This window comes from Aureimonas sp. SK2 (assembly GCF_029813115.1).
Lineage (GTDB): Bacteria > Pseudomonadota > Alphaproteobacteria > Rhizobiales > Rhizobiaceae > Aureimonas.
In genome coordinates this window covers 1-56998 of sequence record NZ_JAPZDS010000005.1, presented here as the reverse complement: position 1 = coordinate 56998, position 56998 = coordinate 1, and the positions used below count along the sequence as shown (strand labels likewise).

Genomic DNA, 56998 nt, shown 5'->3' with positions numbered 1-56998 from the left:
GACGCCGACGGCCGCGTTGCGTCGCTCGTGGCTCAGGCCCTCGATGCGCGACAGGACGGCGAAGGCTTCCGTCAGCATGGCGATGGAGGCGAGGACGGCGGTGTCCTCTCCGTGTCCGCGATGGATCGCCGGCTGGCCACGGCGCATGGTGGCGTCGTCCATGCAGGGCAGATCGTCGAGGATCAGCGAGGCGGCATGCACCATCTCGATCGCACAGCCGGCATCCAGCGCGGCTTCCAGCGGCCCGCCCAGATCCTGCGCCACGATCGCCGCGATCAACGGGCGTAGGCGCTTGCCGGGGGAAAGCAGGCTGTCGTGCATGGCCGCTTCCAGGCCCTGCTGGCCGGCCAGGACCACGGGAACCAGTTCCGCCAGCCGTGTTTCGATGCGGGCAAGGAGCAGGGTGTTCGGGCCGTCGGGTGCAGGGCTCATCGCGTCTTGGTCACTTTCCGGCGGGACATGTCGGATGCCACGAGGGGCGGAGTCGATCGGGAAGTTGTAGCACGCATGAGCCTTGCTGGAAGGCGAGCGGCCCGGTGCGCGTGGAAATGCGACGAATCGACGTAGCGCCAAGTGGAGGCCGGCAATGGCATGCGGGGAGCCGATGATGGAGGGAAGGGCATGAAGCCGATGGGCGGAACGACCGGCGGAATCGCCGAGCGCAAGGGCGACCATCTCGACATCGTCCTGTCGCCGAGTCTGGTGGGGCGGCGCGCCGATTCGGGCTTCGACGCGATCCGCTTCGAGCATGTCGCGCTGCCGGAGGTCGATCTCGACGCGATCGATCTGCGGATCGATTTTCTCGGCCGCACGCTGAAGGCGCCGATCCTGATCTCCTCCATGACCGGCGGCCCGGAGCGGGCGGGGGCGATCAACGCCCGGCTGGCGGAGGCCGCCGAGCATCTCGGACTGGCGCTGGCCGTCGGCTCGCAGCGCATCGCGATCGAAGGGCGCGGAACGGGCGGCCTCGACGGCGCGCTTCGCCGACGCGCACCGAGCGTGCCGCTTCTCGCCAATATCGGCGCGGCGCAGCTCGTCGCCGGCTGGGGCGCCGAGGAGGCGCGGCGCGCCGTCGGCATGATCGGCGCCGACGCGCTCATCGTCCACCTCAACCCCTTGCAGGAGGCGCTCCAGCCGGGCGGCGACAGACGGTGGAGCGGCGTCCTCGACGCGATCGCCGGGCTGGTCGAGGCGGTGGAGTTTCCGGTGATCGTCAAGGAGGTCGGCGCCGGCATCTCCGGCACCCTGGCCGGGCGGCTTCTGGAGGTCGGTGTCGCCGCGATCGACGTGGCGGGAGCGGGCGGCACGAGCTGGGCCGCGATCGAGGCCGAGCGCACGGGCGACCCGCGCGCCAGGGCCGCGGCGCTCCTCTTCTCCGACTGGGGCATCCCGACCGCGCGCGCCATCGCCGATGTCCGCGCGGCCTGCCCCGAGGCCGTGGTGATCGGTTCGGGCGGCGTGCGCCACGGGCTCGACGCGGCGCGGGCGATTCGCCTCGGCGCCGACCTGGTGGGCCAGGCGGCGGCCGGCCTGCCGGCGGCCGACCAGTCGACGGAAGCGGTGGTCGCCCATTTCGAGCAGGTGATCGCGGAGCTGACGATCGCCTGCTTCTGCACGGGTTCGGCCGATCTCGCCGCCCTGCGGCGCGCCCGCCTCCTGGCACCCGCCCCATAGGTCCGCTTTCCGTTTGCGGTCGGCGCGCCCGATCCGCTATCCGTCGGGTCAACGGTTTCGACGGAGGACGCATGACGACGCTGACCCAGTATCTCGAGGCCCATGCGGTCGCCCGACCCGATCGGCGCGACGTCGCCGTCCTGATCGAGCGGCTGGCCGAGGCCGCGGGCCAGCTCCAGCGCCTGATCTCGACCGGTGCGACCGGCGACGCGGGCGCCGCCACCGGTTCGGCCGGCGATCCCAACGGCGGCGGCGACATCCAGAAGGTGCTGGACCGCGAGGCCGACCGGCTCTTCCTGGCCGCCGCGCGCGCCGCGCCCGTCGCCTTCTACGGCTCGGAGGAGCAGGACGACGCGGTGCCCCTGAACGCGGGCGCGAGCCTCGCCATGGCCATCGACCCGCTCGACGGCTCGTCCAACATCGAGACCAACGTGTCGATCGGGACGATCTTCTCGATCCTGCCCGTGACCGACGCGCATCGGGCGAACCCCGCGAGCGTCTTCCAGCAGCCCGGCCGGTCGCAGCTTGCCGCGGGCTTCTTCGTCTACGGGCCGCGCCTGATGCTCGTGGTGACGCTGGGCGAGGGCACCCACGCCTTCGGCTGGTCGCCCGAGACGGGCGTCTTCACCCGCATGGGGCCGCTCAATATTCCGGCGGTCGCCAAGGAATATTCGATCAACGCCTCCAACGCGCGCCACTGGGACGAGCCGGTCCGGCTCTACATCGAGCACGCCCAGGAGGGCGCGGACGGCCCGCGCGGGCGCGACTTCAACATGCGCTGGGTGGCCTCCATGGTGGCCGACGCCTACCGCATCTTCGTGCGGGGCGGCATCTACATCTATACCGGGGATCGCCGGAAGGGCTACGACCGGGGCCGCATCCGCCTGGTCTACGAGGCGAACCCGGTCGGCTTCTGCGCCGAGCAGGCGGGGGGCGCGGCGAGCGACGGCCTGCATCCGATCCTCGACATCGTGCCGGAGGGCCTGCACCAGCGCACGCCCGTCGTCTTCGGCTCGCGCGAGGAGGTCCTGGAGTTCGCCCGCGTGATGGCCGACCCCGCCAGCCTCACCGAAAGCTCGCCGCTCTTCGGGCAGCGCCCGGTCGGAGGCATCTGAGATGGCCGGCGGCATCGTCATCGCTCCCTCCATCCTGTCGTCCGACTTCTCGCGGCTCGGCGAGGAGATCGCGGCAGTGGACCGGGCCGGCGCGGACTGGATCCATCTCGACGTGATGGACGGCCATTTCGTGCCCAACATCACCTTCGGGCCGCCCGTCGTAGCGGCCGTGCGCGGCGCGTCCGCCAAGTTCTTCGACGCGCATCTGATGATCGAGCCGGCCGACCCCTATCTCGAAGCCTTCGCCAAGGCGGGCTGCGACGGAATCACGGTGCATGCCGAGGCCTGCACCCATCTCGACCGGACGCTCCAGGCGATCCGGGCGCTCGGGGCCAAGCCCGGCGTCGCGATCAATCCAGCGACGCCGGAGACGGCGATCGAATACGTTCTCGACCGGGTGGACCTCGTGCTGGTCATGACGGTGAACCCGGGCTTCGGCGGCCAGAGCTTCATTCCGGCGACCCTGGAGAAGATTCGCCGCCTCCGGGCGATGATCGGCGACCGGCCGATCCGGCTCCAGGTCGACGGCGGCGTCGCGCCCGACACGATCGGCGCGATTGCCGAGGCCGGGGCTGACACGTTCGTCGCGGGATCGGCGATCTATCGCGGCGGAACGGAAGCGAGCTACCGCGGCAATATCGAAGCCTTACGAACGCATGCTCGGGTCAAGAAAGCGTGATGGCGGTCAAGTAACGCCGCCGTTTCCCCTCGTTTCAACCGGTTAGTCCGCAGTTTTGTCGTCAAGGGCGATGCTGCGCGTTTCCTGCCGGAAAGATTCCTGCAGCGGGGATGTTGCATCGCGATAGGGACTGCACACCTAAGCGGCCGCGCGTCCGGGAGTTGAGAGCGATCGGCTCCCTCCCAGCTATGCGCGAAGTTCTCGGCCGATTTCGGCCATGTCTGTGTCTGAGCCGCTCCAGATGGACGGCGTGAAGGAGGGATCGTTGGAGCAATCACTTTCGGAGGCGGCGGCCCAGACGGCCGTGACGGGCATATCGCCCGACGTGGTGCCGACCTGGGTATGGCTCGCCACCGTGGCGGGCATCGCGGCGCTCTTCGTGTTCGACTTCTTCACCCATGTCCGCAAGCCGCATGAGCCGACCTTCAAGGAGTCGGCCCTCTGGTCGACCTTCTACGTCGCGCTCGCGCTCGTGTTCGGCTGGGGCGTCTGGCATTTCTGGGACCGCCAGCACGGCATCGAGTATTTCGCCGGCTTCGTCACCGAGAAGTCGCTCTCGGTCGACAACCTCTTCGTTTTCGTCATCATCATGAAGAGCTTCCTGGTGCCCCGCGCCTATCAGCAGAAGGCGCTGCTCATCGGCATCGTGATCGCGCTGATCATGCGCGGCATCTTCATCGCGCTGGGCGCGGCGGCCATCGAGCGCTTCTCCTGGGTGTTCTATCTCTTTGGCATCTTCCTCCTGTGGACGGCGTGGAAGCTCATCGTCGAGAGCCTGAAGCACCAGAAATCGACCGACGAGGAGTACGAGCCGAACGCCATCGTGAAGTACTTCCAGCGTCATCTGCCGACCACGGACGACTACCGGGGCAATCAGCTCTGGGTCGTCGAGAACGGCAAGCGCTTCTTCACGCCCATGTTCATCGTGATCCTGGCGCTCGGCATGACCGACCTCCTGTTCGCGCTGGATTCGATCCCTGCGATCTACGGCCTGACGGACGCGCCCTACATCGTCTTCACCGCCAACGCCTTCGCGCTGCTCGGCCTCCTGCAGCTCTACTTCCTGATCGGCGGGCTGCTCGACCGCCTCGTCTATCTCGGCATCGGCCTTTCGCTGATTCTCGCCTTCATCGGCCTGAAGCTCATCGTCCACGCGGTCGAGGCCAACACCTTGCCCTTCCTCAACGGCGGCGAGCCGATCGCGGTGCCCTCCTGGATGCATATCGAGATCGAGCAGTCGCTCATGGTCATCGTCGGCATCCTAGTAATCACCACGGTGGCGAGCCTCCTGAAGAGCCGGTCGGACGCCAAGAGGTCCGGCTGACGAGGCCCCGATTCACCGCATCGACGAAGCCGGCCCCTCGGGGCCGGCTTTTTTCTTTGGGGTCGGCATCTCGCGACTGCGTTATGGCTGTGGGCCACGCACGCTTGCCCCTTGTCGGCAAGCCGTTTTCCCGTTCACATATGTGGCCGTTCAAAGGCGCCCGGCTGCGGCGCGAGCGACATGGAACTGTCACGCGCCGGTGATAGTCCGCCCTCGGCCGATGGCTGCCGCCCGACGCGGACGCGAAGCCCATCGCCTTGGATTTCAGGAGAGCTGGATGATCGGGACTATGAAACAGGGCGTGTCGCTGGCGGTTCTCGCGAGCTTCGCAATGGGTGCGGCCGTGTCCGGCACCCGCGCGCAGGACATGGAGGCGCTGATCGCCGCCGCCAAGCAGGAAGGCTCGCTCACCACGATCGCCCTGCCGCACGACTGGTGCAACTACGGCGAGATGATCTCGGGCTTCAAGGCCAAGTACGGCCTCCAGGTCAACGAGCTCAATCCCGACGCCGGCTCGGCCGACGAGATCGAGGCCATCAAGGCCAACCAGGGCAACACCGGCCCGCAGGCGCCCGACGTGATCGACGTCGGCCTGTCCTTCGGCCCGCAGGCTAAGGCCGACAAGCTGATCCAGCCCTACAAGGTCGCGACCTGGAACGAGATCCCGGACGACGCCAAGGATGCCGAGGGCTACTGGTACGGCGACTACTACGGCGTCCTCACCTTCGAGGTGAACAAGGACATCGTGTCCGAGATCCCGCAGGACTGGCCCGACCTCCTGAAATCCGACTACGCGAACTCGGTGGCCCTGGCGGGTGATCCGCGCGCCTCGGCGCAGGCGATCCAGGCGGTCTACGCCGCAGGTCTCTCCAAGACGCCGAACGGTTCGGCCACCGAGATCGCCGATGCCGGTCTCGACTTCTTCAAGCAGCTGAACGCGGCCGGGAACTTCGTGCCCGTCATCGGCAAGCCGGCTTCGCTCGCGCAGGGCACGACGCCGATCATGATCCGCTGGGACTACAACGCCCTGTCGAGCCGCGACACGCTGGCCGGCAACCCGGAGGTCGAGGTCGTGGTGCCGAAGACCGGCGTCCTCGCGGGCGTCTACGTCCAGGCGATCAGCGCCTATGCGCCGCACCCGAACGCCGCCAAGCTCTGGATGGAGTACATCTACTCCGACGAGGGCCAGCTGACCTACCTCAAGGGCTACTGCCACCCGATCCGCTTCAACGAGATGGTGAAGGCCGGCAAGATCCCGCAGGATCTGCTCGACCGCCTGCCGCCGGCGGCCTCCTACGAGGCGGCGAAGTTCCCTTCGCTCGACGACCAGAACGCCGCCAAGGCCGAGATCACCACCAAGTGGGATCAGGTCGTGGGCGCCAACGTCCAGTAAGCGGACCATTCGATTTCGGGACCGCCGCCCGGTTGCGGCGGTCTCTTCCGTCCGGCGTCTCCAGCGAAGAGGTCCAGCATTGAGTGTTCAGGCCCTCGATCCCGGGATGGGTGCCGCCGCGGCGGCCGGCCCCCCGGTGGAGCGCGCGCGGAAGGCCTCGCTGGCCTGGCTCGGCGTCGTGCCCTTCTTCGCCTTCGCCATCCTCTTCCTGATCGCCCCGACCTTCTATCTCGTGGTCGGCGCCTTCCAGAACCCGGCAGGCGGCTTCACGCTCGCCAACATCGCGGGCCTCTTCCAGTCGCAGATCCTCTCGGCCTACTGGATCTCGATCCGCATCAGCCTCGCTTCGGCAGGGCTCGGCGCGATCCTCGGCTTCTTCCTGGCCTATGCGATCGTCCATGGCGGGCTGCCGGCCTGGATCCGCTCCTCCGTCGTCACCTTTTCCGGCGTCGCCTCCAACTTTGCGGGCATCCCGCTCGCCTTCGCCTTCCTCGCCACGCTCGGGCGCATCGGCCTCGTCACCTGGTTCCTGAACGAGGCCTTCGGCATCAACATCTATCGCCTCGGCTTCAACCTCCTGAGCTTCTGGGGCCTGACGATCACCTATCTCTACTTTCAGATTCCGCTGATGGTGCTGATCATCACGCCCGCCCTCGACGGGCTGAAGCGGGAATGGCGCGAGGCCTCCTCGATCCTGGGCGCCTCCAACTGGCAGTATTGGCGCATGGTGGCGCTGCCCGTGCTCTTCCCGAGCCTCATGGGCTGCTTCCTGCTCCTCTTCGCCAACGCCTTCGGCGCCATCGCGACGGCCTATGCCCTGACCGGCTCCTCGCTCAACATCGTGCCGATCCTCCTCTACGCGCAGATCCGGGGCGACGTGCTCTACAACCCCAATCTCGGCTATGCCCTGGCCTTCGGCATGATCGTCATCACCGGCTGCTCCAACCTCCTCTACATCTGGCTGCGGGCGCGCACCGAGCGGTGGCTGCGATGAAGGCGCCCCGGCTCCTCGCCTCCCTCGCAGTGCTGCTCGCCGCCCTTTATTTCCTGCTGCCGCTCTGGGCGACCTTCCAGTTCTCGCTCTCCATGCTGCGCGGGCAATGGAGCTTCGAGGCCTATCGCGTCGTCTTTTCCGACGACCGGTTCCAGAATACGTTCCTGTTCTCGGTCGTCTGCGCGCTGGCGACCATCGTGCTCGGCACGCTCCTCGTCGTTCCGACGGCCTATTGGGTGCGCCTGCGCCTGCCGCGCCTGCGCCCCTATGTCGAGTTCATCACGCTCCTGCCGCTGGTGATCCCGCCGATCGTCCTCGTGTTCGGCTACCTGCGTCTCTACAATTCGTCCTCCTGGCTGCCCTTCACCGGTTCGGTCTGGGGCACCAACGTGATCCTCGTCTTCGGCTACACGGTGCTGGCGCTGCCCTACATGTACCGGGCGGTGGATACCGGCCTCCAGGCGATCGACATCCGCACGCTCACCGAGGCCGCCGAGAGCCTCGGGGCCAGGCGCTCCACCATCCTGTCCCAGGTCATCCTGCCGAACGTCCGGGCGGCCGTCCTGTCCGGCGCCTTCCTCACCTTTGCCATCGTGATCGGCGAGTTCGTGCTGGCGAGCCTTCTCAACCGGCCGGCCTTCGGTCCCTATCTCCAGAACGTCGGCGCCAACCGGGCCTACGAGCCGGCGGCGCTGGCGATGATCGCCTTTGCCGTCACCTGGGGCTGCATGGTGCTCCTGCATCTCCTGGGCGGCTCCGACCCGGGCCGGGCGCGCTCTCTCTTCAAACCCAAGGTCAAGGCGGTTCCATGAGCTTTCTCGAGATCGCGGGCGTCGCCAAGAGCTTCGGCCCGACCACGGTGCTGCACGGGTTCGACCTCTCGGTGGAAAAGGGCGAGTTCGTCACCTTCCTCGGGCCGTCCGGCTGCGGCAAGACCACGATGCTGCGCATCGTCGCCGGCTTCGAGACGGCGAGCCGCGGCACGATCCGCATCGACGGGGAGGACGTGACCGATCTCGCCCCCAACGCCCGGCGGATCGGCATGGTGTTCCAGGCCTATGCGCTCTTTCCGAACATGACGGTGGCCGACAACGTCGCCTTCGGCCTCAAGGTCGCCGGCATGCCGAAGGCGGAGCGCCGGGGTCGGGTCGAGGACATGCTGCGCCTCATCGGCCTGCCCAAGATCGCCGACCGATACCCTTATCAGCTCTCCGGTGGCCAGCAGCAGCGCGTGGCGCTCGCGCGCGCCATCGCGCCCCGGCCGCGCGTCCTGCTGCTCGACGAGCCCTTGTCGGCGCTCGACGCCAAGATCCGCGTGTCCTTGCGCACCGAGATCCGCGACCTCCAGCGCGAGCTCGGCATCACCACGATCTTCGTGACGCACGACCAGGAGGAGGCGCTCTCCATGTCGGACCGCATCGTGGTCATGTCGGAAGGGCGCATCGAGCAGGTCGGCACGCCCTTCGAGATCTACAACCGCCCGCGCACGCGCTTCGTCGCCTCCTTCGTCGGCACGCTGGGCCTCCTGAAGGGCGAGGTCGTGCACGGCGACCGGGTGATCGTGGACGGGCAGGAGATCGAGGCGAATGCCGGCGAGGCGCGGGTCGGCGACACCGTGACCCTCGCGCTTCGGCCGGAATCCCTCTCGCTGACGGCCAGCCGCGAGCGCTCCAACGAGCTGCGCGGCGAGATCACGGCCGTCGCCTTTCTCGGCTCGGTGGTGCGCCTGCGCGCGCGCTTCGGCCACGACGAGCTTCTGATCGACACGTTCAACGACCCTGCCGCGCCGCCCCCCGGCCACGGCTCGACGGTGAAGGTCTACTTCTCGCCGGCTGACGTCCTGTGCCTGGCCGCCGAGCCGGGCGGGCCGGGCCTGGGCCTGCGCCCGACGCCGCCGGTGCAGGGACTGCGCACGCCGCTCGCGGTCTGAACGCGATCGCCCCATCTTGTTTCGGAGCCGGAGCGCACGACATGTGCGGCTCTGAAGGGCTGCCGAGCCGGGGATTCGAAGCGCATTGAGCATCAACGACATTCGAGAGCCGGCGCTGGGCGCCGGCCCCGCCCTTTATGCGCGCGGCGCCGACGCGGCCGGACTGCGGCTCTCGCTCGTCGCGGTGACGCGGGCGGGCGCCGAGGCGCCGCGCCTCGAGGCGGAGGGCGCCGAGCCCGTCTCCCTCGCCCTGCGCGCGGAACTCTTCGATCATGCCGTCTGGGGCGCGGAGTTCTCGCTGCCCGTCGGGCCGGACGCCGGCTACCGGCTGGACGGGAAGCGCTTTCCCGTCGTCACCGACCTCTCCGGCGACGTCGCGATCGGCTTCGTCTCCTGCAACGGCCAGGAAAAAGGCGACGAGGCGCGCAGCCATGAGGACCGGGACGTGATGTGGCGCAGGCTCGCCGCCGAGCATCGCACGCGGCCCTTCGTCCTGCTGCTTCACGGCGGCGACCAGCTCTATGCCGACGAGGCGGTGGAGGCGCATCCCGAGACGCGCCGCTGGGCCGGGCTCTCCATCGACGACAAACCGGGCGTCGCGTGGACGCCGGACATGGAAGACGCCGTGCGCGGCTACTTCTTCCGGCGTTATCTCGCGCTGATGCGCCAGCCGGCCTTTGCCGAACTCGCCGCCTGCGTGCCCTCCCTGATGATCTGGGACGACCACGACATCTTCGACGGCTGGGGCAGCCATCCCGCCGGGCTACAGGAAAGCCCGGTGGCGCTAGGCCTCTTCCGGGCGGCGCGCGAGATGTTCGTCCTGTTCCAGCTCGGCGCCGATCCCGCCGCGCTCCCGTCCACCTGCCGCGACCGGACGGGCGCGAGCTTCTCGCAGGACGCCCGCTTCCCCGGCTTCTGCGTGCTCCTGCCGGACCTGCGATCGGAACGCACGCCCGAGCGCGTCATGGGGCCGGAAGGCTGGGCCGCCTTCGAGGCGGGCCTCGGCGCGGCGCCGGACGGCGACCGTCGCATCGTGGTGTCGAGCGTGCCCGCGCTCGGACCGCGCCTGTCGCTCGTTGAGGCGCTTCTCGACCTTTATCCCGGCCAGCAGCAATATGAGGACGATCTGCGCGACCAGTGGCAGAGCCGCGGGCATCGCGCCGAATGGGTGCGCTTCCTCTCGAGCCTGGAGCGCGAGGCGGTGGAGCGCGGCGGGCCGGTCACGGTCGTGTCCGGCGAGATCCATCTGGCGACGCGCGGCGAGATGCGCCTGTCCGACGGCACGTCGCTGCACCAGCTCGTGGCGTCGGGCATTACCCATCCCAAGCCCCCGGCCGCGATGGCGGTCGGCCTCGGTTTCCTGTCGCGCCTCGGCCACGCGCCGCTGCCCGGCCGGCCGATCCGCCTCAAGCGCCTGCCGGGGCAGGGGGCGGTCTATACGGCCGAGCGGAACTATCTCGTCCTGCGCCGCCGCGCCGGGCATTGGACGGCCGCCTGGGAGCTCGAGGAATCGGGCCGCACGCCCGAAATCGGGCTCTGACGCAGGGTCATCCTCCGACCGGCCAGAACAGCGCGATCAGCGGCACGCCCACGAAGAGCACGATGGCCGAGAGCGGCAGGCCGAGGCGCCAGTAGTCGCCGAATCGGTAGCCGCCGGGTGCCATGACGATCGTGTTGCACTGGTGCCCGATCGGCGTGAGGAAGTCGCAGGCCGCGCCGAGCGCCACCGCCATCAGGAACGGGTCGGGGTTGAGGCCCAGCCGGATCGCGAGGCTGCCGGCGATCGGGCCGAGCATCAGCACGGTGGCTGCGTTGTTGAGGAACGGCGTCACGGCCATGGCGAGCAGCGTCACCATGAAGAGCGATGCGATAGGCGAAAGGCCATGCAGCGCGCCCGACAGCCAGCCGGCGATGAGATCGGTGCCGCCCGTGGTCTGGATCGCCTCCGAGAGCGGGATCAGGGCGGCCAGCAGCACGATCACGGAGGCCTCCACCGTCTGATACGCCTCGTGCATGCTCATGACGCGCAGGAGGAGCAGGATCACCGCCGCCCCGAAGAAGGCCGCGACCGCGCTGACGAAGCCCGTCGCCGTCAGCGCCATGGCGGCGATCAGGATGCCGAGCGGAATGAAGGAGCGGCGTGAGCGGCCGAGCACGATGGAGCGCTCGGCCAAGGGCAGGATGCGCATTTCGGCCAGCGCCGCCGGCACGCTTTCGCTGGTGCCCTTCAGGACGAGGACGTCGCCTTCCCGCAGGCGCAGGGAGGCGAGGCGCTGCTCGATCGGGCGTCCGGATCGGCTGACCGCCAGCACCGCAACACCATGCGCCGATTCCAGCGCCAGCTTGCCGAGCCGAGAGCCGATGATCGGCGACTGCGGCGTGACGACGCCTTCCACCACGCTTTCGGTCTCGATGTCGCCGCCCGTCGGAAGGTCGCCTGTCAGCGACAGGCCGGCGCGCGCGACAGCGCGCTCGATGCCTTCCGGCTCGCCGCCCAGAAGCAGAAGGTCGCCCGCCTTCAGGACCATGCCGGGCGTCGGCTCGTGGCGGCGGAAGCGCTCGCGGATCACGAGGCGCACCGCGATGTCGTTGTCGGCCGCAAGCTCAAGTTCCGCCACGGTCCGGCCGGCCATGGTCGAGCCTTCCGGGATTTCGGCCTCCGCGGTGTAGGCGTCGAGGGCGAAGGCGTCGCCCATGCCGCCGGCGGGCTTGCGCTTGGGGATGAGGCCGGAGGCGAGCGACAGGAACAGGAAGCCGACGATCACGACGCCGAGCCCGACGGGCGCGTAGTCGAACATGGCGAAAGGCTGGCCCGTCATGTCCTGCCGGATCTTGGAGACGATGATGTTGGGCGAGGTGCCGACCAGCGTCACCAGCCCGCCGATCAGCGAGCCGAAGGCCATGGGCATGAGGAGTTGCGAGACGGAGGTGCCGTTCTTGCGCGAGACCTGGGCGGCGATCGGCATGAACATGGCGAGCGCGCCGACGTTCTTGGTGACCATCGACAAGAGCGTCACCGCGCCGACCAGCACCATGACCTGCCGCGGCGCCGTCTTCATGAAGGGCATGACCGGGCGCATGATGTCCTCGACCACGCCCGAGCGCGCGATGGCCGCGCTGACGAGGAGCGCCGCCACGACGATCACCACCACGTCGTCGGCGAAGCCCGTGAAGGCGCTCTTCACCGGCACGATGCCCGTCGCCACCCCGGCCAGCAGGCCGAGAAGGGCGATCAAGTCGTAGGGCAGGCGCCCCCAAACGAAGCCGGCGACGGTGAGGCCGACGAGGCCGAAGGCGAGGGCTTGGTCGAGGGTCATGGACGCTCACGCGGCGGGGAAGGGAAAGCGAGGCGGAAAAAAGGCGGCGTGGATCGGTGCGCGTCGAACGAAAGGCGGCTCTTGCCGTTACCCCGCTCGATGCGGCGCCGTCGCCCGCATCCGGGGGACGCTTGAGCATGACACAAGGTGGCGCCGGGATCGCATCCGGCAATAAGGGCGTGACAACGGTTCAGGCCGCGCTGGGGCGCACGGCCCTTCTGGCAGGCCTGCTTCTCGCGCTCGCGATCGGCGCCTTCGGATGGACGGTCTGGCAGGACGCGCGCCGCGAGGCGGCGGCCACCGGCAACGGCGCCATCGTGGCCGAGGCCGAGCGGTTCCTCTCGATGATGACCAGCATCGAGACCTCGACGCGCGGCTTCGTCATCGCGGGCACGGAGGAGTTCCTGTCGCCCTTCCGCCAGAACGTCGCCGACCTGCCGGCCCAGTTCGCGCGGATGGAGGCGGTCTGGGAGGCGGGCGGCGGCGATCCCGCGCGGCTGGCCCGGCTGAAGGAGTTGTCCGATCAGGAGGTCGCCTTCGAGACCGAGATCGTGCGCGTGCGCACCGAGCAGGGCATGGAGCCCGCCGCCGAACTCGTCCGGTCGGGCGCCGGCAAGCGCATCATGGACGACATCCGCACGGAAATCGGCACCGCGCAGGCCAATGCGCAGAAGCGCGTGAACCTGGCCGACTCGACCGCCCATCGCAACGACCTCGTCGCCAATGTCGCCTTCCTGGCGGCGATCCTCTCGGCTGCGGCGCTCGCCTTCATCGCCTTTCGCCGCCATGTGGAGAGCCGGCGGGCGAGCGGGCTCCTGTCGGCCGTTCTGGAAAACTCGCCGGTCGCGATCGGTTTCGTCGGACGCGACGGGCGCCTCGGCCGGCTGAACCCCGCCTTCGCCCAGGCGGGGTCGAGCCTCGGCCGCGAAGTGGTGGTGTCGGACTCGCTCCTCGACCTCTTCCCGAACGACCATGTGATGCTGGAGCGCATGCTGGACGAGACGCTGCGCTGGGGCCGCGTGCACAACGGCGTGGAACTGCGGGCGGGCGATGCGGACGCCGAGCAGATCTATCTCGCCAGCATCTACCCGCTTCGCGCCGAAGGTCATACGGCGCACGAGACGGTGGGCGCCGGCGTCGTGCTCACCAACGCCACCAAGCGCCTCAGGGCCGAGCGGCAGCTCGCCTATTCGGAAACGCGCTTCCGCTCGCTGATCGAGGCGACCTCGGCCATCGTCTGGTCCGTGCCGAGCTCGGGGCGCTTCTCCGGCGACCAGCCCGGCTGGGCCGCCTTCACCGGCCAGTCGGAGGAGGACTATTCCGGCTTCGGCTGGACGGAGGCGCTGCACCCGGAAGACCGGGAGCGGAGCGCGGAGGCCTGGAAGCGGGCCGTGGCCGGAGAGGCGACCTACAAGATCGAGCACCGGGTGCGCCGCGCCGACGGCGAATGGCGCGACATGCTCGCCCGCGCCGTGCCGATCCGCGGGCCGGACGGGGCGATCGCCGAATGGGTCGGCACCCATACCGACATCACCGACCAGAAGCGGATCGCCGCCGAGCTCGGCCATTCCAACGAGCAGTTCCGGATCATCGCCGACAACATCCCCCAGTTCGCCTGGATCGCGAGCCCGAGCGGCGACATCGACTGGTACAATCAGCGCTGGTTCGACTACACCGGCACCACCATGGAGGAGATGCGCGGGCACGGCTGGATGAAGGTCCACCATCCCGACCATCTCGACCGGGTGCGCGAGCAGCTCATGCGCTCCTTCACGGAAGGGGTGAAGTGGGAGGACACCTTCCCCTTGCGCGGCGCGGACGGCACCTATCGCTGGTTCCTGTCCCAGGCCATCCCGATCCGCGACGAGGCGGGGACGATCACCCGCTGGTTCGGCACCAACACCGACATCACCTCGCAGCGCGCCGCCGAGCAGGAGCTCGCCGCCGCCAAGGAGGCGGCCGAAAACGCCAACCGCGCCAAGTCCCAGTTCATCGCCAACATGAGCCACGAGCTGCGCACGCCGCTCTCGGCCGTGATCGGCTATGCCGAGATGCTGGAGGAGGAGGTCGAGGATCTCGGCGAGGCGCATCTCCTGACCGACCTCAAGAAGATCGAGCAGAACGCCCGCCACCTCCTCAGCCTGATCAACGACGTGCTCGACCTCTCCAAGATTGAGGCCGAGCGGATGGACGTCTATGCTGAGAGCTTCGCGCTTTCGGACGTGCTCGACGAGGTGGCTTCCACGGTCGGCTCGCTGATCGCCAAGAAGAACAACCGCCTCCAGGTGGAGAAGGGCGCCGAGATCGGCGAGTTGCACACCGACCAGGTCAAGCTGCGCCAGTGCCTGATCAACCTCCTGTCCAACGCGGCGAAGTTCACCGAAGAAGGCACGATCACCCTGTCGGCCAGCCGCGAGCCGCAGGAGGGCGGGGACTGGATCCGGCTGGAGGTGACCGACACCGGCATCGGCATGACGCCGGAACAGCTCGAGCGCCTGTTCGAGCGCTTCGCGCAGGCCGACGAATCCACCACGCGCAAGTTCGGCGGCACGGGGCTCGGCCTTGCCATCACCCGCGCCTTCTGCCGGCTGCTCGGCGGCGACATCGGGGTCACCTCCGAGCCGGGGCACGGCACCACCTTCACGATCCGCATTCCCGCCGAGGTGGAGCCGCCGGCCGAGGACCTCGCGCCCGAGATCGCCGCCGCGCAGACGCCGACGGACGGCGGCGCGGGTCTGGTGCTCGCCATCGACGACGACCCGCATGCGCGCGAACTCGTTACCCGCTTCCTGCTGCGCGAAGGCTTCTCGGTGCGCACGGCGGCCGACGGCCTGAGCGGTCTGGAAATGGCCCGGCTCCTGAAGCCGGACGTGATCCTTCTGGACGTCACCATGCCCAAGATGGACGGCTGGGCGGTGCTGACCGAGCTGAAGGGCGATCCGGACGTCTCGCACATCCCCGTCGTGATGATCACCATCATCGACGAGCACAGCCTCGGCTACGCGCTGGGCGCCGCGGACTATCTCCTGAAGCCGGTGGAGTGGAACCGCCTGAAATCGGTGCTCGACCGCTTCCGCACCGAGGACAACGGGCTGATCCTGGCCGTGGACGACGACGAGGACGGGCTCCACCGCACCGCCACCATGCTGGAGCGCGAGGGGCTGAAGGTGATCACCGCGCTCAACGGGCGCGAGGCCCTGGCGCGGATGGAGGTCGAACGGCCCGGTCTCATCCTCCTCGACCTCGTGATGCCCGAGATGGACGGGTTCGCCTTCCTCAAGGCCATGCGCGAGCGCGGCGAATGGCGCGAGATCCCCGTCGTGGTGCTCACCTCCAAGGACCTGACCGCCGAGGAGATGCGCTTTCTCCAGGGCCAGGCCGAGGACATCTTCACGAAAGGAGACGTGGATCTGAGGGACCTTGCGTCCCAGATCCGCGTTATGGTCGCGCAAGGCACACTTTCCGGGCCGCATGGCCTTGCGCAGACGGGACAGTCCGGATCGGAGCCGACGACATGACACGCATCCTGCTGGTCGAGGACCACGAGGAAATCTGGGACTTCCTGTCCCGCCGCCTCCAGCGGCGCGGCTACGAGGTGGTGCTGGCCCATGACGGGCAGGACGGGATCGAGAAGGCGCGGGGTACTGCGCCGGACATCATTCTTCTCGACATGAACCTGCCGGTGCTCGACGGCTGGACCGCCGCGCGCACCATGCGGGCCGACGCATCCATGCCCCGCATTCCCATCATAGCGCTGACCGCCCACGCCATGTCCGGCGACAAGGAGAAGACGCTGGCCGCCGGCTGCGACGACTACCACGCCAAGCCCGTCGACTTCTCCAAGCTGCTCGGCCAGATCGAGGCGCTGCTGCCCCAGGCGGCCGCAGCATCCGCTTGAGCTTCGAATGGCTGTGGCGTTTCGCCGGTCGCCAGGCCGGCCCGCGTGACGGGCAGGGGCTGAATCTCGGCGAGCTGGATGTGGCGGTCGGGGCGCCGGTTCCCCGACCGGCGCCGGCCCCGCTCCGCCGCGACAGTGTCGAGGCGACGATCGCGCTCAAGATCCTCTCCGCGCACCTTGCCAACTTCCGGCAGGTTTCCTTCCCGCTGACGCTGGACTTCCGGTCGATGTCACCCGAAGAGGCCGTCCTGGCCGTCGATGCGGCCGCGTCGGCGCTGGAGGCCGACGAGACGGGATGGGCCGATGAAGCCCGGCGCGAACGGGCCGTCGAGACCCTGATGCGGCTCGGTGCCGAAGCGGACATTGTCGCGCCCCTGCGTCGTCCGGATGCGCCGGTGACGAGCGTCGGCGCGCTTTCGGCGGCGGCGCACCGCCTCGACAAGGCGGCCCACGCCTATGCGGTCTCGCTCCTGGTGCTCGGCCAGCGCTCAGGCGTTGCGCAGGCCTATCTTACCTATCTCGCGGCGCGGCTCGGCCTCACCGCCAACGTGGTGGGCAGCCTCAACCGGCGCTTTCGCGGGTGAGTTCGCGCAGCGCCGTCTGGACGGTGTCCGATTCCAGGAGCAGCGTGCGCGACAGGTCGGCCAGCGTCACCCAGCCGATCACCGGGCCGGACCCTTGCGTCACGGCGAGGCGGCGGACGCGATGGGCGGTCATCGTGTCCATCGCCGCCTGAAGGCTGTCGTCGGCGCGGCAGGAGATCAGCGGCGAGGACATGACGTCGCGGGCGCGGATCTGCGAGGAATCGAGACCGCGCGCCACGACGCGGTAGAGGATGTCGCGGTCGGTGACGACGCCCTTCGGGTCGTCCGGCGTGCCGATCGGGAGGCAGCCGACGTCGAGATCGCCCATGGTCACGGCGAGTTCCGTGACGGGATCGTCCGGATCGGCAAACTCGATATGCCGGTTCATGACGTCGCGGATCTTCACGGGGGCATATCCTGGTGCGGGAAGGGTGCTCCTCTAACGTATCACGCGTTCAACGGTTCGAAGCGGGGAACAAATACCGCGACGCGGCATTCTTCGATCCGGCGTGTCTCCTACCTGACGGGATCGATCCCTTGAACATTCAACCGAATGAATCCGACTTCGCGTCCACCCTCGCGAAGCCGGGCCTGCAGAAGTCGCGCGTCCAGGCCGGCCGGCCGTTCCCGCGTGGTGCCACATGGGACGGCCTGGGCGTCAACTTCGCCCTGTTCTCGGCCAACGCGACCAAGGTCGAGCTGTGCCTCTTCGACGAGACGGGCACGACCGAGCTCGAGCGCATCGTGCTGCCCGAGTACACCAACGAGGTGTTCCACGGCTATCTGCCCGACGCGCGCCCTGGCCTTGTCTACGGATACCGCGTCCACGGCCCTTACGAGCCCGACGCCGGCCACCGCTTCAACCCCAACAAGCTGCTCCTCGACCCCTATGCCAAGCAGCATTTGGGCGAGCTGAAGTGGGACCACGCCCTGTTCGGCTACACGATCGGCCATGCCGACGGCGACCTGTCCTTCGACGAGCGCGATTCGGCCGCCTTCGTGCCGAAGTCGCAGATCGTCGACCCCGCCTTCACCTGGGGCAACGACCGCCGGCCGAACGTGCCCTGGGAGCGGACGATCTTCTACGAGACCCACGTCAAGGGCTTCACGCAGCGCCATCCGAGCCTCTCCGACCGCGACCGGGGCAAATTCTCCGGCCTCGCGCACCACGACGTCGTCGAATACATCAAGAGCCTCGGCGTCACCTCCGTCGAGCTCCTGCCGATCCACGCCTTCGTCGACGACAGCTATCTCGTGGAGAAGGGGCTCCGCAACTTCTGGGGCTACAACACGCTCGGCTTCTTCGCGCCCGACCCGCGCTACATGTCGACGCCCTTCGTCAACGAGTTCAAGGAACTCGTCTCGACCTTCCACCACCATGGGCTCGAGGTCATCCTCGACGTCGTCTACAACCACACGGCTGAAGGCAACGAGAACGGGCCGACCCTCTCGTTCAAGGGCATCGACAACGCGACCTACTACCGGCTCCTGCCGGACAACAAGCGCTACTACATCAACGACACGGGCACGGGGAACACCGTCAACACGTCGCATCCGCGCGTGATGCAGCTTGTCATGGACAGCCTGCGCTACTGGGCCGGCGAGATGCGGGTGGACGGGTTCCGCTTCGACCTCGCGACCATTCTGGCGCGCGAGCCGACGGGCTTCTCGGAGGAGTCCTCCTTCCTCCATGCCACCATGCAGGATCCGTTGCTCTCCCAGGTCAAGCTGATCGCCGAGCCCTGGGACTGCGGTCCCGGCGGCTATCAGGTCGGTCGCTTCCCGCCGGGCTGGGCCGAGTGGAACGACGGCTACCGCGACACGGTGCGCGCCTACTGGCGCGGCGACGAGGGCAAGGTTCCGGCGGTCGCCGGCAAGATCTCGGCCTCGGCCGACCTCTTCAACAATCGCGGCCGCCAGCCCTGGTCGAGCGTCAACTTCATCACCGCCCATGACGGTTTCACGCTGCACGACCTCGTCTGCTACAACGACAAGCACAACGAGGCGAATGGCGAGGACAATCGCGACGGCCACTCGCACAACCTCTCGAACAATTACGGCGTCGAGGGGCCGACCGAGGACGCCGAGATCAACAGCGTCCGCTTCCGGCAGTTGCGCAACTTCTTCGCGACGCTGCTCCTTTCCCGCGGCACGCCGATGATCCTGGCGGGCGACGAGTTCGCCCGCACGCAAGGCGGCAACAACAACGCCTATGCCCAGGACAACGAGATCGGCTGGGTCGACTGGAACGTCTCGCAGGACGGCGAGGACCTCGCCGAGTTCGTGCAGAAGCTGATCATGCTGCGCCAGGCGCTGCCGATGCTGCGTCGCGGTCGGTTCCTCCAGGGCCGTTTCGACGAGGAGATCGGCGCCAAGGACGTGACGTGGATGTCGCCGTCGGGCGGCGAGATGCAGCAGACCGAGTGGGACGATGCCGGCGCGCGCTGCTTCGGTGTGCTGCTCGACGGGCGGGCGCAGGCCGAGGGCATCAAGCGCGTCGGCTCGGACGCGACCATGCTCCTGATCCTCAACGCGCATCACGACGTGGTAAACTTCAAGCTGCCGGCGGCTCCCGGCGGGCGACGCTGGCACTGTATCATCGACACCAACGTGCCGAACCGCGACGAGCTCGTGCCTTTCGACTTCGACAGCGACTACATGGTGACGGGCCGCTCGTTGCTCGCCTTCATCCTGGAGCCGGAAGACGGCTACTCGCTGTCGGACGAGGCGCACCAGGCTTTCGCCCACGTGTCGGAAGCCTTCCAGCGCGCGGCGGCCGAAAAGGTCCATATCGTCCGGCCCGAGAAGGGCTGAACAAAGGCACGGCGCAAGGCGCAAAGCCGAAAGAAAAAGGGTCGCCCCGTTCGGGGCGGCCCTTTTTTCGTTGCCTCGGTGGCCGAAGCGGGTTGGGACGGGCCGGTGCGGCGGGGAGGGGGCTTCGCCGTCAGACGGCGGTGACGGCAGGTTCGACCCGGGTCTCGTCGGTCACGTTGGGAGCGGCCGGCGTTTCCGGCTCCGGCGCCTTCTGGCCGGACATGTCGAGAGCGGCGGCAAGGGCGCCGTTGATGGTCGTGACCAGCGCGTCGGCATGGACGCGGCGCTTCAGCTCCTGGAGCATGGCCGGATCGCGCTGGCGCCAGATGCCGATCAGAATGCGCGCGCGGGGCGCGACCCGATGGACGCGCCGGACGGCCTGACGCAGATGCACGGTCGACAGCGGCTCGATGAAGGAGAGGCAGACGAGGGCGACGCCTTCGGCGTCCGCCCGCGAAGGCGGGTCGGCCTGGAGGCCGGCGAGGCTTACGGCCTCGGCGCGCAAGCCATGGCGCGTCAGCACCTGGGCGAGCATCGCCGTTACCGCGCCGTCCAGCGCGTTGGAACCGGAGAGGCACACGACCGGCCGCTCGCCCCGCCAGGCGGGAGCGAGATCCTGCCGACGCTGGACGATCCGGGTCACTTCCTGGTCTGGGCCGGCGGCGTCCACCGCGGCGGCTGCTTCCGCGTTCAGCGTCTTGCCCCGACGGCTCGTCTGGGCGGAGGTGCGCACGCTCTTCAACCCGTCCACAAGCTCCAGCGTCGAGTGCTGGAGGGTTTCGAGGCGATCGCCCTCCACGGCGAAGCGCGCGACGTCCTCGTGCGCGATGCGCAGGCCCTCGAGCGCCACCTCGTCGTAATAGGTGGCGAGCTCGCGCTCGCGCAGGAACTCGTAGGCCTGGTCGATCGCCTCGCGCGGCTCGCCCGCCAGCATGCGCTGATAGAAGATCTGCGGCGGCGAGAGCGCCGGCCGGTCGCCGAACATCACGTCGATGAAGGCGAGGCGAGGCACATGGCGGCCCATGACGACAAGGCAGATGGTGAGCGGCGTCGCGAGGATCAGGCCGACGGGACCCCACAGGAAGGCCCAGATCGTGGCGGCCAGGAGGATGGCGACCGGCGAGAGGCCGGTGGAATGGCCGTAGAGGACGGGCTCCACGACGTTGGAGAGGATCGCCTCGGCGCCGAGATAGAGGACGGCGGTCCAGATCACCATGGACCAGCCGGGATCGACGGCGAAGGCGAGAAGCATCGGCAGGCCAGCGCCAATGAAGCCGCCGACATAGGGAATGAAGCGCAGGATGCCGCCGAGAATGCCCCAGAGCGCGGGGCTCGGCACGCCGAGGAGCCAGAGGCCGAGCGCGGTGACCACGCCGAAGGCCGCGTTCACGCCGAGCTGGAACAGGAGGAGCTTCGACAGGCGCTTGGCCGCGTCGTCGATCGCCGCCGTGGTCTGCTGGAGATCGTCGGTGCCGGCGAGGCGGATGAAGCGGTTCCGCAGATCCTCGCGCTGGAGGAGGATGAAGATCGCGAAGATGATGACGACGCCGAAGGTCGCGAGCGGCTGGAGAAGCGGCAGGGCGATGGCGCTGATCGTTCCGAAGAGCGAGCCGTCGTTCTCGACGGTGACCGGGATCGGGCGGCGGATCGGATTGCCGTCCTGCGCGTCGGCGCCGACCTCGGCCGGCGAGGCCATGGCCTGGATGTCGGCGGCCATTTCCTCCAGCGCGATGGCGGCGCGGCTGAACGGGCCGTCGCCCGTCGCCTGCGCGGAGGCCGACAGCGACTGGAGCTTTTCCTGCACCGTCAGGCGATAGGAGGGGATCTCGCCGACCAGGGACGTAATCTGCAGGGCGATCACGAAGCCGAGCGCGAGGATCACCACCGTCGCGGCCAGGATCGCGCCGCTGATCGCCAGCATGCGCGGCACCCGAAGCCGCTGCAGCCCGATCACGATGGGGGCGAGAATGAAGGCGAGAAGAATGCCGAGCGCGAAGGGGACGAAAATCTCGCGACCGAGCGTCAGGATCGCGGCGATCGTCAACGTCAGCACGCCGATCGCCAGCGCCGTGAACAAGGGAAGCGCGCGGCGCAGCATCTGCGATGTGACGATATCCAACGCCCGGCAACTCCCCACGGCGTCGGACGGTTGCGACGCGAACGCTGGCAAACGCGCCTTCACCGGATCGGTTCCCCGGGTATCGGTCTAATCGGTTTACCGTGCTCAACCGGTCGTCATGCGCTGAGGGCATGGCTGCCGCGCCGAATCAACTCTTCAAACCGGCACCGGGAAGGCCCATCTTCCTGTCAACGAAACAAGGTCACTACCCGAAAGGACGACCTCGATGACCCCCCGCAACAACCGCACGCGCTCCATCGGCCAGCGGATCCGCAGCATGACCGAGACCTTCGGCGGCATCGCGGCGTGCGCGGCGGCGGCCGAGGCCGGCAAGCGCCCCTCGCGGGCCGCTCTCAAGGCTGCCGGCATCGAGCCGAGCGCCTTCGACGACGTCAAGCTCGGCTGATCGCCGAATCTTAACAAGCTATGCATGGAAAGGGCGGCTTCCTCGCGGAAGCCGCCCTTTTTCGTTCGGGAGGAACCGACCGGGCTCAGTCCTCGTCGGCCGCCATCTGCGACAGGAGCTTGCCGCGGCCGCGCGCGCGCAGGATCATCGGGCCCACCAGCGCAAGGAGCGCAAGGGCGAGCAGCACGATGGCGAGCCAGGAATGGACCAGGATCGTCGGGTCGCCCTGGCTGATCGCCAGCGCCCGGCGCAACTGCTGCTCCGCCATCGGTCCGAGGATCAGGCCGACGACCACCGGCGCGATCGGATAGCCGAAGCGGCGCAGCATGTAGCCCATCAGGCCGAACAGGAGCAGCATGCCGAGTTCGACCGGCGAGGGGTTGGCGCCGATGCAGCCGAGCGTCGCGAAGACCAGAATGCCGGCATAGAGCCAGGGCCGGGGGATGGTCAGGAGACGCACCCAGAGGCCGATCAGCGGCAGGTTGAGCACCACCAGCATCAGGTTCGCGATCAGGAGGCTGGCGACGAGGCCCCAGACGATCTGCGGCGAGGTGATGAAGAGAAGCGGACCCGGCTGGAGGCCGAACTGCTGGAAAGCGGCCAGCATGATCGCGGCGGTGGCCGAGGTCGGCAGGCCGAGCGTCAGAAGCGGCACCAGCGTGCCCGCAGCCGAGGCGTTATTGGCGGCCTCGGGGCCCGCGACGCCCTCGATGGCGCCGTTGCCGAACTCTTCCGGATGCTTGGTGAGGTTCTTCTCCATCGAGTAGGACAGGAACGTGCCGATCTCGGCGCCGCCGGCCGGCATGGCGCCGATCGGGAAGCCGACCGCCGTGCCGCGCAGCCACGGCTTCCAGGAGCGCTTCCAGTCCTCCTTGGTCATCCAGAGCGAGCCCTTGACCGCCTCGATCGTGTCGGGCGTGCGGCTGGCGGCTGCAGCCACCACGAGGCACTCGCCGATGGCGAACAGCGCGACGGCCAGCGTCGTGACTTCGATCCCGTCGAGAAGGTTGGCCGAGATGCTGCCGAAGAGGCCCGCGAGCGTCGCCCAGAGACCGTGCAGGGACGCTGTGGGATCGGCGGCCATCCCCTGGAAATACTGAGCGATGGGGGTGAGCGTCAGGCGCGCCTGGCCGGTCTGGAGGTCGATGCCGACGAGGCCGAGCGTCAGTCCGACGATCAGGGCCGTCAGGCCGCGCAGGGCCGAGTCGCCGAAGGCCGCCGACACGGTGACGAAAGCGAGCAGCATCAGCGCAAAATACTCGGCCGGGCCGAAGGAGAGCGCGAAGGACACGATGATCGGTGCCAGAAAGGCGAGGCCGAGCGTGGCGATGAGGCCCGCGACGAAGGAACCTATGGCGGCGGTGGCGAGGGCCGGTCCGCCGCGCCCCTTGCGGGCCATCTTGTTGCCTTCGAGCGCGGTGATGATCGAGGCGCTCTCGCCGGGCGTGTTGAGGAGGATCGAGGTCGTCGAGCCGCCGTACATGCCGCCGTAGTAGATGCCCGCGAACATGATCAGCGAGCCGGCCGCGTCGAGCTGGTAGGTCACCGGCAGGAGCAGGGCGACCGTCAGAGCCGGGCCGATGCCCGGCAGGACGCCGACGGCCGTGCCGAGCGTCACGCCGATCAGCGCGTAGAGAAGGTTCATCGGCTCGGCGGCCGTCGCCAGGCCTTGGCCGAGAAGCGCGAAGGTATCCATCGCTTAAAACCCGTGTTTCGAGCGGGCGCGGCCGGCCCCTCGGAGGGGGGCGGGCGCGAGGAAGGGGCTTGAGCCTCCGGCGTTCGTCGGAGGCAGAGGTCTCAGCCGAACAGGCGTTCCAGCGGGCCGGCGGGCAGCGCCAGGTTCAGCACCTTCGTGAACATCAGCCAGATCGCGAGGCTGAGCAGGATGCCGATCGGGACCGACACGTAGAGCTTGCGCTTGCCGAAGGCGCGGGCGGTGGCCGCGAAGAGGAGCCCGGTGGCGATCGAGAAGCCCGCCGTGGTCAAGAGCAGAAGCTGGGCCGCGAGGCCGCCCACGATCCAGACGATCGGCGCCGCCTCGTCGTGGTCGCGCTCGGGAAAGTCGCCGCGCCACGCCTCGACCATCGTCCAGACGGACAGGCCGAGAAGCGCGAAGCCGATCAGGGTCGGGAAGGTCGCCGGACCGATGCGGGCATAGGCACCGCCGCCGACCTGGCTGGCGTCGAGCAGCACGAGGAGGCCGAGGATTCCCAGCCCGACGCCGATGGCAAACGCCGCCCGGTCGGGGCGGCGTTCGGTCGGCTCATGGTCCGACGGAGCGGTCATTACTGGACGAGACCGATCGCGGTGAGGACTTCCTTGGTGTCCTCGATGTTCTTGGCAAGCTCGGTCTTGAACTCCTCGCCGGCCAGGAACGTGTTGGTCCAGTTGTTGCGCTCGAGGACGGCCTTCCACTCGGGCGTCTCGACCATCTTCTGGATGTTGTCGGTGATCGCGGTCGTCTGCTCGGCCGAGATGCCGGGCGCAGCGGCGACCATGCGCCAGTTCTGCAGCTCCATGTCGATGCCGGCTTCCTTCAGCGTCGGGGCCTCGGAGCCCGGCACGCGCTCGTCGCCCGTCGTCGCCAGAAGGCGGAGCGTGCCTGCCTTCACCTGGGCCTCGAACTCGCCGTAGCCCGAGATGCCGGCCGCGACCTGCTGGCCGAGAATGGCGGCCAGCGCCTCGCCGCCGCCGGAGAAGGCGATGTAGTTGATGGCCTTCGGGTCGGCGCCGACGGCCTGCGCCAGGAGGCCGGCCGCGATGTGGTCGGTGCCGCCGGCCGAGCCGCCGGCGATCGCCACGGCGCCCGGATTCTCCTTCATCGCCTTCACCAGGTCGTCGATCGTCTGGTAGGGCGAGGCGGCGGGCACCACGATGGCCTCGTCCTCGCCGGTGAGGCGGGCGATCGGCGTCACCTGATCGAGCGTGACCGGCGACTTGTTGGTGAGGATGCCGCCGACCATGACGTAGCCGCCGACCAAGAGCGCGTTCGGATTGCCGGCCTTGGTGGAGACGAACTGCGCAAGACCGATCGTGCCGGCGGCGCCGGGAACGTTCACCACCTGCACGTTGCTGGCGAGCTTGGTCTCCTGCAGCACGTTCTGCATGGCGCGGGCGGTCTGGTCCCAGCCGCCGCCGGGCGAAGCCGGGGCCATGATCTCGTAGGCGGGCGCCTGGGCGAAGGCGCTGGTGGAGACGAGAAGCGCGGCGAGCGCGCCCAGAATCATGGACTTCATGGATGGGTCCTCCCGGATGGCGACGCGGATGCGCCGGTGAAAGCGGACGATGGTCGCGGGGAGACGAGGCGGCGACGAGAGCGTCGTCCTCTTGTGACCGTCGTGCCCCTCCAGGCCGCCCGGTCGAGGGCCTCAGCCCTTCCAGGCCTGCCCACGGTCGCATCCAGCCTCCCCGGCCGTCTGGACGGATCCTAACAAAAGGTTCCTGTCAAAAACCTGTCACGCTCGCCACCTGCCTTATTGCGGTGCAACGATCTCCATCCAGGTGTCCAGAAAGCGGGCACGCCGCTGCCGGTCGAGGCCGACGAGAAGCGAAGGGCCGAGCGGCACGGGCTGGACGGCGCCACGCCCGAGCGCCGAGATGTGCTCGGCGGTCCAGAGCCCTGGCGTGCCGGGCACGACGGCCCCGAGCGCCGCGGGGCCGGCGAGGATCGACTGTCCGTCCTGCGAAAGGGCGAACTCGATGAAGGCCCTGGCAAGATCCGTCCGCGGCGCGCCGACCGGCACGAACATGGACCGCGTCACGACCAGCACGTAGTCGTCGGGCACGACGATGCCGATGCGCGCGCCGGCCGCAGCCCGCGCGAAGGCGTAGGAGCCGAGCACGTTGTAGCCGAGCGCGAGATCGCCACGCTCCACGCCGTCGAGAATGCCGGGGCTTGCGCCCGAGAGCTGGACGCCGGCTCGGCCGAAGGCGCTGGCCAGACGCCAGAAATAGGATGAAACGGACTGGTCCTGAGCCGCCAGCATGTAGCCGACGCCCGATCGAGCGACGTCGTAGGTCGCGATCTTTCCGGCGAGCCGCACCGCCTGCCCTTCCAGAAGTTCGGCGAGCTGCAGATGGCTCCGCGGCACCTCGTCTTCGGTGAGGATGTCGGGGTTGTAGACGATCACCGCCGGCTCGAAGGTGAAGCCGAAGAGCTCTGAGCGCCATTGCGCCCAGCCCGGCAGGGCGGCGGCCGAAGGCAGGTCGAGGCTCTGGGCGAAGCCGTCGTTGACGAGCTTGACCTGCAGGTCGGAGGCCGAGCTCATCATGATGTCGGGCGGCGGCGTCATGCCTGTGGAAAAGGCCTCGAAGATGCCGCGCGTCTCGCCCTCCTCGTAGGTGACCGTCACGTCCGGCCGGCCGGCCTGGAAGCCGCGCACGAGATGGGAGAAGAGTTCGGTGTCGGTGGCGCCGAGGATACGAAGGCGGGTCGCGCTCGATCCGTCGGGCGCGGGGTAGACCGTCTCGGCTGCGCCCGCGCCGCCGGCGGGCAGGAGCAGAAGCGCGAGCAGCGCCAGGGACGCGACCGCGCGCAGGGCGCCGGCGCCGGCCTTCGCGTCGGCACGCGGCAGGACGAGCCGCACCAGGAGGCCGCCGCCCGGTCTGTCCTCCAGGGCGATGCGGCCACGCTGTGCCTCCACCGCGCGGCAGACGATGGCAAGGCCCAGTCCCGAGCCGCTGGTGCCGGCCGAGGCGGCGCCGCGGCGGAAGCGCTCGAACACCGCCTCCCGCTCGTCTGCCGGAATGCCGGGGCCGCGATCCGCCACCTCGATGCCGACCGCAGCCTCGGGCAGCGCGGCGACGGCGATGTCCACCGGGCCGCGGCTGTAGGTCAGGGCGTTGTCGACAAGGTTGCGCAGCATCTCGCGCAGGACAACCCGGTCCGCCCCGAGGCTGGCTTCCGAAAGGCCCGGCGCGATGGATACCGTGACGCGGTCGGCGAGGTCCGGGTCGAGCCGCCGGACCACCTCCGAGAGAACCGCGCCGATCGGCGTCGCGCCGGCGGGTGCGGTGTCGAGGCGGTGCGAGATGGTCGCGTCCATCAGGAGCTGCGAGACGAGCTGGCTCGCCTGCACGGCTTCGTCGTGGATGCGCCCGACCTGGGCTCGCAACGCCTCCGGATCGGCCTCGCCGCGCGCGACCTCGGCCTGGAGACGGAGCGAGGCGAGCGGTGTGCGCACCTCGTGCGCGGCTTCGGCCACAAGGGCTTCCAGCCGCTCGCGCGCGGAGCGCAGCCGGGCCATGAAGTCGTTGAGCGCGCCGACGAGCTGAGCGGCTTCCTGCGGCACGGGCAGATCGACCGGCGACAGGTTTTCGGGCGCCCGGGCGCGAAGGTGCCGTTCCAGGGACAGGAGCGGTCGGAAGGCGCGGCCGATGCCGAACCAGAGGATCGCGAGCGCCAGGAGAAGGAGCGAGACCACCGGCAGAAGCGCGTTCTGGAAGATCTCCGCCGACAGCGCCTCCCGCTCGCCGAGCGTCTCGGCGACGCGGACCGTCGCCCAGCCGGAGCCCGAAGCGGTGGCGACGAGGCGACCCGCGCTCGCCACCCGCACCGGCTGGCCGCGATACACGGCATCGGCGAAGGTCGGCTCGCTGTCGTCCTCGGGCGGCAGTCCTTCGGACAGGTCGGGATAGCCGGTGACGTTGACCCCGTCCGGCCCTTCCACCGCGTAGAAGATGCGGTCGCGGCCGGAGAACATGGAGAAGGAGGCGAGCGGCAGCTCCACCGTGACCTCGCCCTCCTCGAGCTGAACGGCGCCGGCAATGGTCAGGGCCGAGGCGCCGAGCAGCCGGTCGAAGGCGCGGTCGGAAGCGCGCTCGGCATAGTCGCGGATGAAGGCCACGAGCACGAGGGCAGCGAGCAGCAGCAGGAGCGTCGCCGCGAACAGGACGCGCCGACGGATGGAGACGGCTCTACCCTCCATCGCGGACCCGCGCGACATAGCCCGTGCCGCGCACGGTGCCGATCTCCAGCGCCGAGCCCTCCAGCTTGCGGCGCAGGCGCGAGACGTAGAGTTCCAGCGCGTTGGTCGAAACCGATTCGTCGAAGGAGAAGAGCTGCGCCATGAGCTGTTCCTTGCCGACCACGACGCCCGGCCGCGACAGGAGGATCTCGAGGAGCCGGAATTCGCGGCGCCCGATATCCAGACGCTCGCCGCCGCGGCTGACCGCGTGGCCGGCAAGATCCACCGTCACGTCGCCGAAGGCGGAGACGCTGGAGGTCTGTCCGGCCGGGCGGCGCAGGAGGGCGCGCAGGCGAGCGTCGAGTTCGCGCAGGTCGAAGGGCTTCACGAGATAGTCGTCGGCGCCCTGGTCGAGGAGGCTCACCTTGTCGTCGATCTCCGAGCGCGCGGTCATCACGAGGACGGGCACGGCCGAGCGGGCGCGCCGCAACTGCGAGATGACCCAGAGCCCGTCGCGGCCGGGCAGGGTCAGATCGAGGATCACCGCGTCGAACGTGTCGAGCCCGAAGGCCTCCACCGCATCCTCGGCGCTTTTCACCCATTCCACGGCGTGGCCGGCGCCGCGCAGATGGCGGTTGACGGCATCGCCCAGTCCCTCGTTGTCCTCCACCAGGAGCATGCGCATGAAAGGCCGGTCTCGCGGATCGGTCGGAAAGGCCCGACCATAGGATTTGCGGCGCCGCTTGGGAACCATGGCGAAGGCGTGACGGAACGGCCGATTGATTCCGTGCGCCCCCTGCCGCTATCGCTCGGGCAGGGCGCCGTCCGGCGCCGCTGTTCCGAGAGGCGGGTCCTTCCATGCATTCCATCGCGCGCGTCGGCCTTGCCGCCGAACTCTTCGACCATGCGGAGCGGCACGGACCCGTGACGGTCGGCGTCGCCGGCGCCGGGCAGATGGGTATCGACCTCCTGGTGCAACTGAAGCTGATGCCGGGCGTGCGGCTGGGCGCCGTGTCCACCTCGCGCCCGGCGGAGACGGAAGAGGCGCTCGCCTATGCCGGCTATGCGCCTGAGGAGAGCGCGCGCGCCGAGCGGGCGGCCGATGTCGACCGGGCGATCGAGGCGGGCCGCGCGGCCATCGTGCCCGACGCCTCGCTCCTGTGCGAGGCCGGCCGGATCGACGTGGTGGTGGACGCGACGGGGAGCCCCAGCTTCGGCACGACGCTGGCGCTCAAGGCCTTTGCCGCCGGCAAGCATGTCGTGATGCTGAACGTCGAGGCCGACATCGCGGTCGGACGTCACCTCAACGCGGCGGCCAAGGCGGCGGGCGTCGTCTATACGGGCGCGGCCGGCGACGAGCCGCAGTCGACGATCGAGCTGATCGGCCTTGCCCAGTCGCTCGGCCTCGACATCGTCTGCGCCGGCAAGGGCAAGAACAACGCGCTCGACTTCAACGCCGTGCCCGCCGACTACGAGGCGGAGGCCGCGCGCCGCAACATGAACGCGCGCATGCTGGTGGAGTTCGTGGACGGCTCCAAGACCATGGTGGAGATGGTGGCGATCGCCAATGCCACCGGCCTCGTGCCGGACGTGCCGGGCATGCACGGTCCGAACGCCACGGCCGAGGACCTCGCGCAGGTGCTGTGCCCGCGCGAAGACGGGGGCATCCTGTCGGGCATGGGCCGTGTCGACTACACGATCGGCAAGGGCGTCGCGCCCGGCGTCTTCTGCGTGGTGAAAGGCCGGCATCCGCGCATCACCGAGCGCATCGCCGACCTGAAGGTCGGCCCCGGCCCCTGCTTCGCCCTGTTGCGCCCCTTCCACCTCACCTCGATCGAGGTGCCGCTCTCGGCGATCCATGCCGCCGTCCATCGCCGGCCGCATCTTGAACCCCTGGACAGGCCGGTGGCCGAATGCATCGCGGTCGCCAAGCGCGACCTCCAACCCGGCGAGCGGCTCGGCCGCATCGGCGAGACGCAATATCGCGGCTTCGCCATGACGTGGGGAGAGGCGCGCGCGGCCGGCGGCCTGCCGCTGGGGCTCGCGGAAGGCGCGAGGGTGACGGCCCCGGTGAAGGCCGGCGAGAAGATCACCTATGCCAATACCACGCCGGACGAGAGCCTGGAGATCACCCGCGTCCGCCGCGCGCTGGATGCGGCGGACGAGCGGTTCGTCGGGCAAGTGGCCTGAGTCCTATCGCGTAAAGGCGATCGGCACGGTGATCGAGACGCTGCCATCGGGCGGCGCCGGGAAGGGGCTGGCGCGGCGGACCAGCGACAGCGCCGCCTCGTCCAGCACCGGATTGCCGGACGAGCCCGCCAGGCGGATGCCTGTGGCGGCGCCGTCGGCGGCGATGGTGAAGGCCACGCGCACCGTGCCCGTTCCTCCGCCGCGCGGCGTGCGCTTGAAGCGGTTGAGCCGGGCCTGCACCTGCGATTGCCAGCGCGCCGGCGACACGCTCGGCCGCGCCCGCTGCCCCTGCGAGGCGTCGGGTGCGGCGCGCGAGGCGCTGGAGGCGGCCGGAGCAGGCTGACGCCGCTCGACCCGCGGCCGCTCGCGCGGGCGTTCCGCCTCGCGGCGCGGCTCGGGCCGGCGCTCGGCCACCTCGCGCTTCGGCTCCGGGGGGCGGGGCCGCGCGCGTGGGATCGGCGCGTTGATCACGGCCTCGGCCTGCTGCTCGACGGCGGGCGGCGGTTCGGGCTGGGGCTCCGGCGACGGCTCGGGGAGCGGTTCGGGCTCCGGTTCCTCCACAGGCGGCGGCTCTTCCACCGGCGGCGGCGGTTCCTCGACGGGTGGCGGAGGTTCGGGCTCGGGCGGCGGCGGCTCGGGGGCCGGCTGCGGTTCCGGCGGTGGCGGTTCGGGCGGCGCTTCCTCCGGCTCGACGGCCGGCTCGGGCGCCTCGATCGCGGGCGCGGCCGGTGGCGCGGCTTCGGGCGGGGCGAGTTCCATCAGGATCGGCGCTTCCGGCGCGCCGGCCGGCGGCGTGGCGACCGGCGGCATCTGCACGAAGGCATAGGCGAGCGCGGCGTGGGCGGCGGCGATGGTCAGCGCCGCGGCGCCCCAGCGGGTGGCGCTCGCCCAAGCGGAGCCGCGCTCGAAATCGGCGGGGCGGGCCGGCGTCATGGCTGCGGGGCGGCCCCGGTGTTCGGCGCGGCGGGGGCGGCGCCGGTGTTTTCGAGACCCACCAGCGCGATCTTGAGATAGCCGGCGTCGCGCAGCGCGTTCATGACCTCCATAAGGTCGCCGTAGTCGACGGAGGCGTCCGCCCGAAGGAAGATGCGCTCGTCATGGTTGCCGCCCGTCCGGGCGTCGAGCGCGGCGCGGAGCGCCTCGCGCGCGACCGGCTCCTCGCCCATCACGAGGTTCAGGTCGTCCTGCACGGTGAGGTAGAGCGGCTCGTCGGTGCGCGGCTGGGGTTGCGCGTTGGAGACCGGCAGATCCACCGGCACGTCCACCGTCGAGAGCGGGGCGGCCACCATGAAGATGATGAGGAGCACCAGCACCACATCGATGAAGGGCGTGACGTTGATCTCGGAGACTTCGCCCGAATCGTCGTCGTCGGAACTCTTGAGGCTGACACCCATCGCGCCTACTCCGCCGCCGCCGAGCGCGGATAGCCGGCCGCGCGCGAGGCGAGGCCCGTGACCTTAGCCCGGTCGAGATCGCGCGACAGGTGCTGGAGAACGAGCGCCGAGGCGTCGGACAGGACCGCCCGGTAGCCCGAGATGGAACGGGCGAAGACGTTGTAGATGATGACGGCGGGAATGGCCGCGACAAGGCCGATGGCGGTCGCGAGCAGCGCCTCGGCGATGCCGGGCGCCACCACGGCGAGGTTGGTGGTGTTGGCCTGGCTGATGCCGATGAACGAGTTCATGATGCCCCAGACCGTGCCGAACAGGCCGACGAAGGGCGCCGTCGAGCCGATTGTGGCCAGGAGGCCGGTGCCGCGCGCCATGCGCCGGCCGGCCCGTGCCTCGATGCGCTGCAGCGCGATGGCGACGCGCTCCTTGATGCCCTCGGCCGGCAGGGGGCCGGAACGGGCGCGCTCCTCCGCCGCCGCCCGCACCATGGCCGCGACGGGGCCGCCCTTCCAGCCGTTGTTCTCCAGCGTCTCCAGCGCGGGCAGGCCTTCGGCGCGCGTCAGGCGACGAACGCCCGAGCCGGCGCGTGTCTTGGCGCCCGTCAGTTCCAGAACCTTGGCGAGCCAGATCGTCCAGGTGACCACGGAGGCGAAGGCGAGGCCGACCATCACGGCCTTCACGACGTAGTCGGCCGCCATGAACATGCCCCAGGGGGACAAGTCGTGCGGCAGGGTGGCGGTGCCGACGTCCGGGGCTTGCGCCTCGTCGGCTGCGGGAGCGGCCGCACCGACCGTAGGAGCGGCCGCGGACTCGGCTTCCGGCGTGGCGGGGCTGCCGAGCGGGGCGATCGTGTTCGGCAGGCCGGAGGGGAAGACGGTGTCGGGTGTTTGGACTGCGGGAGCCGGCGACACGAGGCTTTGAGCGTTCGGGGCCGGCGTGCCCGCGTCCTGGGCGAGGGCGCCGCCGACGGGAAGCGACAGGACGAAGCACGAGCCGAGGATCGCGCGCCTCAGACCCGCCGCACGCCGAGCCGCAAGGAGAACCATGTTGAGTGCCATCGTCGACCTTTTCGCCGATCGGGCGAGGCGCCGCCCGTGCCGGGAGCCGTCCGTCCACTCGGGTCGGATGGGTGCCGGCAATACATGAACCATTAAGTCATGTTTTCCATACGCACCGGCCCTCGCTCGCACAAGCCCTTCGCGCGACTCTTCCCCCGAAGGCCGGCCGATCGTTGGCCGGGACCATCGACTTGGGCGAGGCGTGCTCCACCATATGGCCCGAGACCTCCCAGTCGCGTGAGCGATCCCGGCCGCGCCACGACGGAGCTTCAGAGAAGGAACGCCCCATGAGCGCGAACCCCGCCCCCTCGGATGCCGCCTCGAACCGCGGCGGCTCGCCCGAGCAACTCGCCATCGACACGATCCGCACCCTGTCGATGGACGCCGTGCTGAAGGCCCATTCCGGCCATGTCGGCGCGCCGCTCGGCCTTGCGCCCGTCGCCTATACGCTGTGGACCGAGTTCATGCGCTACGATCCGGCCCGGCCGGACTGGCCGAACCGCGACCGCTTCGTGCTGTCCGTCGGCCATGGCTCGATGCTGCTCTATTCGGTGCTGCACCTCGCCGGCGTCGAGGAGATCGACGCCCATGGGAAGAAGACTGGCAAGCCCGCTGTCTCGCTGGAAGACATCGAACAGTTCCGCCAGCTTTCCTCCAAGACGCCGGGCCACCCGGAATACCGGATGACCACCGGTGTCGAGACGACGACCGGTCCGCTCGGCCAGGGCTGCGGCAACTCGGTCGGCATGGCGATCGCCGAACGCTGGCTGGCCGCGCGCTACAACAAACCGGAAGCAAAGGTCTTCGACCACGACGTGATCGTGCTCTGCGGCGACGGCGACATGATGGAGGGCGTGTCCTCGGAGGCCGCCTCGCTGGCCGGCCACCTCAAGCTGTCGAACCTCCTCTGGATCTACGACAACAACAAGGTGTCGATCGAGGGCTTCACCAGCCTCGCCTTCTCGGAGGACGTCGCCGAGCGCTTCCGCGGCTACGGCTGGAAGACGCTGCATGTGTCGGATGCCAACGATCTCGGCGCGATCCGCAAGGCTGTGGAGGAATTCCGCGCCACCGACGACCGGCCGACGCTGGTCGTCGTGGACAGCGTCATCGGCTACGGACTCAAGAAGCAGCAGGGCACGGCGGCGGCCCACGGCGAAGCCTTCGACGCCGAGGACGTGAAGGGCGCCAAGCGCGCCTACGGCTGGCCGGAGGATAAGAGCTTCTACGTACCGGACGGTGTCGCGGAAGATTTCCGCGGCCGGCTCGAGAAGCGCGGCAAGGCGGCGCGAGAAAAATGGGAGGCCGATTTCGCCCGCTACCGGCAGGCCCACCCGGAGCTCGCCGCCGAGATCGACGCCATGCGCGAAGGCAAGCTGCCGGACGGCTGGGATGCCGGCATCCCGAGCTTCGAGCTCGACGCCAAGGGCATCGCCTCGCGCGATGCGTCCGGCAAGGTGCTCAACGCGATCGCCGAGCGCGTGCCCTTCCTCCTCGGCGGCTCTGCGGACCTTGCCCCGTCCAACAAGTCGAAGCTCGGCTTCGAGGGGGCGGGATCCTTCGGGTCCGACGACTATGCCGGACGCAATCTCCATTTCGGCATCCGCGAGCACGGCATGGGGGCGGTCGTCAACGGCATGGCGCTCTCCTACGTGCGCCCCTACGGCGCGACCTTCCTGGTCTTCTCCGACTACATGCGCGCGCCGGTGCGCCTGTCGGCGATCATGGAAATCCCGGCGGTCTGGGTGTTCACGCACGATTCCATCGGCGTCGGCGAGGACGGGCCGACCCACCAGCCGGTGGAGCATCTGGCGAGCCTGCGCGCCATTCCCGGCCTCAACACGATCCGCCCCTGCGACGCCAACGAGACGGCGGAGGCCTGGCGTGTCGCGATGGAGCAGACCCACGAGCCGACCGCGCTCGTCCTCTCGCGCCAGCCGCTGCCGACCCTCGACCGCTCCACCTTCGCGCCCGCCTCGGGCCTGCGCCGGGGCGCCTATGTCCTCGCCGAGGCCGAGGGCGGCAAGCCGGACGTGATCCTTCTCGCCACCGGCTCGGAGGTCTCGCTCTGCGTCGCCGCGCGCGAGAAGCTGTCGGCCGAGGGCATCAAGGCGCGGGTCGTCTCCATGCCCTCCTGGCACCTCTTCGAGAAGCAGGACGAGAGCTACCGCGACGAGGTGCTGCCGCCGGGCGTCATGGCCCGCGTCGCGGTCGAGCAGGGCGGCTCGCTCGGCTGGGACCAGTATGCCGGGTCGAAGGGCGCCAAGATCGTCATGAAAACCTTCGGCGCCTCGGCCCCCATCGCCAAGCTCCAGGAGAAGTTCGGCTTCACGGTGGACAACGTCGTCAAGCTCGCCCGCGAACAGGCGGCCGCCGGCCGCTGACGCTTCCCATCCCTCGACAGACAACGAAAATCGCAGGCTCAACATGCAGATCGCGATCATCGGCCTCGGCCGCATGGGCGGAAACATCGCCCGCCGCCTCATGGCGCACGGCCACGAATGCTTCGTCTTCGACCGCAACGCCGAGGCCGTCTCCGGCCTTGCAGGCGAAGGCGCCAAGGGGGCGGGCTCGCTCAAGGAACTGGCCGGTCTCTTCAACGGCCGGCGCGTCTTCTGGGTGATGCTGCCGGCGGGCGAGCCGACGGAGGCGACGATCCGCGAACTCGGCGACCTCGCCGCGCCCGGCGACGTCGTGATCGACGGCGGCAACTCCTTCTACAAGGACGACATCCGCCGCTCCAAGGAGTTGGAGCCGAAGGGCGTCCGATATGTCGACGTCGGCACGTCGGGCGGCGTCTGGGGCCTGGAGCGCGGCTACTGCATGATGATCGGCGGGCCCGAGGACACGGTGCGCGAACTGGATTCGATCTTCGACGCCCTGGCGCCCGGCTACGGCGACATCGAGCGCACGCGGGGCCGCGACGCGCCGGACGACCGGGCCGAGCGCGGCTACATCCACGCCGGGCCGGCGGGCGCCGGGCACTTCGTGAAGATGGTCCACAACGGCATCGAATACGGGCTGATGCAGGCCTATGCCGAAGGGTTCGACATCCTGAAGACCAAGAACTCGGAACACCTGCCGGAAGACGAGCGCTACGACCTCAACCTTCCCGACATCGCCGAGGTCTGGCGGCGCGGCTCGGTGATTTCGTCCTGGCTCCTCGACCTCACCGCGATCGCCCTGGCGGGCGACAAGGACCTCCAGCACTTCTCCGGCAACGTCGCCGACTCGGGCGAAGGGCGCTGGACCCTGGAGGCGGCGATGGAGGAGGCCGTGCCGGTCAACGTGCTCTCCGCCGCGCTCTACGCTCGCTACCGCTCGCGCCAGACGGCCACCTTCGGCGACAAGATGCTGTCCGCCATGCGCTACGGCTTCGGCGGCCATGTCGAGATCCCGCAATAGGATGGCCGATACGCTCGACCCCGCTCTCGCCCGATCCATCCGCCTCGTGATCTGCGACATCGACGGCACGATCGTGCGCGACGACAAGACGCTGTCGGAGGCGACGGTCGCGGCGGTCGCCGAGGCGCGCGAGGCGGGGATCTCCGTCACCCTCATCAGCGCCCGGCCGGCGAGCGGGTTGGGGCAGATCGTGCGCGACCTCGGCATCGCCGGCGCGGTTGGCGCGTTCAACGGCGGCACGCTCTTCACGGCCGGCGGCGAGGTGATCGAGGCGCACCGGCTCGACCCGGCCGATGCGCGGGCCGCGGTGGAGCGGCTCGACGCGGCGGGCGTGCCGGTCTGGGTCTTCGCCGACGGTCTGTGGCTCGCCCGCTCGGAGGATGCCCTCCACGGCGACCGCGAGCGCAAGGCGGCCCGCCTCGACCCGACCATCGTCCAGGACTTCTCGCCCTGGTACGACCGGACCGACAAGGTCGTCGGCGTGTCGGACGACCATCCGCTGGTGGAGCGCATGGAGCGCGAGATCGCGCGGCTTCTCGGGGGCAGCGCCAACGTCGTGCGCTCGCAGCTCTATTTTCTCGACGTGACCGCGAAGGCCGCCAACAAGGGCGACGGCGCGGCCTTCCTCGCGAAGGCCCACGGCGTGCCGCTCTCCGAGACGGCGGCGGTCGGCGACATGCCGAACGACATTCCGATGCTGGAGCGCGCCGGGTTCGGCGTCGCCATGGGGCAGGCGGACGCGGCGGTGCGCGCCGCGGCGGGCTATGTCACCGCCTCCAACGAGGAGGACGGCGTCGCGCGGTTCCTGAAGAGGCTGGTGGACGCGCGGCGGGCGGGCGCGTCCGCCACCTGAAACCCGCCTCCTTAGCGGAAAGAAACCGGGCCGATCCTCGTTGGGAGGGCATGACGGATCCGCAGCCCTCCGACGCCGGCGCGACGCTTCTCGCCGAATGGCCGTTTCCGACGGCCGCCGCGCTCGGCTCGCGGGTGCGGGCGCTCGGCATCGAGCGGGAAATCCTCGGGCGCCTCGCCTTTCCCGACCGGAAGCACCTCACGGTCGCGGACGGCCGCATCCGCCTCACCTTCGCCGCCGGGCAGGAGCAGCGGCTCGGCGAGGCGTCGCGGGTCGTTCAAACCGCTTTGGATGAAATTGATACACTGCCCGTCCTGCCGCGCGAGGTCGACGACATCCTCACCATTCTGCCGCGCGAGCGGCTGAAATGGACGCGGGACGGCCGGCTGCGAAGCGCCGGCACGCGCACGGTGAAGCTGCGGGGTCGCGCCAAGGCCGTGACTTTCCACGTCTTCGACCCCCGGCAGATCGAGGACGTGCTCGACCGCGACCTCGCCTCCCTCTGGCGCGCCGAGGATGCCGAGGCGGCGGCCGAGAATCGCCGGCGCGCCGCGGGCAAGGCCGCTTTGTCGCGCGGGGCGAAGACGGAGCGTGGAACGAAGCCTGCGAAGCGGCGGGGGGAGAAGCGCGAGGCCGATCCCGCCCTGCGGGAATGGGAGACCTTCGACGCCGAAGGCTTCCTGCGCTGAACGCGTCAGCGGACTCGGCGCGTCGGGGCGTGGAAGTCGGGCGGCTTGCCGGCGATCCATTTCAGGAAGCGGGCAAGATCGGGGTTGGAGGCCAAAGGCAGCTCGTCCCGGGCGTGGCGTTCGAGATCGACGTTCGAAAAGCAGGCGTGGATCGTCCGGTGGCAGATCGGATGCACCGGAACCGTATCGCGGCCGCCCCGACTCTTCGGCAAGGGGTGGTGCCATTCGATCCGGCGGCCGAGCGGACGCGAGCAGAGCCAGCAGGGCTCCTCCGCCCGGACGGCGGTCTCCGGCGCCTCTTCCTTCCAGCCTCGATGCTTTCTCACCACGCGTGTCGCCCGCTGAAGTTCTCCCGCGCAGATGCGGCGCCGGCCGCGCGGCTTCAAGGCGGCGGAGGGTCGCAGCCCCCGACCGTCCGGCGTCGAAGGGGCGACATCCGGCGCGGCGCACCCCATATGAGGCAGGCGGGCCGAGATGCCCGATCGAGATACAGGGAGCGGCCGATGAGCGTGGCCTTCGTGAAGGAGCCGAACGAGGATCAGGTCGAGGCCCTGCCCGAGCGCGACCTCGGCACCGATCCGAACTTCGTGACCCCGCGCGGTCTCGCGCTCCTGGACGACGCGATCGCGCGGGACAGCGCCGCCGTCGAGCGGGCGCGTGCGGCCGGCGACAAGATCGCGGTCGCCATGCTCCATCGCGACCTGCGCTACTGGCGCGCCCGGCGCTCCACCGCCGAGGTCGTGGAGCCGCAGGCCGACAGCGAGACCGTCCAGTTCGGCCATGCGGTCTCGATCCGCCGCCGGAACGGCAAGGTTCAGACCTATCGCATCGTCGGCATCGACGAGGCCGATCCCGCGGAAGGGTTGATCTCCTACCTCTCGCCGCTCGCGCGCCAGCTCGTCGGCAAGGAGGAAGGCGAGACCGTGGGGATCGCCGGTGCGGAGGCGGAGATCGTCGCCTTCGCCATGGCGGACTGACGCGCGACCGCTTGGCGCGAGCCGGCCGTGTTCCGTATGATGGTCCGGCTCGGCGCCGGGCGTCATCGCGACGCCGCCGGCCGGACCATCGGGGAGACGAGCCATGCCTTTCTCGCATACGGTGGAAAGCACGGTCTTCCGCTTCGAGACGCTCGCCGACATGCTGGCCAAGGCGTCGCCCCCGCGCTCCGGCGACGCGCTGGCCGGGCTCGCGGCCTCCGGCCCGGTGGAGCGTCTGGCCGCGCAGATGGCGCTGGCCGACACGCCGCTGAAGACCTTCCTGGCCGAGCCGCTGCTGGCCGATGCGAAGGACGAGGTAAGCGACCTCATCGAACGCCAGTTCGACGAAAGGGCCTTCGCGCCCGTCTCGGGCCTGACGGTCGGCGCGTTTCGCGAATGGCTGCTCGCCGCCGACGGCGCGGCCATCGCGGCGCTGGCCTGGGGGCTGACGCCGGAGATGACGGCGGCCGTGTCCAAGATCTGCCGCCTGCAGGATCTCGTCGCCATCGCCGCCAAGCGGCGCGTCGTCACGCGGTTCCGCACGACGATCGGCCTCGAGGGGCGCCTGTCCACCCGCAACCAGCCGAACCATCCGACCGACGACACGGCCGGCATCCTCGCCTCCGCGCTGGACGGCCTCCTGATGGGCTCGGGAGATGCCGTCATCGGCGTGAACCCTGCGACTGACACGGTGGCGGACTATGTCCGCATCGTCTCGGCGCTGGAGGAGTTGCGCATCCGCCTCGGGGCGCCCGTCCAGCACTGCTGCCTCGGCCATGTCACCGTCGCGATCGATGCGATGGCCAGGGGTGCGCCGGTGGATCTCGTGTTTCAGTCGGTCGCCGGCTCGCAGAAGGCCAATGCCGGCTTCGGCGTCGACCTCGCCACCCTGCGCGAGGCCCATGACGCCGGTCGCGCCCTCGGCCGCTGCCCGGCCGGCGGCCAGTTCCTCTATTTCGAGACGGGGCAGGGGGCGGCGCTTTCGGCCGACGCCCATTTCGGCATCGACCAGCAGACCATGGAGGCGCGCGCCTATGCGGTGGCGCGAGAATTCGACCCGCTCCTCGTCAACACGGTGGTCGGCTTCATCGGGCCGGAATACCTCTTCGACGGCAAGGAGATCGTCCGCGCCGGGCTGGAGGACCATTTCTGCGGCAAGCTCCTCGGCCTGCCGATGGGGGTGGACGTCTGCTACACCAACCATGCGAACGCCGACGGCGACGACATGGACGCGCTCCTGACCCTTCTCGTCGCGGCCGGCGTCAACTTCGTCATCACCGTGCCGGGCGCCGACGACATCATGCTGAACTACCAGTCGCTCTCCCACCACGACGCGGCCTTCGCGCGCGAGACGCTGCGCCGCCCGCCCGCGCCCGAGTTCGAGGCGTGGTTGCAGGGCGTCGGCATTCTCGACGGCCAGGGGCGCCTCGGCGCCTCGCCGCGGCCCCTCGCCGACATGGCGGCCCGGCTGCCGCAACTCTCAGGCCCGAGGGCGGCATGAGCGACGACCTGTCCAAGTCGTCCCCACCGCTCGACCTGCGTCGCCTCACCGGCGCGCGCGTCGCGCTCGGCGCGGCGGGGGCGGGCGTGCCGACGTCGGCCCAGCAGCGCTTCCTGCTCGACCATGCGCGGGCGCGCGAGGCGGTGTGGACGGAGGTCGACTGGCCGGCCGTGCGCGGGCTTCTCGACGGCGGCGGCCTCGCCAGCGTCGAGGCGGAGAGCCGAGTGCGCGACCGGGCGGAGTATCTGCGCCGTCCCGACCTCGGCCGGCGCCTGTCGGAGGCCGCGCGCGAACGGCTCCGCGGCGAGGAGCAGGGCGCCGACCTCGCGGTGGTGATCGCCGACGGTCTGTCGGCGACGGCGGTGACGCTGAATGCCGCTCCGCTCGCGCTGCGCATTGCCGAGCGCGCCGGGGCGCGCGGCTGGCGACTGGCGCCGGTGGTGCTGGCGCGGCAGGCGCGCGTCGCGCTCGGCGACGAGGCTGGCGCGGCGCTGGGGGCGAAAGTCGTGGTGCTCCTTGTGGGCGAGCGGCCGGGTCTTTCGGCCGCCGACAGCCTCGGCGCCTATCTCACCCATGCGCCGGAGCCCGGTACGCCGGATTCGCGGCGCAACTGCATTTCCAACATCCGCGAGGGCGGCCTGCCGGTCGAGAGCGCCGCGCGCCAGATCGAGGATCTCGTCGCGCGGATGCTCCGGCAGGGGCGCAGCGGCGTGACCCTCGCCCGGACGGACGAGGCCGCCGCAATCGAGGGTTAGACCCGCGGCTCGGCACGCTGGAGCAGGCCGCGATAGATCTCCTCGTCGTCGCAAAGGCCCGCGAGACGGCCGAGGTCGTCCACCAGGAGGATCGGGTGGTTGGTCTGGCGCTTGAGGGCGATGGCGGCGCGCAGCCGGAGGTCCACCGGGGCGACGATCACGTCGCAGGCCCGGTCGATCCGCCCTTCCTCGCCATCGGCATGGCCGAGCGTGCCGCCGTGCCCGTCGATGCGTACGCCGACCGGACGGTCGGCCTCGTCCACCTCCAACCGGACGCCGCCCGTCTCGTCGAGGAGCAGTGTGTCGCCCTCGCGCTTGAGCGAGCGGAGCGGGCGCATCACGGCCGAGCCCTTCAGGACGTTGAGCGGGTTCATGTGCCGCACGAACTCGGCGACATAGGGCGTCGCGGGCGCGAGCAGGATGTCGTCCGAGCGGCCCCATTGCACGATGCGCCCGTCCTGCATGATGGCGATGCGGTTGCCGAGCTTCAGCGCCTCGTCGAGATCGTGGCTGACGAAGAGGATCGTCTTGCGGATGGTCTTCTGGAGTTCCAGGAGCTCGTCCTGGAGCTTGGTGCGGATCAAGGGGTCGAGCGCCGAGAAGGGCTCGTCCATCAGGAGGATGTCGGCGTCGGTGGCGAAGGCGCGCGCGAGGCCGACGCGCTGCTGCATGCCGCCGGAGAGTTCGTGGGCGTATTTGTCGGCCCACTTGGTCAGGCCGACCATGGCGAGCTTCTCGTCCACGACGCGGTTGCGCTCCGCCTTGCCCATGCCCTGCAGCTCGAGCCCGAGGCCGGCGTTCTCGCGGACCGTGCGCCAAGGCAGGAGCGCGAACTGCTGGAACACCATGGAGACGGTGTGGGTGCGCACGTCGCGCAAGGTGGCCTCGTCGCAGGCGGCGACGTCCACCGGCCGGTCGCGGTGGTGGACGAGGACCTGGCCGCGCGCCACCTCGTTGAGCCGGTTGACCGCGCGCAGGATCGTGGACTTGCCCGAGCCCGACAGGCCCATCAGGACGCAGATCTCGCCGCGCTCGACGGAGAGGTTCACGCCCGCAGCGCCCAGCACCGCGTCCGTGGCCTGGAGGATCTCGTCGCGCGTGCGCCCCTGGTCGATCAGGCGCAGCGCTTCCGATTGCCGGTCGCCGAACACGATGTCGACGTTGCGGAACTCGATGGCGGGATGGCGGGTCTCGGCCATGGGTCAGCGTCCCTTAGCGCGGCGCGGCTCGGGCGCCTTGCAGATCCGATCGAGGAGGATGGCGAGGATGACGATGGCGAGCCCCGCCTCGAAGCCCATGCCGATATTGACGGTGTTGAGCGCGCGCACCACCGGCTTGCCCAGCCCGTCGGCGCCGACGAGGGCGGCGATCACCACCATCGAGAGGCTCAGCATGATGCACTGCGTGACGCCCGCCATGATGGTCGGCAGGGCATGCGGGAGCTCGACCTTGTAGAGAAGCTGCCGCTTCGTCGCGCCGAACGCGCTGCCGGCTTCGTGCAGGGCCTTGGGAACCGCCGAAATGCCGAGATAGGTCAGGCGGATCGGGGCGGGCAGGGCGAAGATCACGGTGGAGATGAGGCCCGGCACCGCGCCGAGGCCGAAAAGCACCAGCGTCGGGATGAGGTAGACGAAGGTCGGGATGGTCTGCATCAGGTCGAGGAAGGGGCGCAGCGCCGTGTAGACCCAAGGGCGGTGCGCGGCGACGATCCCGAGCGGCACGCCGATGACGACGCAGACCAGCGTCGCGCAGAAGACCAGCGACAGGGTCTGGATCGTCTCCGTCCAGTAGCCGAGATTGACGATCAGGAGCAGCGACAGGACGGCGAAGGCGGCCAGCGCGATCGAGCGGTGGAGCAGCCACGCGCCCCCTGCCACCAGGACGATGAAGACGAGCGGCGGGATCAGCGACAGGCCGGCCGTCAGCCCGTCGATCAGCGAGCCGAGCACCAGCGAGATCGTGTCGAAGACCCCTTGCGCATGGGTCGTCAGCGCGTTGACGAAGTCGCGGAGCCAGACGCCCAAGGGGATCTTGTGCTGGGTCAGCCAGTCGAGCATGCCGGATGGTTCCTTGTGTCTCGGCTCGAAACGCGCAGGGGAGCGGTTAGCGCGGCTGGCGCGGCGCGGGAAGGGGGCGCGGGCGGTTTCGGTCCGCCCGGCCCCGAGGCGGCGTCAGCCTTTCAGCGCGGCCTCCACGGCGGCGTCGGCCGGCTGTCCGTCGAAGGTGGTGACGCCCGCGAGCCAGGGCTTCCAGGTCTCGGGGTTGGCCGCCAGCCATTTGGTGGCGGCCGCCTCCGCCGCCTCGCCGTCGTTCAGGATCGCGCCCATGATCTCGTTCTCCATCTTGAGCGAGAACACCACGTTGGCGAGAAGCTTGCCGAGGTTCGGGCATTCCGCCGACAGGCCCTTGCGCGTCAGCGTGTAGATCGTCGCCCCACCGTAGTTCGGCCCGAACACCGCGTCCCCGCCCGAGAGGTAGGAGAGCTGGAAGTTGGCGTTCATCGGATGGGGCTCCCAGCCGAGGAAGACCACGGGCTTCTCTCCGCGCGTCTGGCGGGCGACCTGCGAGAGCATGCCCTGCTCGGAGGATTCCACCAGCTCGAACTTGCCCAGGCCGAACTGGTCGGTCTCGATCATGCCGAGGATCAGGCGGTTGCCGTCGTTGCCGGGCTCGATGCCGTAGATCTTGCCGTCCAGCTGGTCGTGGAACCTGGCGATGTCGGCGAAGGACTTGAGGCCCTGGTCGTAGAGATAGGTCGGGACGGCGAGCGTGTACTTGGCGCCCTCCAAGTTGGCGCGGATGGTCTCGATCGATCCGTCCGCCTTGTAGGGGGCGAGGTCGGCCTCCATGGTCGGCATCCAGTTGCCCAGAAACACGTCGATGTCGCCGTTCTTCATGGAGGCGAAGGTGACGGGCAGGGCGAGGACGTCGGTTCGGGGCTGGTAGCCGAGGCCCTGGAGGACGGCGGAGACGGCGGCGGTGGTGGCGGTGATGTCCGTCCAGCCGACATCGGCCAGGCGCACGGTCTGGCAGCTCGCGGGATCGGCGGCCTGGGCGGCGGCCGGGGCCACGGCGCCGAGCGCAAGGGCGAAGCCGAAAAGGGCCAGGGGGCGGGACATCGTCATGGGGTATGCTCCTGTCGATGAGAGCGTCGAGCTCTTGGACGCAAGATGCGGATGCCGGTCGCTGGCCGGATCATCGATGGATGGGCCAGGCGCTATTCGAGATGCGTTCGCCTGACCTGTCAAGCTGCCTGTTGAATGTTCGTTCAATATTGTCTCTTCCGATGATCGCGATCGAACAGTTCTTCATCGACATGGCGCGGGATTGTGCATTGCGAGAATAGATCGAAGCCCATTTATGCGGAACATGCGGGCGCCACCACGCGGTGAGCGGTTTTCCGCACTGGATTGAACGATCGATCGATCTTTGCTATCGGCTGAGGTCTCCCGGAGGTGACGGATGGCTCGGATGGACAGTGTTTCGCGATTCGGCGCCGAGGACCAGCGCCGCCGTCAACTGATCGAGGCGACGATCGACGCGCTGGCCGATGTGGGCTTCGCCGCCTCCAGCCTGTCGGAGATCGCCGGGCGTGTCGGCGTCGTGCCCTCGCTCGTCTCCCACTATTTCGGAGACAAGGACGGTCTCCTCGAGGCGACGCTGCGTCATCTCGCGAGCCGGGTCTCCACCAGCGCGAAGCTGCGCCTCCAGCGCGCCGAAGGGCCGCGCGAGCGCATCCAGGCCGTGATCGACGCCAATCTCGCGCCGGAGGAGTTCGACGCGCGGACCTGTTCCGTCTGGCTCGCCTTCTGGGGGCAGGTGCTCCACTCCGCGCGCCTCAAGCGCGTACAGCGGGCCTACCAGAAGCGCATGCTCTCCAACCTGCGCTACGACCTCAAGGCGCTGTGCGGCGACGAGGACGCGCACCGCATCTCCGTCGCCATCGCCGCGGTGATCGACGGCCTCTGGCTGCGCTCCACCCTGTCGGAAGTGGCCGAGACCGACAGCCTGTCGGCCCGCGCCATCGCGACGAGCTTCGCTGACCGCGAGATCGCGGCCGCCAAGCCCCGCGAGCCCAAGCCCGCGCCGAGCCTGCGGCGGAGCGATGCCGCGCCCGTCCTAACCAGCCATGTCGGCGGCGCCTACCTGCCGTTCGACCCGGCCGCCGAGACCTTCGCGACGATCAATCCCGCAACGGGCGAGGTGCTGGCCGAGATCGCGATCGCCGGCGAGGCCGAGGTGAACCGGGCGGTCGAACTGGCGCACGAGGCGCAGCGGGGCTGGGGCGCGATGACCGGCGCCGAGCGCGGGCGCATTCTCCAGAAGGTCGCCGCGCGCCTGCGCGAGCGCAACGCCGAACTCGCCCTTCTGGAGACGCGCGACACCGGCAAGCCGATCCAGGAGACGGAGGCGGTCGATGTCCTGTCCGGCGCCGACTGCATCGAGTATTTCGCCGGGCTCGCGGCAAGCCTTTCGGGCGAGCACGTGGATCTTGGCCCCAGCGCCTTCGGCTATACGCGGCGCGAGCCGCTCGGCGTCGTCGCAGGCATAGGCGCGTGGAACTATCCGATTCAGATCGCCTGCTGGAAGGCGGCCCCGGCGCTCGCCGCCGGCAATGCCGTGATCTTCAAGCCCGCCGAGCTGACGCCGCTAAGTGCCCTCAAGCTCGCCGAGGTGATGGTCGAGTGCGGGGTGCCGGCCGGCGTCTTCAACGTCGTCCAGGGCGACGGGCGGACGGGGCGCCTCCTGTCGCGCCATCCCGGCATCGCCAAGATCTCGCTGACCGGCGAGGTCGGCACCGGCAAGAAGGTGATGGCGGATGCCAGCTCCACCTTGAAGCAGGTGACGCTGGAACTCGGCGGCAAGTCGCCGCTGATCGTCTTCCCGGATGCCGATCTCGACAACGCGGTCGGCGGCGCGCTGCTCGCCAACTTCTACTCGGCCGGCGAGGTCTGCTCCAACGGCACGCGCGTCTTCGTGCACGAGGACGTGCGGGAGGCCTTTCTCTCCAGGCTGGAGGCGCGCACCCGCGCGATGCGGGTGGGCGACCCGAAGGACCCCGCGACCCAAGTCGGCGCGCTGATCTCGGAAAGCCACATGCGCAAGGTCCTCTCCTATATCGAGGAGGGCCGGCGCGAAGGCGCCAGAGTGCTCGTCGGCGGCGAGCGCGTCGTGACGGGAGACCTCGCCAGGGGCTGCTTCGTCCAGCCGACGATCTTCGATGCCTGCACCGACGACATGCGCATCGTGCGCGAGGAGATCTTCGGGCCGGTGATGACGGTGCTCTCCTTCCGCGACGAGGACGAGGTGATACGCCGCGCCAACGACACGCCCTTCGGGCTGGCGGCGGGCGTCTTCACCTGCGACCTCGCGCGGGCGCACCGCGTGGTCGCCCGGCTGGAAGCGGGCACGACCTGGATCAACACCTACAACATCACGCCGATCGAGTTGCCCTTCGGCGGCGCCAAGCAGTCGGGCCTCGGGCGCGAGAACGGGCGCGCGGCGCTTCTCGCCCATACGGAGGTGAAGAGCGTCTACGTCAATCTCGGCTCCGTCGACGCGCCCTATTGACCGGAGGACGGATGATGAACCCGGAAAGCTTCGACTACGTCATCGTCGGCGCGGGCTCGGCCGGCTGCGTCCTCGCCAACCGCCTGTCGGAGGACGGCCGGAACACGGTGCTCCTCCTCGAGTTCGGCGGCTCGGACCGCTCGGTGCTGATCCAGATGCCGAGCGCCCTGTCGATCCCGATGAACATGAAGAAGTACAATTGGGGCTACCACTCCGAGCCCGAGCCGTATCTCGGCGGCCGGCGGATGAACTGCCCGCGCGGCAAGGTCTTGGGCGGCTCCTCCTCCATCAACGGTATGGTCTATGTGCGGGGCGCTCCGGCCGACTTCGACCGCTGGGAGCGCGAGGGGGCGGCGGGCTGGAGCTACCCGGACGTCCTTCCCTATTTCCGCAAGGCCGAGCACCGGCGGGCGGGGGGCGATCCCTATCGCGGCGACGAGGGCGCGCTCCACACGACCTACGGCGACCTGAAGAACCCGCTCTATCAGGCCTTCGTCGAGGCGGCGGGCCAGGCCGGCCACGCCATGAACCAGGACATCAACGGGGCGACGCAGGAAGGCTTCGGCCGGATGGACATGACCGTCCACGAGGGGCGGCGCTGGTCCACGGCCAACGCCTATCTGCGCCCCGCGCTCGGCCGGCCCAATCTGAAAGTGGAGACGCACGCGCTGGTGGAGCGCATCCTGTTCGACGGACGCACGGCCTCGGGCGTCGCCTACCGGGTCGGCGGGGCGGAGCGCCGCGCGCTGGCCCGGCGCGAGGTGATCCTCTCGGCCGGCTCGATCAACAGCCCCAAGCTCCTGAAGCTGTCCGGCGTCGGCCCCGCGGCGGAGCTGCGCGGACACGGCATCGAGGTCGTGGCGGACCGGCCGGGCGTCGGCGAGAACCTGCAGGACCACCTGGAGTTCTATTTCCAGGTCGCCTGCCGCGAGCCCATTACGCTCTTCTCGGCCATGTCGCCCTTCGCCAAGGGATCGATCGGCGCGCGCTGGCTCCTGACCAAGAAGGGGCTCGGCGCCACCAACCATTTCGAGAGCTGCGGCTTCATCCGCTCGCGGCCCGACATCGAGCATGCCGACATCCAGTACCACTTCCTGCCGCTGGCCGTGACCTACGACGGCAAGGGCCTGGCCTCCGAGCACGGGTTCCAGGCGCATGTCGGGCCGATGCGTTCCAAATCGCGCGGCCATGTGCGGCTTGCCTCGGCAGATCCGGCCGAGCCACCGCGCATTCTCTTCAACTACATGAGCCATCCCGACGACTGGGCGGAAATGCGCGCCTGCGTGCGCCTGACGCGCCAGATCTTCGCGCAGCCGGCCTTCGACCGCTATCGCGGCCGCCAGATCCAGCCGGGCGACCATGTGCAGACCGACGCCGAGATCGACGCCTTCGTCACCCAGCACGTGGAAAGCGCCTATCACCCGTCCTGCACCTGCGCGATGGGTGCGGCGGACGCGGCGATGACCGTCGTGGACCCGCAGACGCGCGTCGTCGGCGTCGACCGCCTGCGTGTGGTGGACAGTTCCATCATGCCCTCCATCACCACCGGCAATCTCAACGCGCCGACGATCATGATCGGCGAAAAGGCGGCGGACATCATCCGCGGCCGCGAGCCGCTGCCCCGTGCGGACGTGCCCTACCAGCGGGTGGCCTTCCTGCCCGCGCCGGCGCAAAACGTGATGTAGGCACCGCATCCGTCGGCCACGACCCTGACGGTGTGCGGAGCTATCGCGCCAAGTCTTTGCGCCGGTGGCGCACGCACAACCTCGACCCGAGCCATTCCCGTCCGGTCAAGTGCCGGCGAAATAGATGCCCGCTTCGGCGCGAAGGCAGGGCGGGCATCTGGGTCCGCAGGCCTAGTTGGACACCAGCCAGCCCGTGCGTTCGAACAGCGTCCGCGCCGTGGCGCTTTCCGCCGCCACCATCTTCGTGAAATCCTCGCCGGTCACGAAATGATCGGTCTGCGACGTGCGCGCCAGCCACTCCTTCCATTCCGGCGTCTCGCGCACCTTGGCGAGGATGTCGGCATAGTAGGCCACGGCCTCGTCCGTCACGTCCGCATTGGTCCAGATGGTGCGCGGCATCCGGTATTCCTCGACGGGAAGGCCTGCCTCGACGCAGGTTGGAATGTCCGAAAGCGCCATGTCGCCGGCGACCTTGTCGGTCTGGCTCATGCGCTCGGGCGAAAAGACGCAGAGAGGGCGGACCAGGCCGCCCCGCCACTGGCCCATGTTCTCCTGCGGGTTGTTGAAGTTCGCGGCGATGTGGGCGCCCGCCAGCTGGGTCGCCGCCTCGCCGCCCGACTTGAAGGGAATGTAGACGAAGCTCGCGCCTGTCGCGAACTCGATATGCTTGGACAGGATCTGGTCGGTGTCCTTGGACTGCGAACCGCCGACGCGCATCCCGCCGGCCTTGGCGGCAGCGATGAACTCCGCCGTGTCCTTGTAGGGTGCATCCTTGTGCGTCCACAGAAGGAACTCGTCCAAGGCCATGGCGGCGACCGGGCGCAGGTCTTCCGGCGCATAGGCCGCCTTGGTCACCATCGGCAGCAGCCATTGGTTGTTCGTGCCGAAGACGAGCTTGTGCGGGTCGTTCCCGGCGAGCTTCCCGTCGACGAAGGCTTCCGTACCTGCACCACCGCCCTTGTTGGTCACCACCACGGAGACCGGCATCAACTCGTGCTTCTGCACGATGGACTGGACGATGCGGGCGAACTGGTCCGTGCCGCCTCCGGCGCCCGATGCGACGACGAACTCGACAGGCCTCGTCGGCGCCCATTCGGCCAGTGCGGGTGCCGTTCCGGCCACGAGACAGATCGCGGTCGCGCCCCAAAGCGCCTTGGTGAACGTATGGTTCATGCTCTTCCTCCCTTGGTGGTTTCTGGATGAGGCTTGCGCGTTCGGGTCAGGCCAGCGCCGCCTGCGGGCTGGGCTCGGCATCGGCCGCGCCGAAGAAGAGCGCGTCCTGGCGCCGGCGCAGGGTCAGCAGCGTGCTTTCCGCCGGTTCGATGTCGGCCAGCGTGATTTCGACACCCGCCGGAAGGTCGCGCAGGAGGCGGCGTCCGGACAGGAGGTAGTAGGGGGCTGCGCGGGAAGAGGCCAGCGGAGCCGCCGGCACGAGTTCGGGGCCGACGCCCTGGATCGTGTGGTGATGCCCCTCGGCGACGAGACGGGTTCCCGCCACCAGCGCCAGCGTGGTGCGGCCAACGAGATCGACAACCGGCGTCGGGCTCCCTGCGACGCTCACCCCGTTGATCACCGCGTCGAGCAGGCTGATCGGCGCCTCGATTCCCAGGAGATGACGCGGGATCCAGATCATCGCGGCATCGCCGCCCCGGCTCATCGTATGGCCTTTTCCGGCAAGGACGGCCCAGGTTTCGGTGTCTTCGCATCGTACGGTCACGAAGACACCGCCGGCGAAGGACACGTCTCCCGGCCCCCGCAGAGCGTTGAAGACATCGAGGCGGCGCGTGCCTTTCAGCAGCCCGCCACAATCGCGCGTCTCGAAAAGGCTGGCCACTTCCTCGATCCGCGCGATCGGCACGTGAAAGCCGGGAACGTCGGGCGTCAGGCCTGTCGCGTTGGCGACCACCGCCAGTTCGCAGAGGTCGGGCACCGCGCGCTGGGGAAGCTGGTGGGCCAGAGCGGCGCGCCGTGAGACCACCTCCGCCACCGCGCCGTCGCCAAGGCGCGACACGACGGAGAAGCCAGGCACCGCAGCGAAGCGGCCTTCGCTGGCAATGCCTTCGCCGTCCTCATCTAGAACGAAATCGTATTCGCTCGACTTGCCGGCCGCCAGAATCGGCAGACCCAGCGTCTCGGCCCAGGTGACCAGCGCGATCAGCAGCGCCGGCTGGTCGCCGTCCACCGGCGTGCACACGAGACCGCGCTCACGGGCCGCATGGGCGAGGTAGGGGCCGACCACGGAGTCGGTCTCCTTGGTCACCAGGGCGACATGCCGGCCTGCCTCCAGCGCTGCCATGGCGTGGGCGGCGCCGGCCTCCGGGTGGCCGCTCGCCTCCACAACGATATCGACGGGGAGGGCGAGAACGTCGGCAAGCCGCGCGCTCGCGACACAGAGGCCGGCATCCCAGGCCGCCCGGGCCTCCGCCGCAGTCCGACAGGCGGCGATGTCCGAGGCGTTCCAGCCGGTTGCGAGGAAGGCTTCCACGGCTCGATCGACGCTTGTGTCCACCGCGATGCGAACGTTGAGGAGCGCCATTCGGCGTCCCTGGCCTAGCAGTGACCGACCAAAGGCGCCCGCGCCGACGAGAAGGGCCTCGACCGGTCGCTCCGCCCTGGCAAAGCGCGAATGGCTGTTCATCGATGACCTCGTTTCAAGTCGTCTCAACAGAAGGGACGTTTGGCGTACCGCTTCATGCTGAATTTGGTATACCAAGCGAACAGGTCGCTGGCGCCCCGTCAACCCGCTTTCGTTGCTGCAGCGCACAGGTGCGATCTTGCCAGACTCGAGGGCTTGACGACTTCCAGCGATGGATCGATCGTCGGCCTTTGATGAACATCGCGACGACGATTCCACTTCCCCCGATCTCGCTGCCCGAGCCGCTGGCGGATCTCGTGGTGGAGCGTTTGCGCTCGCTGATCGTTACCGAGGAACTGGAAGCGGGGACACGCTTGCGCGAGCGGCAACTCGCCGAGCGACTGGGCGTCTCGCGCACGCCGCTGCGCGACGCGCTCAAGGTGCTGGCAGCCGAGGGGCTGGTGCGGATCGAGCCGAAGCGCGGCGCGATGGTGCGCCATCCTTCGCCTGCCGAGATCGAAGAGAAACTGTCGGTGCTCGCGGTTCTCGAGGGATTTGCCGGAGAATGTGCGGCGCGGATGGCGACAGACGCCGAAATCTCGGCGATTGGGCGCCTGCAGGACGAACTGACCGCAGCCTTCGAACGACAGGACCGCGCCGATTACTTCCGTATCAACCAGGATATCCATCGGTCGATCGTGGCGGCCGCACGCAACGAAACTCTGGCGGCCGTCCACATGCAGTTGAACGCCCAGCTTGCCTTCTACCGCTGGAAGGGCAGTGCCGATCTCGAACTCTGGAACACCGCGATCGCCGAACACGCGACGCTGCTCGAGCTACTGCAGAACCGCGACGCGACCGGCCTCGCCGAAGCCCTTCGCACCCACGTGGCCAGCACCTGGCGCGAGATGCGACGCCGTCCGTCCCCAGCCTAGCTGGACGCGAAACGGCCCGTCGCAGAGAAGGGCACCCTCTTGAAGGGCATCTTGCGGCACCGAGGAGGGGAAGGCCGAGTTCCGGCGTCCGTTTCCGGCCGTTCCTTTCGGTTGCACCCAAAGAACGCAGGGCCGGCGAACGATTGCTTGAGCCGGCCCTATTCCGATCGGGTCGGTCCACGTACCATCCCGTCTCTTCAAGGAATCGGGGGGGTGCATGCGTCTGGAGAACCGGGTTGCCCTGGTGTTCGGTGCGGGATCGGTCGGCGAGGGCTGGGGCAACGGCAAGGCCGCAGCCGTCGCCTATGCGCGCGAAGGGGCGAAGGTCGTCTGCGTCGACGTCCAGCCGGCCGCCGCCGAGGCGACGGCCGCGATCGTCGCGGCGGAGGGCGGAGCCGCGCTGGCGCTCGGCGCCGACATCACCAGATCCGACGAGATCGAGGCCTGTGTCGCTCGCGCGATGGCGGAGTTCGGAGCGATCGATATCCTGCACAACAATGTCGGGATCAACCTGCCCGGCGGCGCGGCGGATGCGAGCGAGGAATCCTGGCGCCGCGTGATGGACGTCAACGTCACCGGGGTGTTTCTGGCCTGCCGCGCGGTGCTTCCCATCATGGAACGGCAGGGGCGCGGTGCGATCGTCAACATCTCTTCGCTCGCCTCCATCCGATGGACCGGCTACCCCTACGTTTCATATTATGCTTCCAAGGCGGCGTTGAACCACTTCACGCGCGCCATCGCGATCGAATACGCGGCGCGCGGTATCCGGGCGAACACGATCCTTCCGGGCGTGATGGACACGCCGCATGTCGTCCAGCAGATCAGCGGCTATCACGCCGATCTCGACGAGATGCGCCGCAAGCGCGCGGCGGTCCCGCCGATGAAGCGGCAAGGCGACGCCTGGGATATCGCCTGGGCGTCTGTATTCCTGGCATCCGATGAAGCTCGGTACATCACCGGGATCGAACTCCCAGTGGATGGCGGAATGCACGCGGCGGCTCCAGGAAGCATCTCCTGACGGCGTCCACAATATGGACCTATCTGTAGAATTTCTGCCTCTCTACTCTTCGACAGACTTGCTTTCGAACTTGAGTTCGTTTGTGATCTAGCTCTGGAACGGCACATAAGATCCACATGATGGACCGCCGATTCCGAGGGAGAGCAGCCGGTTCAGGCACGCGACGGTTCGAATCCATTCGGGATCGTCGCTCCGCCCCATCGAGGCGTCGTTCCACGGCGCGCCGGCTGCAAGGGGAGGAGACATCATGTCGATCGCGTCCGAAGGCGTCGCCACGCTCGACGCGCCCGATCTCGACGGCGCGCTGCGCCGCGGCTCGGGCCTCATGCGGCCGGTGGAGGCGGTCGCCGCCGTGCTGCTCGTCCTCATCGTCGGGCTGCTCTTCGGCGGCGTCGTCTCGCGTTACGTCTTCCACCGTCCGGTCATCTGGATCGACGAGGTCGCCTCCATCTCCTTCCTGTGGCTGGCGATGCTGGGCGCGGCCATCGCGATCGATCGCGCCGAGCACCTGCGCCTCACCATCTTCCTGTCGATGATGCCGGCGCGCTGGCGCCCCGTCGCCGAGACGCTGGCGCTGGTGCTGGTCGCGACCTTTCTCGCCGCCCTCGTCTGGCCGGCGGTGGACTATGCGATCGAGGAATCCTGGGTCACCTCGGCGGCGCTCAACATTCCCTTGTCCTGGCGCGTCTCGGCCATCCCGTTCGGCATCGGGCTGATGCTGCTCCTTGTCCTCGGCCAGCTCTGGAAAGCCCGGGCGCCGGTCCGCGTTCTCGGCTGCGCCGCGGTCGTCGCCCTTGTCTGCGGCGCGCTGTGGCTCGCCGGGGCGGACCTTCGCGCGCTGGGCTACGGCAATATCGTGGTCTTCCTCGTCGGCTTCGTCGCCCTGTTCCTGGCGCTCGGCGTGCCGATCGCCTTCTGCTTCGGCCTCGGCGCGCTCGCCTTTCTCACATTCACCTCCAACGTGCCGGTCTTCGTGGTGATCGGGCGCATGGACGAAGGCATGTCGGCGCTGATCCTGATCTCGGTGCCGATCTTCGTGCTTCTCGGCTGCATCCTCGACGCGACGGGCATGGGCAAGGCGATCGTCGATTTCCTCGCCTCCATGCTCGGCCACGTGAAGGCCGGCATGAGCTACGTGCTCCTCGGCTCTCTCTTCCTCGTCTCGGGCATTTCGGGGTCCAAGGTCTCGGACATGGCGACCGTCGCGCCTGCGCTCTTTCCCGAGATGAAGCGACGCGGTCACAAGCCCAAGGAGATGATCGCGCTCCTTTCCACCGGCGCCGCCATGGCCGACACGGTGCCGCCCTCGATCGTGCTCATCGTGCTCGGCTCGGCCGCCGGCGTCTCCATCGCCGGGCTCTTCACCTCCGGCTTCATCATCGCCATGGTGCTCCTTGCGGTGCTCGTCGGCCTCGCCCGATGGAAGGCGCGGGGCGAGGTGATGGACGGCATCCGCCGCGCGCCGATGAGGGCGATCGGCAAGGCGGCGCTCGTCGCCGCGCCCGCCCTCGTCCTGCCCTTCCTGATCCGCTCGGCGGTGGGCGGGGGCGTGGCCACGGCGACGGAAGTGTCGACGCTCGCCGTCCTCTACGCCATGATCATCGGCATGGTGCTCTATGGCGGCATCGGCCCGCGCAAGATCTACGCCATGCTGGTGGAGACAGCCGCCCTGTCCGGCGCGATCCTCCTGATCCTCGGCACCGCCTCGGCCATGGCCTGGACGCTGACGCAAACCGGCTTCGCCACGCACCTCGTCGCCATGGTCTCCGACCTTCCCGGCGGCTGGATGACCTTCATGCTGGTGTCGATCGGCGTCTTCATGCTGCTCGGCTGCATCCTGGAGGGCCTGCCGGCCATCGTCCTGATGGCGCCGATCATGTTTCCGGTGGCCCGCTCGCTCGGCATCAACGACGTCCATTATTCCATGGTCATCGTCACGGCCATGAACATCGGTCTCATGGCCCCGCCCATCGGCATCGGCTTCTACATCGCCTGCAAGATCGGCAACGTCTCGCCCGACGAGGCGATGGGCGCGATCTGGCCCTATATCGGCGCGCTGGTCGTGGGCCTCCTCCTGATCGCCGCCTTTCCGATCCTGTCGACCTTCGCGCTCTGAACGCGCCGACCCCATCCGCCATCAACGATAAAAACGGGAGGACTAGACCCATGCGCATGAACCGCCGCCAATTCGTCGTCGGCGCGGTCGCCACCGGCGCCGTAACGAGCTTCGCCATCCGCACCCGGCCGGCCCATGCCGCCGAGTTCACCTACAAGTTCGCCAACAACCAGGCGCTGACGCACCCGACGAACGTGCGCGCGCAGGAGGCCGCCAGGAAGATGCAGGAGGAATCGGGCGGCCGGTTCGAATTGCAGATCTTCCCGTCCTCGCAGCTCGGCGCGGACACGGACATGCTGAGCCAGGTGCGCTCGGGCGGCGTCGAGTTCTTCTCGCTCTCGCCCCTCATCCTCTCGACGCTCGTGCCGAACGCGGCGCTCAGCGGCATCGGCTTCGCCTTCCCCAATTACGACGCGGTGTGGCCCGCCATGGACGGCGAGCTCGGCACCTATGTGCGCGGCCAGATCGCCGAGCGCGGCCTCGTCACCATGGACAAGATCTGGGATAACGGCTTCCGCCAGATCACCTCGTCCAAGGGCCCGATCAACACGCCGGCCGACCTCGAAGGCTTCAAGATCCGCGTGCCGGTCTCACCGCTCTGGACCTCGATGTTCTCCGCCTTCGGCTCGGCGCCGACCTCCATCAACTTCGCCGAGACCTACGCCGCGCTGCAGACCGGCGTCGTGGACGGCCAAGAGAATCCGCTCGCGATCCTCACGACCCACAAGGTCTACGAGGTGCAGAAATACTGCTCCACCACCAACCACATGTGGGACGGGTTCTGGATCCTCGGCAACCGCCGCGCCTGGCAGAGTCTGCCGGACGAACTCAAGGAGATCGTGGCCAAGAACTTCAACGCGGCGGGTGAGCAGCAGCGCCAGGACGTGATGGAGCTCAACGCCGGCCTGCGCGGCGATCTCGAGGGCCACGGCATGGTCTTCAACGAGCCCGACACGGCCCCCTTCCAGGCCAAGCTCAACGAGGCCGGCTTCTATGCCGAATGGAAGGGCAAGTTCGGCGAGGACGCCTGGGCCATCCTCGAGAAGGCCGTCGGCAAGGACCTCGGCTGACGGGACGGGAGGCAGGAGCGATGCGGCGCATGGATCCATCGGCCGGGCAGGGAGGCGAGGGCGAGAGGACCCTGGTTCCCGCCTCCGGCGCCCAGGCGGTGGACCGGGCGCTCGCGCTCCTCTCCCTCGTCGGGCGCGAGGCCGAGCGCGGCATCGCCCTGTCCGAGATCGTCGAGGCGAGCGGGCTGAACAAGCCGACCGCCCGCCGCCTTCTCGTCGCGCTGATGCGCTCACGCCTCGTCGAGCAGTCGGAAACGACGCGGCGCTACTACCTGTCGGACGAGGTCTACGTGCTCGGCGTCCTCGCCTCGAGTCGCTACAGCCTCCTCGATGTGGCCATGGAGAGCCTGCGGACGCTGGCCCAGGCATCGGGCGACACGAGCTTCCTGTCGATGCGCCGGGATGCCCACGCCGTATGCCTTCATCGCGAGGAAGGCGCCTATCCCGTGCGCTCCCACGTCCTCCAGGCGCGCGACCAGCACCCGCTGGGCGTCGGGGCAGGATCGCTCGCGCTGCTTTCGTCTCTGCCTGACGCCGAGATCGCCGAGATCCTCCAGCGCAACGCGCCGATCCTGGCGGAGCGCTATCCCGGCTGCTCGCCCGACGAGCTCCGCGAGGGCGTGCGCCGCACCCGCCAGGATGGCTACGCCTTCAATCCCGGCCTCGTAGTGGCCAGCTCCTGGGGGATCGGGCAGGCGGTGATGTTCCCGGACGGGCGCGTCGCCGGCGCCCTGTCGATCGCCGCCATCGACAGCCGGCTCCAGCCGGACCGCCGGGCGGAACTCGCCTCCCTCCTGCGCGCCGAGACCGCCAAGGTCGAGGCCAAGCTCGCCCGCCTGTTCTCGCGCGAGCGGGCCCGGCCCGCCTCCTTCCCGCGGCGCGAACCCGCCGCCGTCTCATCCGCTAGGGAATCCCATCATGTCTGAACCGCAGATCGTCGGCTGGGCCCATTCGCGCTTCGGCAAGTCGGAGGCGCCCGACACGCGCGCGCTGATGGCGGAGGTCGCGCTTCCCGCCATCCACGATGCCGGCCTGTCGCCCGACGACGTCGACGGT

47 protein-coding genes (1 of these 47 cut by a window edge) are annotated in these 56998 nt (G+C 69.2%); 29 read left to right on the top strand and 18 right to left on the bottom strand.

Going from position 1 to position 56998, the window contains the following annotated elements; translation table 11 throughout:
* On the bottom strand, positions 1-432 hold the start of the coding sequence (locus O5O54_RS08030; RefSeq protein ID WP_279480497.1) for a polyprenyl synthetase family protein. It extends 501 nt beyond the left edge of the window; only the first 432 of its 933 coding nucleotides appear in the window; its start codon is at positions 430-432; its stop codon lies off the left edge, out of view.
* Between the two features lie 189 nt (positions 433-621).
* Between O5O54_RS08030 and fni the strand changes: the two genes are divergently transcribed.
* The 9 genes from fni to O5O54_RS07985 all read left to right on the top strand — a co-directional run bounded on the left by fni (position 622) and on the right by O5O54_RS07985 (position 10649).
* Positions 622-1674: a type 2 isopentenyl-diphosphate Delta-isomerase gene (gene fni / locus O5O54_RS08025; RefSeq protein WP_279480496.1), complete on the top strand. Its 1053-nt coding sequence runs from the start codon at positions 622-624 to the stop codon at positions 1672-1674.
* Positions 1675-1745: 71 nt separating this feature from the next.
* The gene (locus O5O54_RS08020) at positions 1746-2789 is read left to right on the top strand and encodes a class 1 fructose-bisphosphatase (RefSeq protein ID WP_279480494.1); all 1044 of its coding nucleotides are present in this window, start codon (positions 1746-1748) and stop codon (positions 2787-2789) included.
* 1 nt (position 2790) lies between these two features.
* A complete protein-coding gene (gene rpe, locus O5O54_RS08015) occupies positions 2791-3468 on the top strand; it encodes a ribulose-phosphate 3-epimerase (RefSeq protein WP_279480492.1) in 678 nt (225 codons plus the stop codon).
* A gap of 217 nt (positions 3469-3685) precedes the next feature.
* Entirely contained in the window at positions 3686-4792 is a 1107-nt protein-coding gene (locus O5O54_RS08010; protein ID WP_279480489.1) for a TerC family protein, read from the top strand.
* 331 nt (positions 4793-5123) lie between these two features.
* Positions 5124-6185 (top strand): ABC transporter substrate-binding protein, encoded by a 1062-nt coding sequence (locus O5O54_RS08005; RefSeq protein WP_407061677.1) that lies wholly within the window; start codon positions 5124-5126, stop codon positions 6183-6185.
* Positions 6186-6291: 106 nt separating this feature from the next.
* Positions 6292-7179 (top strand): ABC transporter permease subunit, encoded by an 888-nt coding sequence (locus tag O5O54_RS08000; RefSeq protein WP_279480786.1) that lies wholly within the window; start codon positions 6292-6294, stop codon positions 7177-7179.
* Complete coding sequence (locus tag O5O54_RS07995; RefSeq protein ID WP_279480486.1) at positions 7176-7991, top strand: ABC transporter permease; 816 nt, start codon at positions 7176-7178, stop codon at positions 7989-7991. The genes O5O54_RS08000 and O5O54_RS07995 overlap by 4 nt, the downstream gene beginning before the upstream one ends.
* On the top strand, positions 7988-9109 hold the full coding sequence (locus O5O54_RS07990; protein ID WP_279480484.1) for an ABC transporter ATP-binding protein: 1122 nt from the start codon (positions 7988-7990) through the stop codon (positions 9107-9109). Before O5O54_RS07995 ends, O5O54_RS07990 begins: the two co-directional genes overlap by 4 nt.
* 85 nt (positions 9110-9194) lie before the next feature.
* On the top strand, positions 9195-10649 hold the full coding sequence (locus O5O54_RS07985) for an alkaline phosphatase D family protein (RefSeq protein WP_279480480.1): 1455 nt from the start codon (positions 9195-9197) through the stop codon (positions 10647-10649).
* A 7-nt stretch (positions 10650-10656) separates the two neighbouring features.
* Here the strand turns inward: O5O54_RS07985 and O5O54_RS07980 are convergent, their stop codons facing one another.
* A complete protein-coding gene (locus O5O54_RS07980; RefSeq protein WP_279480478.1) occupies positions 10657-12426 on the bottom strand; it encodes an SLC13 family permease in 1770 nt (589 codons plus the stop codon).
* Positions 12427-12563: 137 nt separating this feature from the next.
* On the opposite strand from O5O54_RS07980, the gene O5O54_RS07975 reads away from it, so the two are divergent.
* The 3 genes from O5O54_RS07975 to O5O54_RS07965 are packed head-to-tail and all read left to right on the top strand — an operon-like array spanning position 12564 to position 16908.
* Positions 12564-15944, top strand: coding sequence for a response regulator (locus O5O54_RS07975; protein WP_279480476.1), 3381 nt, complete (start codon positions 12564-12566; stop codon positions 15942-15944).
* Entirely contained in the window at positions 15941-16324 is a 384-nt protein-coding gene (locus O5O54_RS07970; protein WP_279480474.1) for a response regulator, read from the top strand. Before O5O54_RS07975 ends, O5O54_RS07970 begins: the two co-directional genes overlap by 4 nt.
* The gene (locus O5O54_RS07965; RefSeq protein WP_279480472.1) at positions 16321-16908 is read left to right on the top strand and encodes a DUF533 domain-containing protein; all 588 of its coding nucleotides are present in this window, start codon (positions 16321-16323) and stop codon (positions 16906-16908) included. The genes O5O54_RS07970 and O5O54_RS07965 overlap by 4 nt, the downstream gene beginning before the upstream one ends.
* On the opposite strand, the gene O5O54_RS07960 is transcribed toward O5O54_RS07965, so the two are convergent.
* Positions 16886-17314: a CBS domain-containing protein gene (locus tag O5O54_RS07960; RefSeq protein WP_279480470.1), complete on the bottom strand. Its 429-nt coding sequence runs from the start codon at positions 17312-17314 to the stop codon at positions 16886-16888. The two genes, O5O54_RS07965 and O5O54_RS07960, sit on opposite strands and share 23 nt — an antisense overlap.
* A gap of 137 nt (positions 17315-17451) precedes the next feature.
* Here O5O54_RS07960 and glgX point away from each other — a divergent pair, with 137 nt between their 5' ends.
* Positions 17452-19722: a glycogen debranching protein GlgX gene (glgX, locus tag O5O54_RS07955; protein WP_279480784.1), complete on the top strand. Its 2271-nt coding sequence runs from the start codon at positions 17452-17454 to the stop codon at positions 19720-19722.
* A 130-nt stretch (positions 19723-19852) separates the two neighbouring features.
* Here the strand turns inward: glgX and O5O54_RS07950 are convergent, their stop codons facing one another.
* A complete protein-coding gene (locus O5O54_RS07950; RefSeq protein ID WP_279480469.1) occupies positions 19853-21841 on the bottom strand; it encodes an AI-2E family transporter in 1989 nt (662 codons plus the stop codon).
* Between the two features lie 226 nt (positions 21842-22067).
* Here O5O54_RS07950 and O5O54_RS07945 point away from each other — a divergent pair, with 226 nt between their 5' ends.
* Entirely contained in the window at positions 22068-22247 is a 180-nt protein-coding gene (locus tag O5O54_RS07945) for a hypothetical protein (RefSeq protein ID WP_279480467.1), read from the top strand.
* Positions 22248-22332: 85 nt separating this feature from the next.
* Here the strand turns inward: O5O54_RS07945 and O5O54_RS07940 are convergent, their stop codons facing one another.
* The 5 genes from O5O54_RS07940 to O5O54_RS07920 form a co-directional block, all read right to left on the bottom strand.
* Entirely contained in the window at positions 22333-23943 is a 1611-nt protein-coding gene (locus O5O54_RS07940; RefSeq protein ID WP_279480466.1) for a tripartite tricarboxylate transporter permease, read from the bottom strand.
* 101 nt (positions 23944-24044) lie between these two features.
* Complete coding sequence (locus tag O5O54_RS07935; RefSeq protein WP_279480464.1) at positions 24045-24533, bottom strand: tripartite tricarboxylate transporter TctB family protein; 489 nt, start codon at positions 24531-24533, stop codon at positions 24045-24047.
* Complete coding sequence (locus O5O54_RS07930; RefSeq protein WP_279480462.1) at positions 24533-25483, bottom strand: tripartite tricarboxylate transporter substrate binding protein; 951 nt, start codon at positions 25481-25483, stop codon at positions 24533-24535. The genes O5O54_RS07935 and O5O54_RS07930 overlap by 1 nt, the downstream gene beginning before the upstream one ends.
* A gap of 237 nt (positions 25484-25720) precedes the next feature.
* On the bottom strand, positions 25721-28174 hold the full coding sequence (locus O5O54_RS07925; protein WP_279480460.1) for an extracellular solute-binding protein: 2454 nt from the start codon (positions 28172-28174) through the stop codon (positions 25721-25723).
* The gene (locus O5O54_RS07920; RefSeq protein ID WP_279480458.1) at positions 28164-28838 is read right to left on the bottom strand and encodes a response regulator transcription factor; all 675 of its coding nucleotides are present in this window, start codon (positions 28836-28838) and stop codon (positions 28164-28166) included. Before O5O54_RS07920 ends, O5O54_RS07925 begins: the two co-directional genes overlap by 11 nt.
* Positions 28839-29011: 173 nt before the next feature.
* Between O5O54_RS07920 and O5O54_RS07915 the strand changes: the two genes are divergently transcribed.
* Positions 29012-30343: a homoserine dehydrogenase gene (locus O5O54_RS07915; RefSeq protein ID WP_279480457.1), complete on the top strand. Its 1332-nt coding sequence runs from the start codon at positions 29012-29014 to the stop codon at positions 30341-30343.
* A 3-nt stretch (positions 30344-30346) separates the two neighbouring features.
* Here the strand turns inward: O5O54_RS07915 and O5O54_RS07910 are convergent, their stop codons facing one another.
* The 3 genes from O5O54_RS07910 to exbB are packed head-to-tail and all read right to left on the bottom strand — an operon-like array spanning position 30347 to position 32792.
* Complete coding sequence (locus O5O54_RS07910) at positions 30347-31276, bottom strand: energy transducer TonB (protein WP_279480455.1); 930 nt, start codon at positions 31274-31276, stop codon at positions 30347-30349.
* Positions 31273-31737, bottom strand: a complete 465-nt coding sequence (gene exbD / locus O5O54_RS07905) for a TonB system transport protein ExbD (RefSeq protein ID WP_279480452.1) — start codon at positions 31735-31737, stop codon at positions 31273-31275. Before exbD ends, O5O54_RS07910 begins: the two co-directional genes overlap by 4 nt.
* Positions 31738-31742: 5 nt before the next feature.
* Positions 31743-32792, bottom strand: coding sequence for a tonB-system energizer ExbB (gene exbB, locus O5O54_RS07900; RefSeq protein WP_279480450.1), 1050 nt, complete (start codon positions 32790-32792; stop codon positions 31743-31745).
* 287 nt (positions 32793-33079) lie between these two features.
* On the opposite strand from exbB, the gene tkt reads away from it, so the two are divergent.
* From tkt to O5O54_RS07880, 4 genes are read left to right on the top strand one after another with little or no spacing between them, the layout of a single operon-like run.
* On the top strand, positions 33080-35176 hold the full coding sequence (gene tkt / locus O5O54_RS07895; RefSeq protein ID WP_279480448.1) for a transketolase: 2097 nt from the start codon (positions 33080-33082) through the stop codon (positions 35174-35176).
* A gap of 43 nt (positions 35177-35219) precedes the next feature.
* Positions 35220-36197 (top strand): phosphogluconate dehydrogenase (NAD(+)-dependent, decarboxylating), encoded by a 978-nt coding sequence (gene gnd, locus O5O54_RS07890; RefSeq protein ID WP_279480446.1) that lies wholly within the window; start codon positions 35220-35222, stop codon positions 36195-36197.
* A gap of 1 nt (position 36198) precedes the next feature.
* Positions 36199-37050 carry an HAD family hydrolase gene (locus tag O5O54_RS07885; protein ID WP_279480443.1) on the top strand — a complete coding sequence of 284 codons (852 nt, stop codon included), beginning with the start codon at positions 36199-36201 and terminating at the stop codon, positions 37048-37050.
* A 50-nt stretch (positions 37051-37100) separates the two neighbouring features.
* The gene (locus tag O5O54_RS07880; protein ID WP_279480440.1) at positions 37101-37739 is read left to right on the top strand and encodes a hypothetical protein; all 639 of its coding nucleotides are present in this window, start codon (positions 37101-37103) and stop codon (positions 37737-37739) included.
* Between the two features lie 5 nt (positions 37740-37744).
* Here O5O54_RS07880 and O5O54_RS07875 read toward each other — a convergent pair whose 3' ends face one another.
* A complete protein-coding gene (locus O5O54_RS07875) occupies positions 37745-38065 on the bottom strand; it encodes an HNH endonuclease (RefSeq protein ID WP_279480438.1) in 321 nt (106 codons plus the stop codon).
* 177 nt (positions 38066-38242) lie between these two features.
* Between O5O54_RS07875 and O5O54_RS07870 the strand changes: the two genes are divergently transcribed.
* The 3 genes from O5O54_RS07870 (at position 38243) to eutC (ending at position 40972) form a co-directional block, all read left to right on the top strand.
* Positions 38243-38716, top strand: a complete 474-nt coding sequence (locus O5O54_RS07870) for a GreA/GreB family elongation factor (RefSeq protein ID WP_279480437.1) — start codon at positions 38243-38245, stop codon at positions 38714-38716.
* A gap of 103 nt (positions 38717-38819) precedes the next feature.
* Positions 38820-40217 (top strand): ethanolamine ammonia-lyase subunit EutB, encoded by a 1398-nt coding sequence (gene eutB, locus O5O54_RS07865; RefSeq protein ID WP_279480435.1) that lies wholly within the window; start codon positions 38820-38822, stop codon positions 40215-40217.
* Positions 40214-40972: an ethanolamine ammonia-lyase subunit EutC gene (gene eutC / locus O5O54_RS07860; RefSeq protein ID WP_279480433.1), complete on the top strand. Its 759-nt coding sequence runs from the start codon at positions 40214-40216 to the stop codon at positions 40970-40972. Before eutB ends, eutC begins: the two co-directional genes overlap by 4 nt.
* Here the strand turns inward: eutC and choV are convergent.
* The 3 genes from choV to O5O54_RS07845 all read right to left on the bottom strand — a co-directional run bounded on the left by choV (position 40969) and on the right by O5O54_RS07845 (position 44091).
* Complete coding sequence (gene choV, locus O5O54_RS07855; RefSeq protein WP_279480429.1) at positions 40969-42171, bottom strand: choline ABC transporter ATP-binding protein; 1203 nt, start codon at positions 42169-42171, stop codon at positions 40969-40971. The two genes, eutC and choV, sit on opposite strands and share 4 nt — an antisense overlap.
* A 3-nt stretch (positions 42172-42174) precedes the next feature.
* A complete protein-coding gene (gene choW, locus O5O54_RS07850; RefSeq protein WP_279480427.1) occupies positions 42175-43029 on the bottom strand; it encodes a choline ABC transporter permease subunit in 855 nt (284 codons plus the stop codon).
* A 114-nt stretch (positions 43030-43143) separates the two neighbouring features.
* Positions 43144-44091, bottom strand: a complete 948-nt coding sequence (locus tag O5O54_RS07845; protein ID WP_279480783.1) for a choline ABC transporter substrate-binding protein — start codon at positions 44089-44091, stop codon at positions 43144-43146.
* Between the two features lie 352 nt (positions 44092-44443).
* Here O5O54_RS07845 and betB point away from each other — a divergent pair, with 352 nt between their 5' ends.
* Positions 44444-46543 (top strand): betaine-aldehyde dehydrogenase, encoded by a 2100-nt coding sequence (gene betB / locus O5O54_RS07840; protein WP_279480425.1) that lies wholly within the window; start codon positions 44444-44446, stop codon positions 46541-46543.
* 14 nt (positions 46544-46557) lie between these two features.
* Complete coding sequence (betA, locus tag O5O54_RS07835) at positions 46558-48228, top strand: choline dehydrogenase (protein ID WP_279480782.1); 1671 nt, start codon at positions 46558-46560, stop codon at positions 48226-48228.
* A gap of 171 nt (positions 48229-48399) precedes the next feature.
* Here the strand turns inward: betA and O5O54_RS07830 are convergent, their stop codons facing one another.
* Together O5O54_RS07830 and O5O54_RS07825 are read right to left on the bottom strand one after the other, a co-directional pair.
* Positions 48400-49401, bottom strand: coding sequence for a tripartite tricarboxylate transporter substrate binding protein (locus O5O54_RS07830; protein WP_279480423.1), 1002 nt, complete (start codon positions 49399-49401; stop codon positions 48400-48402).
* Between the two features lie 46 nt (positions 49402-49447).
* On the bottom strand, positions 49448-50764 hold the full coding sequence (locus tag O5O54_RS07825) for a flagellar biosynthesis protein FlgA (RefSeq protein WP_347814875.1): 1317 nt from the start codon (positions 50762-50764) through the stop codon (positions 49448-49450).
* 293 nt (positions 50765-51057) lie between these two features.
* Here O5O54_RS07825 and O5O54_RS07820 point away from each other — a divergent pair, with 293 nt between their 5' ends.
* From O5O54_RS07820 to O5O54_RS07800, 5 genes are all read left to right on the top strand, one after another.
* Positions 51058-51738 (top strand): GntR family transcriptional regulator, encoded by a 681-nt coding sequence (locus O5O54_RS07820; protein WP_279480420.1) that lies wholly within the window; start codon positions 51058-51060, stop codon positions 51736-51738.
* Positions 51739-51955: 217 nt separating this feature from the next.
* The gene (locus O5O54_RS07815; RefSeq protein ID WP_279480418.1) at positions 51956-52756 is read left to right on the top strand and encodes a glucose 1-dehydrogenase; all 801 of its coding nucleotides are present in this window, start codon (positions 51956-51958) and stop codon (positions 52754-52756) included.
* 247 nt (positions 52757-53003) lie between these two features.
* Complete coding sequence (locus O5O54_RS07810; RefSeq protein WP_279480417.1) at positions 53004-54872, top strand: TRAP transporter large permease subunit; 1869 nt, start codon at positions 53004-53006, stop codon at positions 54870-54872.
* 50 nt (positions 54873-54922) lie between these two features.
* Entirely contained in the window at positions 54923-55942 is a 1020-nt protein-coding gene (locus tag O5O54_RS07805) for a TRAP transporter substrate-binding protein (protein ID WP_279480415.1), read from the top strand.
* Positions 55943-55971: 29 nt separating this feature from the next.
* On the top strand, positions 55972-56868 hold the full coding sequence (locus tag O5O54_RS07800; protein WP_279480412.1) for an IclR family transcriptional regulator: 897 nt from the start codon (positions 55972-55974) through the stop codon (positions 56866-56868).
* Positions 56869-56998: the final 130 nt, after the last annotated feature.

Excerpts from the sequence above, each read along its gene's own strand:
- exbD (WP_279480452.1), bottom strand. The coding sequence starts at position 31,737 with ATGGGTGTCAGCCTCAAGAGTTCCGACGACGACGATTCGGGCGAAGTC.
- O5O54_RS08000 (WP_279480786.1), top strand. The coding sequence starts at position 6,292 with ATGGGTGCCGCCGCGGCGGCCGGCCCCCCGGTGGAGCGCGCGCGGAAG.
- O5O54_RS08010 (WP_279480489.1), top strand. The coding sequence starts at position 3,686 with ATGTCTGTGTCTGAGCCGCTCCAGATGGACGGCGTGAAGGAGGGATCG.
- O5O54_RS07925 (WP_279480460.1), bottom strand. The coding sequence starts at position 28,174 with ATGGAGGGTAGAGCCGTCTCCATCCGTCGGCGCGTCCTGTTCGCGGCG.
- O5O54_RS07990 (WP_279480484.1), top strand. The coding sequence starts at position 7,988 with ATGAGCTTTCTCGAGATCGCGGGCGTCGCCAAGAGCTTCGGCCCGACC.
- betA (WP_279480782.1), top strand. The coding sequence starts at position 46,558 with ATGAACCCGGAAAGCTTCGACTACGTCATCGTCGGCGCGGGCTCGGCC.
- O5O54_RS07815 (WP_279480418.1), top strand. The coding sequence starts at position 51,956 with ATGCGTCTGGAGAACCGGGTTGCCCTGGTGTTCGGTGCGGGATCGGTC.
- O5O54_RS07820 (WP_279480420.1), top strand. The coding sequence starts at position 51,058 with ATGAACATCGCGACGACGATTCCACTTCCCCCGATCTCGCTGCCCGAG.
- choW (WP_279480427.1), bottom strand. The coding sequence starts at position 43,029 with ATGCTCGACTGGCTGACCCAGCACAAGATCCCCTTGGGCGTCTGGCTC.
- betB (WP_279480425.1), top strand. The coding sequence starts at position 44,444 with ATGGACAGTGTTTCGCGATTCGGCGCCGAGGACCAGCGCCGCCGTCAA.
- O5O54_RS07915 (WP_279480457.1), top strand. The coding sequence starts at position 29,012 with ATGCATTCCATCGCGCGCGTCGGCCTTGCCGCCGAACTCTTCGACCAT.
- rpe (WP_279480492.1), top strand. The coding sequence starts at position 2,791 with ATGGCCGGCGGCATCGTCATCGCTCCCTCCATCCTGTCGTCCGACTTC.
- O5O54_RS07885 (WP_279480443.1), top strand. The coding sequence starts at position 36,199 with ATGGCCGATACGCTCGACCCCGCTCTCGCCCGATCCATCCGCCTCGTG.
- O5O54_RS07930 (WP_279480462.1), bottom strand. The coding sequence starts at position 25,483 with ATGAAGTCCATGATTCTGGGCGCGCTCGCCGCGCTTCTCGTCTCCACC.
- gnd (WP_279480446.1), top strand. The coding sequence starts at position 35,220 with ATGCAGATCGCGATCATCGGCCTCGGCCGCATGGGCGGAAACATCGCC.
- O5O54_RS07870 (WP_279480437.1), top strand. The coding sequence starts at position 38,243 with ATGAGCGTGGCCTTCGTGAAGGAGCCGAACGAGGATCAGGTCGAGGCC.
- O5O54_RS08020 (WP_279480494.1), top strand. The coding sequence starts at position 1,746 with ATGACGACGCTGACCCAGTATCTCGAGGCCCATGCGGTCGCCCGACCC.
- O5O54_RS07940 (WP_279480466.1), bottom strand. The coding sequence starts at position 23,943 with ATGGATACCTTCGCGCTTCTCGGCCAAGGCCTGGCGACGGCCGCCGAG.
- exbB (WP_279480450.1), bottom strand. The coding sequence starts at position 32,792 with ATGGCACTCAACATGGTTCTCCTTGCGGCTCGGCGTGCGGCGGGTCTG.
- O5O54_RS08005 (WP_407061677.1), top strand. The coding sequence starts at position 5,124 with ATGGGTGCGGCCGTGTCCGGCACCCGCGCGCAGGACATGGAGGCGCTG.
- tkt (WP_279480448.1), top strand. The coding sequence starts at position 33,080 with ATGAGCGCGAACCCCGCCCCCTCGGATGCCGCCTCGAACCGCGGCGGC.
- O5O54_RS07920 (WP_279480458.1), bottom strand. The coding sequence starts at position 28,838 with ATGCGCATGCTCCTGGTGGAGGACAACGAGGGACTGGGCGATGCCGTC.
- O5O54_RS07980 (WP_279480478.1), bottom strand. The coding sequence starts at position 12,426 with ATGACCCTCGACCAAGCCCTCGCCTTCGGCCTCGTCGGCCTCACCGTC.
- eutB (WP_279480435.1), top strand. The coding sequence starts at position 38,820 with ATGCCTTTCTCGCATACGGTGGAAAGCACGGTCTTCCGCTTCGAGACG.
- O5O54_RS07935 (WP_279480464.1), bottom strand. The coding sequence starts at position 24,533 with ATGACCGCTCCGTCGGACCATGAGCCGACCGAACGCCGCCCCGACCGG.
- O5O54_RS07975 (WP_279480476.1), top strand. The coding sequence starts at position 12,564 with ATGACACAAGGTGGCGCCGGGATCGCATCCGGCAATAAGGGCGTGACA.
- O5O54_RS07810 (WP_279480417.1), top strand. The coding sequence starts at position 53,004 with ATGTCGATCGCGTCCGAAGGCGTCGCCACGCTCGACGCGCCCGATCTC.
- O5O54_RS07800 (WP_279480412.1), top strand. The coding sequence starts at position 55,972 with ATGGATCCATCGGCCGGGCAGGGAGGCGAGGGCGAGAGGACCCTGGTT.
- O5O54_RS07880 (WP_279480440.1), top strand. The coding sequence starts at position 37,101 with ATGACGGATCCGCAGCCCTCCGACGCCGGCGCGACGCTTCTCGCCGAA.
- O5O54_RS07825 (WP_347814875.1), bottom strand. The coding sequence starts at position 50,764 with ATGGCGCTCCTCAACGTTCGCATCGCGGTGGACACAAGCGTCGATCGA.
- O5O54_RS07805 (WP_279480415.1), top strand. The coding sequence starts at position 54,923 with ATGCGCATGAACCGCCGCCAATTCGTCGTCGGCGCGGTCGCCACCGGC.
- O5O54_RS07910 (WP_279480455.1), bottom strand. The coding sequence starts at position 31,276 with ATGACGCCGGCCCGCCCCGCCGATTTCGAGCGCGGCTCCGCTTGGGCG.
- O5O54_RS07945 (WP_279480467.1), top strand. The coding sequence starts at position 22,068 with ATGACCCCCCGCAACAACCGCACGCGCTCCATCGGCCAGCGGATCCGC.
- choV (WP_279480429.1), bottom strand. The coding sequence starts at position 42,171 with ATGGCCGAGACCCGCCATCCCGCCATCGAGTTCCGCAACGTCGACATC.
- eutC (WP_279480433.1), top strand. The coding sequence starts at position 40,214 with ATGAGCGACGACCTGTCCAAGTCGTCCCCACCGCTCGACCTGCGTCGC.
- O5O54_RS07845 (WP_279480783.1), bottom strand. The coding sequence starts at position 44,091 with ATGTCCCGCCCCCTGGCCCTTTTCGGCTTCGCCCTTGCGCTCGGCGCC.
- O5O54_RS07995 (WP_279480486.1), top strand. The coding sequence starts at position 7,176 with ATGAAGGCGCCCCGGCTCCTCGCCTCCCTCGCAGTGCTGCTCGCCGCC.
- fni (WP_279480496.1), top strand. The coding sequence starts at position 622 with ATGAAGCCGATGGGCGGAACGACCGGCGGAATCGCCGAGCGCAAGGGC.
- O5O54_RS07830 (WP_279480423.1), bottom strand. The coding sequence starts at position 49,401 with ATGAACCATACGTTCACCAAGGCGCTTTGGGGCGCGACCGCGATCTGT.
- O5O54_RS07970 (WP_279480474.1), top strand. The coding sequence starts at position 15,941 with ATGACACGCATCCTGCTGGTCGAGGACCACGAGGAAATCTGGGACTTC.